Consider the following 57,340-nt stretch of genomic DNA (forward strand, 5'->3'; position numbering starts at 1 on the left):
TGGAGCGCGGCCACCGGGGCGCCGGGGGAGCCGGCGGCCTCCACGGCGCGGTCGCCCCCGGCGCCGGCGGGGTCGTAGGGGCCGCCGGCCCAGGCGGCCTGGGCCTGGAGCAGCCGCTCGTCGTAGCCCACGAGCAGGATGAGCCTGCCGGCGCCCTCCAGCGCCGCGGCGTCCGGGCGCCGCACCATCTCCTTGGAGTCGGCGGCGTCGGCCACCCTCAGGCACACGCGGAAGCGGGAGTTGGCCTGGATCTGGTCGGTGACCACGCCCGTGGGGCGCTGCGTGGCCAGCACCAGGTGCACGCCCAGCGAGCGGCCGATGCGCGCGGCCGACACCAGGGCGTCCAGGAACTCGGGCTCCTGCTGCTTGAGCTCGGCGAACTCGTCGGCCACCACGAAGAGGTGGGGCATGGGCTCGGCCACGTCGCCGGCCGCCCAGTGCCGCTGGTAGGAGGAGACGTCCATGGTGGCGTCGCCCGTCGCGCGCTTGGCCCCGGCCAGCATCCGCTGGCGGCGCACGAGCTCGGCGCGGATGGAGGCCAGGCTCCGGGCCACCTCCGCCCCGTCCAGGTTGGTGACGGTGCCCGCCAGGTGCGGCAGCTTCATGCCCCCCCGCGAGAAGGCGTCGGCCAGGCCGCCTCCCTTGTAGTCCACCAGCACGAAGGAGGCCTGCTCGGGCGGGAAGGCCACGCAGGTGGAGAGGATCCAGCTCACGAGCAGCTCGCTCTTGCCCGAGCCGGTGGTGCCGGCCACCAGCCCGTGGGGGCCGTCGAAGGCCTCGTGGGGGTCCAGCACCGCGGGCATGCCGCGCGCGTCCACGCCGAAGGGGGCGGCCAGGCTCCTCGAGGCGTCGGCCCGCTCCCAGCGGGCCCCCACGGACAGGTCGGCCGCGTCGCGCACGCCGTACATCTCCAGGAAGCCCAGGGAGGAGGGCAGGGCGAAGGCGGCGTCGCCGGCGCCCAGGCCCACGCGGGCCAGCGCCGAGGCGGCGCGCGCCGCCTCGGCGGGCGCGACGGGAGCGTCCATGACGAGGTCCACGAGCGTGGAGGAGGCGTCCTCGCGCGCGTAGAGCCTGCCCTCCCGGGGCCCCACCTCCGCCACGCGCACGGTCTCGGAGGGCAGCCCCGCCACGTCCGGCGCCAGGAACACCAGGGAGACGCCGAGGTCCTTCTCGGCCTCGAGCAGGTCCGCCACCACGTCGGAGGCCTCCCAGAGGCCGCGGTCGGAGCACAGGAGCAGGCAGCGGCCGCCCTCGGCGCCGCCGCGCCTGCCGGCGGCCTCGCGGGCGAGCAGCGCGCCCAGCTCGCGCACGCCGGCGGCGTCCGTGGCCACCAGGCGCATGCGGCCGTCGGCGGAGAGGGTGTGCGGCAGCTGCGCGAGGAAGCCCCACTCGTCGCGCTCGCCCTCGCCCACGATGGCGGCGATGCGCACGTCCGTGGGGGCGTAGAGCGCCGCGACCTGCAGCACGAGCGACCGCGCGAGCGCCCAGCGGCTGGCGGGGTCGCCCGCCACGCCCAGCGTGCGGTCCTCCAGGAGGTCCACCGCCACGGGCACGTCCTCCAGCATGGGCGGGCGGTCGGAGAGCCGGCGCGCCATCTCCACCAGGTCGTCCGCGTCCAGCGAGAAGCGCGTCTCGGGCCAGCGGAAGTCCGCCTCCAGGGGCAGGGTGCCCGTGCCCACGCGCAGCTGCATGAAGTCCGCGTCGCGCGGGCCGCGACCCATGAGGCGCTCGTCGCGGCCGTGGACCCAGCCCAGGCACGTGCGCGCGTCCACGCGGTTCTCCCGCAGGATCGCGGACTGCTCCCGCCCGTCCTTGATGAAGGTGCGCTCCAGCGCGGCGAGGTAGTCGGAGTAGGCCGAGCGCCGGTGCGCCTCCTCGCGCACCGCCTTGCGCCGCTCGTAGCGGCGGGCGATGAGGGGCCACAGCACCATGCCGCCCATCATGGAGACGCACATGGCGATGGAGGGTGCCGACGAGAGCACGTCCGCGCCGCCCATGATGCGCGACACGGCGCTCGCCGCCATGAAGATGGACGCCAGGCCCATCAGGAAGGAGGGGCCCATCTTCATGATGGCCGGGGAGTCGTCCGGCTTGTGCACGGCCGGGGGCTCCTCCACGTTGTAGGCGCGCCGCTGCACGGAGCGCACCACGCGCGGCGCGGGCCAGAACTCCCGCTGGGCGGGGATGCGGTCGGCGGGGGTCGCCTCCGGAGCGCGCCGCACCAGCTCCGCGTGGCGTATGGGCACGGCCAGGCCCCCCAGGGCCTCCGTGAGCCCCTGGGGCGCGTTGAGCGAGAGGAAGCCCCGCCCCACCTGCACGCACAGGTCGAGCACCTGGACCACGTCGCCCGGCGCCAGCTGCCGCGAGGCGCCGCCGGCCAGCAGCGCGCCGTTCACGAAGGTGCCGTTGGTGCTGCCCAGGTCGCGCACCGCAAAGACGCCCGAGCGGCACCTGAGCTCCGTGTGGCGCTGCGAGACCCAGCGGGAGGCGTAGCGCAGCTGGCACCCCTCGTCGCCGCCTATGAGCAGCTCGCAGTCCCCCGTGAGCGCCATCTTGTGGAAGCGGCGCGCGCCCGGGTCGCACGAGCGCAGGTAGACGATGCACGCCTCGCCCGTGCGGGCGTCCGTGAGCGTGGCCGTGGCCGTGGCGCTGCCCGCCGAAAGCAGCAGCTCCTCCGCCTCGGAGCCGTCCTCCAGAAGCAGCGTCGACGAGCCCAGCGGGGTCAGCCGCACGCCGCCCTCCGCCGCCGAGAGGCGCCCGAGGGCACTCTCGCGCACGGTCTCGCCCGTGGCCGAGAGGTAGCGCTCCGCCTTGTCCGATGCGTCGAGCGTGCAGGTGAAGCGCCTGCCGCCCGCCACCATGACGACGGTCCACCAGGGATCCGCCAGGGTCGCTGCCACGCTCACTGGGCTCCTCCCCCGAGGATCTGGCCAAGCGCCTCGGTGGCACCGTCCAGGCTCTCGGCAACGGCAGATGCGTTCGTCCCCATGGTACCATCCAGCTCCGCGGCCTTCTGGAACGCCTCCTCGATCCTCTGGGCGCTCACGCCGTTCATGTCGATCTGCTTGCGGAGGTAGCCGTCGATGTCGCCCTGGCAGTTCTCCGCTGTGAGGCCACCGCCCAGCGACTCGATCCGGTACCAGACGTCCCAGTGGGTTGGGTCCCAGACCTCCTCCTCATCGACCTCCCGGACGATGGAGAGCAGCTTCTCCTTGTACTCGTCGCTCCAGTCGCGCACGAGCGACTGCCGCACCTGGACGGTGGTCGCCTGCTCCCCCGCGGCAACGTGGGCATCTATCCTCGCGCAGTCCGTTGCGTAGGCCGAGGCGTACGCGCGGGCCCACTCCCCGCCGCCACCCGCGGCCCCCACCGGCGAGGCGACTGCACCATTGCTGGCAGACACAATTGTCGCGATGATGCCAGAGTCGCATCCCAGTCGAACCAGCACGGCGGCAGCGGCGTTGACGCCCGTGCCAACACCGCTCGAGGCAAGCGCCCCGTCATTGGCGCCGTCGGTTCCAGCCAGCTGCTCAAGCAGGCGCTGCGTTCCTGGGTACTTCGTGAGGACCGCCATGAGCGCGGCAACCTTCTCGGGATCGCTCAGCGCCTCGGACTGCCTGCCCTCGGCGCAGTCGCTCAGGAACTCGATGACCAGGGCCTGCATGTCGGCAGGGACGTTCTCGGACACCCATGTCGTGAAGTCGTTGATGGTGCGGGAGTAGTCGGTCCGCGTGCCCGTGAGGTCGAGCGACAGATCTGTGTCCGAGGAGAAGAGGTTGAGGGGCGCATGGTTGGATAGCTGGAAGTTGCCGTCCCCGCGCAGCAGCGTCTGGAGGAGTCCCGTGATGCCCTGGGCCTGGGAGCCGCCGTTGGTGTAGTGCGTGTCCCCAGCAATGGGCGCCATGAGGGCACTCACATAGTCGCCCTCCTGGTTGTAGGCATGGATCCTGCCCCGTACGGCAGCGATGCGCTCCTCGTACTTCCTGAGGAACGGGTTGCCAAAGCCCTGGCCGTCAAAGGAGTAGCACTCGTCCACGCGGCCGTCCACCACGGTAACGTACTGCGCCTTGTTGCCGCCCTTGGAATGTCCCGTCACAACGACATGCTGGCCACCATACAGCGCCAGCATCTCGTCAAGGTAGGCCTCGGCACGTCGCTGGGAATCCGTGTCCGCCTCGTTGAGGCCCTCGAAGTCGTCGCGCCATTCCCCGTGCTCGCCATCCGTACCCCTATAGACCACGTAGAGCGTCCCGTCGCCATCGGTGAGGGCCATGCAGTGGCTCGTCTGCGTGGTCCTGCCTTCCACGGGAACACCGGGCGACGTGAAGTCGCACACCGTGAGGTCGGACAGACGCGAGTCAGAGGAGACGGCCTGCCTCAGGGCATCGTAGCCGTCAGGGGTCGTCCACTCGTCCCCACCGTCCGCAGGCATGGACGCGATGACATCGCCAAGGGAGATTCTTTTACCCCGAGCCTTTCTGAAGGCTTGATTGCATGCCTCTTGAAACTCAGGCTGATATATCAGGGTATTGAGCTGGGCGAGCTCGTCTGGATGCAGAGACATGCTACGCCCCCTCTTTGTCCACGGTGTCGGTGTCCCCGATTTTGACCAGAGAGTCTGAGTTCTCTATCACGAAGTCGTGTGTCAGGACCTGACCGCTCGTTGAGACGTTCAGCAGCTCTGTAGTTATATTCACCCTCAGACCCGTAGCACGCTCAGCAGAGACGATCCTGTCATGGAGCTCCTGAAGCTCTGCTTCGCTCATTCCCGCATCCTTGCTTATCTCAAGAACGATGCCGCCATAGAGACCATCCATGTCCTTGGCATCGGGCGTAGTGAGCGTGGGATCGAGCCAGGTGTACGACGTCCACGTTCCCGCTGGAAGTTCGTCTAGAATCGGACGGGCAGCCTCTGCGACCCTCTTCTCCCAGTCTGGACCACGCAATATCTGCAGCCAGTCGTCCCGCCAGCGGGGGTCGTCCGCGTCCCAGATCTCCACGCGGCAGCTCTCCCCCTCGTGCTCCCCCTCCGTCGCCCGGAGGTTGATGATGTTGTAGTCCTGGATGATCCAGGTGGAGATGAGGCAGTCGTAGGCCGCGAAGGAGGTGCCATAGCGCAGGCGGAGGTAGTCCTCCGCCGCCTCGGCATAGCGGACGTTCTTCCGCGAGATGGACGAGGGCCACGTCCCCTCCTTGAGGGACGAGATGATGTCGTCGGGCGCCCCGAGCTGTTCCGCCATGGCGAGGTCGCGATCCGTGACCTCGTCGCTCGAGAGGTCGGGCCTGAGGTCCGCGACACGTGTGGGCTGCTCGGCCGGGTTACCCTGCTCGGGGCTCGAGCACGCCGTCGTCCCGGCCGCGCACGCCGCCGCCACCAGGCAGGCCGCGGCGGCCCTGCCCATGCGTCCCCTACCTGCAAGTGTCGACATGGGGCAAACCTTCCTCGCTGCGAAACGACGTGCGACGTGCCGGGGGCGGACGTCCGCCCCCGGCACCGGGATCACGCTATCCAGACCTCGGTCTGAACCTAGCCGCGGAACTGCGCGGCGATGTTGGAGTCGGTCTCCTCCAGCGACTGCGCGGTCGCGTCGAGCGACTGCGCGATCTCCGTGATGAGGTCCTGGGCCTTCACGAAGCCGGGACGCAGCTCCTGGAAGCGGCTGGAGTAGGCCTGGGCGGCGCTGCCTTCCCACTCCTCCTGCAGGGCCTGCAGGAGCGAGTCCATGTGCTGGATCACATCGCCCACGTTGCTGGCCTCGGTGCGATACTGGGTCGCACGGTCGCGCATCTGATCTGGCGTGATCCTAATCTGTCCTGCCATTGCCGTTCCTTTCTCTCGTGTGCCCGCAGGCACGCTTGACGGTATATCGACACCCGCTCGCGCGGGGGACGACCAAGTTTAGTGGCCAAAGGGGTTGCGCAGCCCCTCCGTGGCCCGGTGATGCCTCACGCCCAGCACGATGCCCATGGCCGCAAGGCCCAGGGCCATGACGACGAACGCGACGAACGCGAACAGCAGGTTGGGGTTCGCCTTGAGGTACTCCACCCAGTTGGGCGCGACGGCAACGGAGCCGAGGGTGGTAGAGTGCACGTTGCCCGCCTTGTCGTAGGCCGCGATCGTGAGGGTGTGGAGCTTCGCGTCGGCGGGGATCGGGAGCGAGGCGGGTCCCCCGGCGAACTCGTCGGGGGAGAGCTCCTCGGGCTCGCCATCGTCCACCTGCAGCGTCACACGGTCGAGCGCCAGGTTGTCGCCCGCCAGGGGGAGCGCGTCGTGGCTGGCCCCAAAGTAGACGCCTCCGGTCTTGGCGCCGGCAAAGCCCACGGTTGGTGCCGTGGCGTCCACCGCGAAGTTGACCTCGGCCGCATGCTCGCGGGTGGCGTCCTTGTTGCCCATGGTGTTCTGGGCCAGGTTGCCGGCCTTGTCATGCGACGTCATCATCACGCGGTAGTAGCCGTCCTGCGAGAAGTTGGAGGCGGGGATGGTGTAGGTGGTCTTGCTCCAGCCGCTGTCATCCGCCGTCTCGGTGGTGTAGGATGCGCCCTCCATGAGGTCCGTGACCTCGCTGTCGTGCGCCAGCTCCACGTGCGTCCCATCGTCGTCGAGGCCCGACACGTTGATCTCGGTGATCACCACATCCTGGGGAATCCTGAGGTACGCGCCCAGGATGCCCGCCGTGGCATCGGAGTAGAGGTAGTTGGAGCCGTAGCGGTTGACCGAGAACACGCGCGTCACGTCCGAGGCGTTGCCCGCGAGGTCCTCCGCGTGGACGGCGAGCGTGTAGACGTCGTCCCGCTCGACCTTGTGCTCGAAGTCCGCATAGGTCACCGACTCGCTGGTGTCGGAGTAGGAGGTCTCCATGCCGCGCATGTAGTCCACCTTGCCGGAGTGGGCACCCGTGAGGCTGTACTTGGAGTTCCCGATGGCGAGGTTGGTGTCGCTCATGCTCAGGGATGGGGCGATCTCGCCGGCATAGGCGGTCTTGTTCTCGACGTGCTCGATGGAGGCCTGGGGCGGCGTCATGTCGATCACGAACTCTGGCACCTCGTAGGCCTCCGCCTGGTTGCCCGCGGGGTCCGCCGCCGAGACGGACAGGCCGTAGTGGAGCTCGCCCCCAAAGTGAACCGTGCACGACCAGGTGTCCTCCTCGCCCGTGGCGCTCCAGCCGCTGGCCCCCGGGGCGTCCGCGGCGTTGCCGGAGGCGTCCTTGGCCGAGGCGGAGACGCCCATGAGCGAGGGGTCGAAGTTGCGCTCGCGCACCGTGACCGTGGCCGTGCGCGGACGGTTGAAGTACATGCCGCTGCGGGCGTCGTTGTTGTCGAACTCCACCGTGATCATGGGGGCGAGGGTGTCGATGGTGAAGGCGTCGTGCACCTCGTTAGAGGCGTAGCCCACGGGGTCGGTGAGCGAGACGTCCACCGTCCAGTCGCCGTCCTGCGAGAGCTCCTCCGTGTACACCCAGGTGACGCCGTCGCCCGAGGGGTTCTCGAACTGCCTGGCCGTCACGTCGTGCGTGGTGCCGTCCACGCCGATGGTGGCGATCGCGCGCTCCGCGTCGTTGTCGCGGATGTAGGAGAAGCTCCCCTCCACGACCGTGATGGTGACCGTGCGCGCCTTGTTGTAGTAGCTCCCGCGGGCGTCGTTGTTGTCATACGAGACGGAGACCACAGGGGCCGTGGTGTCCACCACGATGTCCGTGGTGTCCTTGGCGAGGGGCTTGCCGTCGCCCGTCATGAGCCCCGAGAGCAGCAGGCCCTCGGTGTTCGGGTCGTCGGGGTCCACGAGGGGGTTGCCCGCCAGGTCCCTCAGATGCAGGCGCGTGGAGGTGAGGTCGAGGGTCTGGCCGTCGCTTGCCAGCGTGATGGTGATGCCGTTGCTGGGGGTACCGTCCGGGTTGTCCGCGTCGTGCTTCACCTGCACGCCCTCGACGGGGGTGCCGTCGGACGCCGTCAGCGCAAGGCTGTCCCAGTCGACGCCCGAGACGGCGTCCGTGGCCTCCATGTGGATGGTGGTCGCGCCCGGCGTGAAGGCGTGGCCCCACGTCACCACGGGCTGGGGGCTCACCCGTACGTTGCCCACGGTTGGGGCGGTACGATCCACGTAGAAGTCATCATCTGTGGACAGTGTCACCCCGGGCTCGTCCACCTCGAGCTGCACTTTCACGTAATGATTTTCAGTCCCAAGGACAGTGTTCAGGTCAAACCACTGGCTGTCCGGCCAGCTCGTTCCCCGCTGTTTCAACGGCACATTCTGTACCGGCAGCTCCTCCTCATTGCCGTTCGCATTGCGGATCGTCGCCTTCAACCTGCCATGCAAATCGGTCCCATTCGCGAAGGGTGCACGCACCGACGCCGTTACCATCACGCCATCGCGATGATAGCGCGTGTCCATTCCCTTTATAGTGAGCGAGTCCTGAGCGTCAAGGAGGTCACCCAGGCGCACCCCCTGGCCACGATTGCCCACACGATCGGAAGCGAACACGCGAGCATCAAGGATATCGTGCACGTCCGCATCCGAGGAGAAGGTGAACACGTAGTCGCCTGGGTGGGTCTGATCCATCTGCACCTCAGACTGGACTCCCATCGTGTGCAGAGAGGACACGTCGACGCCCGAAGGGGCGTCCCCGGGACCATCAGTCACCTTGATGCGCACATGGTATCCCTCACTATCGGACTGTAGGCCCTGTGGTGCATCGGAGCGATTCCAGCCGTCTGACAGCTCGATGGTAGGTGAAGTACCATCTATCATGAAACTTATATCATGAGTCCCCTGAGTGTCATAATGGGTGCTTTGGTCAACATCAACATGCACCTGATATGTGCCCTCGGAGACGGTGCTAGCCGTCCCTGTCGGGGGAGCAAGCGTCCATGAGACGGACCAGCTGCCGTTCTCATACTTCAAGGTGCTGAGGTCGGGCTTCGCCTGTAGCGCCGTGCCATCTGGCGCCGTCGCGCTCAGCTTGGGATACTCCGCACGGTTCGCATCCGAGAGGAAGAGCCGGAAGAGCGGGTCCGTCGACGTCATGGTGAACGTGAGATCACTGAGTTTGGCACCATCCAGCTTGCGGGCATAATCGTTGCCATCCAGGTGCTTCCAACCACTGTTGTCGTTCAGCGACAACTGCACGCTCGGCTTCGAGGCGGGACGGACGGGCGTGGTGGCTATGGCATCCGGCACCGGAGAGGGAAGGTTATCGGCAAAGGCGATGGCGACTGGGACAGACGTGCCACCACCCGCAGGCTGCGCCGTGAGGGAGATGCTCGACAGGTCGACGACCATGCCCTCCTTGAACGTGAGGCGGTACGTGCCGTTGCCCAGGTCCTCCACTGTGGCCGGCAGCGTGTCGGCGGGATGCCCGCCCTTGCGCTGCGCGTCGTGGTCCTTGTAGGTGCCGGAGAGCGACGCGACGGAGACGCCCTCGGCCGCGCCGCCACCCGACAGGGTCAGGCGCACGTCCACGGAGTTGCCCTGGGCCACCGCGACGGTCTCGTTGTCGTAGCGCAGCGTGGAGAGCTGAGCTGGGTCCTGTGATCCCACCTTCGTGATGGTGGCCTGGGCCGTCAGCGCCGGCTCCGCCACGACGACGGGATCCGCATTGCCACCCGGCGTGTCGACCTCATCCGCATGCGCCGGGAGCGCCGCGGCCGTGATGGATGCCGCAAGGGCGAGCAGGGCGACAAGTGCCCCTCTGCGCAGGGATGGTAGGCTCGGCGTCATTGCGCGCCCTCCTCATGCGAAGGCTGGTCGGACAGCAGCGTGGTCATCGCCTCGTCGCCCGAAAGCAGGGTGGTGCCCGCCTCGTCGGCGGAGGCAGGGGCGTCGGCGGAAAGGAGCGTGGTTCCGGCCTCATCGGCGCCGGTCCCCTCGTTGGCAAGCAGCGTGGTTCCCGTCTCGTCCGCATCCGACGCGTCAGCGGAAAGCAGCGTGGTGCCGGTCTCGTCGGAGTCCGAGCCGGTCCCGGCATCCGAGAGCAGCGTGGTGCCCGCCTCGTCCCCCGCAGACGTGTCCTGCGACCTCTGGGACCTCACCTTCCTCAGGTGCAGGCTCCCACTGCCCTCGCCCTCGGGCGCGTCGGGCCCATCCGCCGTGAGCGCCCGGGCCGACCGCTCGCGGCTGCGCCTGAGCGCCCACGACTCCGCACGCATGGTGGCGATCGCGCGCTCGGCCGTCCTGCCGGTGAGCTCGTCGCGCACCGCGCGGATGTCAAACGCGAAGAACATGAGCGCGGCGGCGATCACCAGCAGCACCGCAAGGACCAGCAGCACCGTCGAGATCGTCCCCAGAAGGTTTGCCGTCATCACTGGCTGTCCCCCACATCCACGAAGGCGTCCTCGATCGCCTGCCTCGTCGCGTCGGCGTTGGCCCTCAGCCGCCACAGCTCCTCGTCCTGCTGGTCCGTGGTGGTGGGGGCGCCGTCCGCGATGTCCTGCGCCGCCGCCTCGAGCGCCAGCATGTCCTCCTTCGAGATGCCGTCCGCACGGAACTTGCGCGCGTACGTCCTGAGCGCGTCCTGGGCGAGCGCGGCGGCATCCAGGCGCATCACGTTGTTGTCGCTGTCCGCCATCTCGTCCAGCAGGGTCTGCAGGCGCGCGAAGTACGGCGCGTAGGCGCCGGCGTCATCCCCCTCGCCCATACGCGGCACCACATCGCAGGCGAAGTCGGCCATGTCGGCATAGGCCTCGGCCATCGGGGCGCCATAGAAGCCCTCCACCTCCGCGGCGCTGTGCATCCACCGGGAGGCGGCGCGCATGCGCGGATAGCTCGAGCCGGCGGAGGTGCCGTAGCCCGCGTCCCCGTAGTAGTACCAGTAGAGCTTGCCCGTCTCGAACGAGAGCTCCGCCCAGGCCTGTCCATCCGACCTCAGCGCGTCCATGTTGGGGGCTATCGTCTGCTCGAACTGCTGCTCCTCGGTCGTGGAGAACACGCCGTCGGAGCGATAGAGCCTGAAGAGCCCCCTATAGGGACGGAGGTCCGCGGGCAGGATGCCCGCCGCGTGCACGTAGGCCGCCGACGCCGTCTCCTGGTCGACCGACTGGTCTCCCAGCCCCATCCAATAGTCGAAGTCGGAGTTGAGCAGGTTCCAGCGCACGGCGATGAGCACGAGGCCCACGACCAGGCACGCGGCCGCCCCTATGAGGGCACCGGTGAACGCGCGCCACTTGCGACGCAGCCCCCGCTGCTGTGCCTCGTCGTGCGTCGTGTAGTTCTCCAGCACATAGGCGAACTCCGCGGCGTCGGAGTAGCGGTCGTTTGGGTTGGCCGCCATCGCACGTGCCACGATGGACTCGATGCCGTGCGAGAGCTCGGGCACGACCTGTCTGAGGGGTGCCGCGTCGGCGGGGTCGTCGGGCGGTCGTCTGCCTGTGAGCAGGGCGTACATGGTGGCCCCCAACCCATAGACGTCTGCGCGGCCGTCGAGCGGCGCGCCCGCGCGCTGCTCCGGGGCGGCATAGCCGTGGGTGCCCAGGTGGCGATGGCCGCCCTCCTCGCCGCCGTGCACGGTGCCCTGCTCGCGCGCGATGCCAAAGTCGATGAGGCGCACGGTGCCGTCCGGGCGCAGCATGACGTTGGAGGGCTTCATGTCGCAGTAGATGACGGGCGGGCTCTGCTGGTGCAGGTAGTCCAGGACGTCGCACAGCTGCACGGCCCACGCGACCACGTCGTCCTCGTCCTGCGGGCCCATGCCCATCACGGACTCGAGCGTGCGGCCGTCCACGTAGTCCATGACCACGTAGAGCTCGCCGCCCTCGTCCACCAGGTCGACGATGCGCGGGATGGCCGCGTGGTCCAGGCGCTTGATGAGGTTGGCCTCTGCGACCAGGCTCGCCTCCACGACCCTGCGCTCGGCCGGATCCGAGGAGAGCCGGATCTCCTTGACCGCCCACTGCTTGCCCAGGGTGGTGTCCAGCGCCAGCCACACGACCGACATGCCGCCCCGGCCAATCTCGCGCTGCAGCTGGTAGCGCGACCCGACCGTCCTGGGGGCACCGCCTGTGGCCTCCTCCTGGCGCGGGGGTATGGGCTGTTCGTCCATCGGACCGTCCTCTGGCGTAGGCATGTTCCCGACAGGTACGCCGCCCGCCCTCGCAACCGAGGCAGCAGACAAGCAGAGTACCATCCCATCTATTCTTAGGTTTCTTCCATGATTAAACAACGTGTTTTATGAACGTCATAAATTTTTGACAAGTTTTGTAGAAATAATACAGCTACCTGTCCTCCTACAAACTTACCCTCAGTCTCATGTCCCACGAGACCCGGGAGGCGCAGCGCCCGGTGCCATCCGGATCCGCGGCGGCTAGCGCACGGAGAACGACTCGTCCGCCAGCGTGAACACGTCTCCACGGGAGAGCAGCGCGGACGCGTGCGGGACCAGGCGCTGGCCATGCACGTAGGTGCCGTTTGCGGCACCGCAGTCCACGACGCGCAGGCCCTCGCCCACGCGCATGACGCGCGCATGGACTCTGCTCACGTTCTGGTTGCCGCCAAAGTGCAGGTCGCACGTTGCGGACCTCCCCAGGTTGTGCTCGCCGGGACCAACCTCGAGGGCCAGCCCATCGCGCATGCGCATGACGTACAGGGGCGCGGCCGTCGCCTGCTCGCCCGTCGAGGCGCCCAGCGAGCCCGACCCCAGGCTCGAGGTGTCATCGCTGCCGTCCCGGCCCTGTCCCGCATGCTGCCAGGCGGGAGGTTCCTGGGGCAGCGCCCGGTCGACCTCCCCTATGCGTTGGGCCGTCGTCTGGGCCACATAGCCAGCCTCGCCCCCGCCCAACAGAGTGAGCGGGTCGAAGGACGCCACGTTGTCCCCCGCTATGTCGGCCGGTATCGGCGGCCGGTGCGACCCTTCCCCTCGGCCCTCGAAGCGCGTCAGGGGCACGCCCTCGAACTCCTGATCCAGGAAGCGCGAGAAGGCATCCGGCGAGAACACGCGCTGCCTGCGGGCCCAGTCCGCCACCGCATGCCGGTGCGCCTCGTCCTCCCTCACGACCATGTGCGCATGGGCCTTGTCACCCAGCCAGGTGAGCAGCGAAAGCGGCGTCCCGTGCTTGGACGCGCGCTTGGAGGTGGTGGCCTGGGCGGGGCGGGGCACCAGCACGTAGCACGCCTCCCCCTCGGGCGTCACGAAGACGTGGGCAGGGTCAAACCAGAGGTTGGCCGTGGGGATGCCCTGCTCGACGCAGGTCTCGCAGACGTGCGCGACCGACCTCAGCAGCCCCTCGTACTGCGCCGTGCTCAGGGCGGCCTTGGTGAACCTCTCGAGCGTGCAGGTGCCCTTGACGTCGTAGCTCAGGTGGTCGCCCCGCTCCGTGCCGTCGAACTCGAAGGGCAGCAGGATCCGGTCGGGCTGCTCGCGCAGCCACTGCGACCATACGTAGTCCGCGCGCTCCCCCTTCTTCAGGGTGAGCCGCAGGAGGCGGAGCTTGCGGGTCATCGTGCGCTTGAGCTTCTCCTTCATGGCAGCTCACATGAGGGCCAGGAGGGAGCCGTCCGCCACTATCTCCCGCGCCTTGAGCGCACGGATGCTCTCGTTGGGGTTGAGGAGCTCGCCCGTGGAGGGGAGGTCCGGATCGCACAGCATGAGGTCCTCCTCGCCCGTGCTCTGCCAGTAGCCGTGCTCCATGCGCTCGAACAGGCGCGAGACGAGGTTCGCACACTCCGCCACCGAGAGGTCCAAGGGGAGAAAGAAGCTATGTTCACTGTGCGTTGGGGTGAGCAGGACCCTCACCTGCAATTTGTCCTTCATGGGGCCTCCTGGGACGATGGCGCGCGACGCGCCGAGCGTTCTGACACAAGCTTACACGAAATGCGTGTACGGCACGTGTTCGACCGTTGCCATGCCGCGCGCCTGATGCGCGTCGCCATGCCCGACCGCACGCATCTTGCCCCAGGTGTGACCCAGGGACATCGAGGGCACTCGAATCGATGCCACCAGCGGGGCGGGACGCCACGGCTACCCCATCACCGGGTGGCCCGGGTTCCAGGTGATTGGCCTGCGCCTGGCGTAGCCCGGGTCGCCGGGGTCGCCCGTGCCGTCCCAGGGTTCGTAGCCGTCCCACGGGGAGGTGTCGTCGTCGCCCAGCACCCACATCAGCCTGCGCACCGTCGCCGCGTCGGGCGGCTCCGCGTCGCGCGTCTTGGGGGACGTCTGGGAGATGTCGAGCGTGTAGAGCGACGAACTGGAGGAGAACGGGTCGGTGCCCTCGACGCCGGCGTAGACGTCCATCCTGCGGCCGAGGCCCCAGACGGCCACGAGGGCGTCGTGTATCGTGGCGGCCCACGAGCCGAAGTCCCCGTTGCGCAGGCGCATGAGCAGAATCCTCACCCTCGGGTGGGTGTAGCCGTTGTTCAGGTACTCCTCCAGCTCGTCGGCCCTCCAAGGGGCGGCGGCACGGCATCACAGTAACGCACGAGAGATGCCTAGCGTTTCCCCAACATACCCAGTCTTCCATATATCTTGGCAAGCTGAGCTGCGGCGCCCTCAATATTGGAAGCAATCTCATCCATATCTTGCGTATACTGGCTGTGATGCTCCTCGGCCGCGTTAAAGGCGGCAATGATATCCTCTCTCGACACATCGTTCATATCAACCTGTTTGCGTAGGTACGTATCCATATCGTTACGGTAGTTTTCCACGTTGAGTCGACCGATAAGGTCCTCAAAGCGATAGTTCACATCCCAATGCGTGACGTCCCACCATGGCTCGGCATCAACCTGAGCCACAATGTTGAGAAGCTCCTGCATCCGCTCGTCCGACCAGTCACGAACCTCCTCTTGGCGCACGTCCACAACCTCACGGCCACGCGCACCATTCTCAATACCACTTTCCGTAGCGCTAAACGAAGACTCGAAGCGCGTCTTCCACTCTTCGTCTATCTGTATGCCAAACTTCTTAGCCAAGAGATCCAAGAGCAAAGAACGCGCATTCTTGCTCTTCAAACAGTGCATGATCAGAGATGCCATGACATCGCTCAGCTTGCCGGAATAAACCAGCTGCTTTATGAGGTCTTCAGTATGGGGATACTCGCAGAGCATTGCTATGAGCGCCCCAAAGGCATCGGGATCTTGCTGGATGTATTCCTTGGCCTTGCCCGAATCGTTTATGCATAGCCCAAGCAGATCGGCAACGGCCTTCTGCTGGTTCGCAGGGACATTGTTCATAATCCATATGGAGAAGTTGTTGATTGTCTTCCAGTAGTCACTCGCCTCGCCAGACGTATCCAGCTTGAAGTCCTTCGAGTTGGAGAAGAGTGACATGGGCGCATGGTTCTCTGGCCGAAATTCTGGATCCCTCCCGGACCTCGTGAAGTTAACGTCCCCCGCAATGGAGTAAAGCAAAGCGCTCACAAAGTCGCCCTCGTAGTTATAGGCATGAATGTGCGCGCGGTTGGCAGCAATCTGCGAGGCATACTTGTTCATGAAGTCGCTACCAAAGCCCTGGCCATCGAAGGAGTAGCACTCGTCGACGTTGGGGTTGGTCACGGCTGTGTACATCGCCTTATTGCCACCCTTGGAGTGACCCGACACCGTAATGTGGTAGTCTCCACCCTCTGCCATCTTGTTGACGTAATCGTTAGCCGCCTTCTGGTCGGGAGTGTCAGACTCATAGAGTCCTTTGAAATTGTCACCCCACTCCCCGGTGGATCCCTCCGTACCCTTGAAGACGATATACATGTCGCTCGTCTTGTCATTCACAAGGGTCATGTTGCGGCTTGTTTGGCCATTCGTGCCCGGTTGCGTAAGGTCCTTTACGCGAAGGTTCGCAACCTCGGGTTCCTGCAGGGCATGGTTGATGAGTGCCTTGTACTGCACGTCACTGATGTACTGATCATGCTGGCCAGATTCTCCCGCATGATCCTTCATGTACGTGAGCAGGGACTTCATGTCCTTGGCATTGCTTGCGTCATAGGCGTTTGAGAGACCCTGCTGATAAATGAGAGTATTGAGCTGAGCGAGCTCGTCTGGGCTCAGAGACATGTCATCTCACCCCCGAAAGGTCACCTGTCAGCTGCCATGTGTACTGGCCAGCCTGCACGGCATTACGTGCCCATTCCCCGGTGAATCCTGCATCCCCAAGGGGTTGGGTAACCTTGTAGGCCTCCCAGTGGATGTTCAGGCCAAGCTCCTCCAAGGAGGCGACCATCGCGTTCACGTGTCTCTCATACTCCTCCTCGCTGAGCGTGGAGTCGGGCGAGAGATACGCCCATACATGTCCTCCCAGATAGGGGCCCGCCTCAGTAAGGGAGGCGTCCGCAGCGAGGGTCACCCTCTGCCCTTGGTTTCGAGCGTCATTCATCACCTCTGGGTAGGGCCTGTCATCCATACCGACGACACACGTCCATGTGCCTTGTGGCACATCGGAAAAGGCAGAGGCTGCGGCCGTCTCCACAGCCGACTCATACCCTCCATGGAGACGTACGTAAAGATAGGTATCAGCCCACTCCGCGTCACCACTTTGCGGCGCGCCATCGGGGAAGAAGGTGCATGTGCACGTCTCCCCCGTAAAGGGACCGGACGCCACTGTGCAGGTCACGCTATCGGCCTCGCTCAACGCACCACGAGAGAGGGTCACCTGCGACGCGTGGAACTGTTCCCCATAACGTTCCGAGAGATGATCCTCCACCGCCTCGGCATAGCGGACGTTCTCCCGCGAGGTAATTGAGGGCCACGTCCCCTCCTTGAGGGACGAGATGACGTCATCGGGAGCCCCGAGCTGCGCCGCCATCGCACAGTCGCGCTCACTGACCTCTTCGCTCATGTTCACTACTCCCTGATTCGTCTGGGAATCCCCAGGTGCGTTTGACGCACAACCCACGCAACCTATGCCAACCGCCAGTATAAGCGCGACACCTGCCGCCACAATGCGAGCTATCCTTACCAAGATGAGCCCCCGCCCCCATGATCTGCTCCACTTGCAGCAGGGCTGGCTGTGCTCTCCCCTACGGAACTGGACGCACTTTCTGATGCGTCGGCATGCATCATCTGTGCGGCGAGCTTGAAATCCGCATCTTGAAACTCTTCCTTTGCCGTGCCGATGGCATCGGCAAGCCCCAGGATCGTACGTGCGAGCATCTCCGCGTAGGCATTTGTTGCGTTTCCAGCACGCACTAGCGCCTCGCCACCCGACCCTACAGTGACCCCCAAAGAGTAATCGGCATTAGCTACTTCTTCGACACAGCTGCCTATCTGACGGAGTCTGGCAATCACGTCATCAATATTGGCAGGAACAACAACGATTTGCCCTTTGTTTTTCATGAATCTACCTCAATCAAATTTGGCGTCGTCGGCATCAAGCTCCGCAATAAACGTGTTGGTTCTCTCGGCGATGGGGGCAGACGCCTCTTCGAGCTTTTGGAGTACGGCGATAAGTTCGGCCTCATCAGTCTGAAGCGATGCGCCAATGAGGTCAGACTGGATACCCGTGGCAAGAAGAAGGTCGATCAGGTTAGAAGTTTCCTTACCTAACTCAATAAGAGTGTCCACATTCTGCTTGATGAGCAGGGCATCATATGCCAGCTCAGGATCAGATACCTTGAAGCCCATGATACCTCTCCCTTGATTTTAGTTAGATACGAAATCCCTGATGTTGGCGTTGCTCTTCAGCCTCGTGCCGAGCCACCTCAGAACGCTCAAGGGCTCGCTCGCTCTCGATGCACGCTCGTATAGAGACAAGACGCGCCTGCTCTTCGGCAAGCTCGCGCTCGGCCTGACGCGTCGCAGCAGCCACTTGAGCATCCACCTCATCAAATCCAGTTGACATTGCCTGGTTAAATTCTCCCGTCAAATATTTGACGGTACGATCAGCGTACCGCGTCGCTATGCGCGTACCCTGCATATCACCAGCTTGACGAGCTACATTAACCTTGTAGGCAAGTTGGTCCTGGAATCTGGCGAGGGAGCGAGAGACCTCGCCGCGATACTCTGCCAGACTATCAAGCACATGATTGAGCTCATCGATACGCGAAAGACAGGATGCCTCTCTGGCCTGCATTTGAGAGATATCAGACACTGTGTGTCACCTCATTCATCGATTCTTTTGTCTATCAGGACATAAGACATCAACGGTCGTAGCGTTCACATCGGAAAAGATTATACGCAGTGTACCTTGCATGGTCAATAATGGTACGGGTGGCCATCTATAAAACTCGAACTCAAGAAAAGACGCAGGCTGAGATGCTTTCAGCCCTTCCGATGGGATCGATACTCGGGGGGTGCCTCCCAAAGTGAACACAGAACGCATTTTGGAAAACGCCAACTGGGCAAACGTCACGAAAAACGCGTTGCGTGTGCACTTTGGGCGGCACCCCCCCGAGTACACGACCGTCGCACGGCCAAAGCCAGATCCCTCAAGGCCAGGTGAGGCCAACCGACAGCCCCACGGCATGGAGAAGGCCCGCCGGCACACGCCGACGGGCCCACGACACCACGCTGAGCTGCGAGTCTAGAAGTCCACGGGCACGTCGTTGTAGACGCACTCCAGGAGCCGCTCCATCTCCTCCTGCGTGGGCTTGCGCGGGTTGGCACCCGTGCAGGCGTCGAGCAGCGCGTTGGCGGCGACGTCGTGCCGCTTGGCCTCGAACTCCTCGTAGCTGATGCAGGAGGTCTCGCTCTTCACGCCGCCCTGGCCGTAGTTCTTGATGCCCTGCGGGATGTCGAGCTTGTCGTTGAGGTCGCGGATGAACTGCACGAGCGCGGCGACGAGCTCCTCGTCCGTCTGGCCGGGAAGGTGCAGGATCTCCTTGGCGACGTAGGCGTAGCGCTGGCGGGCACGCTCGTCCTTGGCATTGAACTGGATGACCTTGCCCAGGTACATGGCATTGGCGCAGCCGTGGATGATATGGCCGCCACTGAAGGCCGCCCCGGTCTTGTGGGCCATGGAGTGCACGATGCCCAGCAGGCCCGAGGAGAAGGCGATGCCGGCGATGCACTGCGCCTCGTGCATGTGCTGGCGGGCGCCGTGATCACCCGTGTAGGAGACGGGCAGCCACTCGGTGATCTCACGGATGCCGTGCAGGGCGTTGGCATCGGTGAACATGGAGGCGGCGGTGGAGACATAGGCCTCGAGGCAGTGGGTCAGCGCATCCATGCCGGTGTGTGCGCAGAGCTTGGCGGGCATGGAGTAGGTGAGCTCGGGATCGACGATGGCGATGTCGGGCGTGATCTGGAAGTCGGCAATGGGGTACTTGATGCCCTTGTCGTAGTCCGTGATGATGGAGAAGGCCGTGACCTCCGTGGCCGTGCCCGACGTGGACGAGATGGCGCAGAAGTGGGCCTTCTGGCGCAGCTCGGGCAGGCCGAAGATCTTGCACATGTCCTCGAAGGTGGTGTCGGGATACTCGTACTTGATCCACATGGCCTTGGCCGCGTCGATGGGCGAGCCACCGCCGATCGCGACGATCCAGTCGGGGCCAAACCCCTCCATGACCGCGGCGCCCTTCATGACCGTCTCGACGGAGGGGTCGGACTCGACGCCCTCGATGAGCTTGACCTCGAAGCCGGCAGACTCGAGGTCGGCCTGCACGTCCTGCAGGAAGCCGCCGCGGCGCATGCTGTGGCCGCCGGAGACGATGACCGCCCTCTTGCCCTTGAGATTCTTGACCTCGTGGCGGGCTCCCTCACCAAAGTACAGGTCACGCGGGTTGGTAAAACGTCCCATGCTGATTCTCCTTCCGTTCTGCCGTCATGCCGCCGCCTCATGCGACGGCGAGATGTCGCTTCTCATTCTAGGATCTTTTGGTCATCCAACCCAAGGGTCATCCGGTTTTTCGACCGAATGTGGGGGAGGTGCGAAGACTCCCCACCATTGTCGCCTGGGGAGTCTAGACTATGGTCAGTCACACCGCGCCGAATGGGTAGACTTTGGCTTCAGGGCAACGCACGAGCGAGCAGGGGGCGACCATGGCGTTCGATCCGCACCGAGAGGACTACCAGCGCATGGGCCTGCGCTTTGCCCGCGCACTCGACGGCGAGAGCCCCGCCCAGGCGGCGCGCTCGTTTGCCGCCTTCGGCAGGCGCTTCGCGCAAAACCGCGACGGCCTGCCCCAGACGGATGAGGACCGTGCCTTCCACCTGGTGGCAAAGGCGACGACGCTCATAGACTACGAGCTGCCCTTTACCGACGACGAGCACGCCGAGCGGCTCATCGCACAGGGGCATGCCATGCTGGACGAGGCGCTCAAGCTCGACCCACAGAATCCCGATGCCCTGCGCATGAAGATGGCGGCCGGCATCCCCAACTTCGAGGGCTACTACGACTACCTCGCATCCGAGGCCGAGGGCGTGCGCGAGCGGTGCGAGCGCAGGCGGCACAAGGCACGCTCCATCCCCGGCGAGGAGCGCTCGGCGCTCGCGGCGCAGATCGCGCTCTACCCCTATCTGCGCTGGCTGGCGTCCCTGGCCTCGCGTGCGGTGGTGTGCGGGCACAACCACGATGCCATCTCCCACGCCCGGCGTGCGCTCGAGCTGGATCCCACCGATCAGGCGGACGCCCGCTTCACGGCATACCTGGCGTTTGCCAAGCTCGAGGACGCCGCGGGCCTGGAGGCCCTCGCACGCACGACGGGCCGCACGGCCGTCCGCGGCGCCACCCCCGCAGACGCATGGCTCGCCATCACGCGCTGCGCCCTCGCCTACAAGCGGCTCCAGCTCGATGAGGCGGATCACCAGCTCGACCTGCTGGCGAAGGCCTACCCCCATGCGGCCGTCACGCTCTGCGCGCAACGCGAGCTGCCCGACGGCGTGTTCGCGCGACTGGCCGTGGCGCCCTTCTCCGAGGACGAGCTCATCCTTGCCGTGTCGGAGGCAACGGTGCTCCTGCAGGAGGGTCGCGACGCGCGGGCGCGCGGTGCCTTTGGCTCATGGGTCATGGGACGGATGGAGCCGCGCATGACGCCCGCCGAGCGCACGGCCCTCGAGCTTGCCCGGTCGCAGCACCCCAACGGCGACCGCTATGGCACGCCCAACGCCTGATGCCCCGATGGACGCCCGCGAGGAGCACATACGACGCATCGCCCTGCGCGAGCGTGCCCAGCGCGGTCTCTCCGACGCGGGCTTCGCGGAGCTGCTGATAGCCGTGCGCGCCAATCCCGCCCAGTTTGCCCAGGGCCCCGAGGACGAGGCCATGGGCATGCTCGTGGATGCGCTCGAGCGCTTTGGTGCGTCGCGAGACAAGGACGACCTGCGCGACGACGACGAGTTTGCCCTCGAGCGCTCCCGGCGCCTCGAGCTGATGCGCGTGGCCTGCGCGCACGCGCTGGACGTGGACCCCACCTGCACCGACGCCGCGCTCTGCTCGGCCATCGCCGCCGACCCCGACCCTGACGACCTGCTCGAGCTGCTGCTGCCCCTGGAAGGGGACGCGCAGGCGGCCCTTGACGCACGCGGGGAGACGGAGGCCCTGGCCGACGATGCCACGACCGGCCTGCGGCGCGACCTCTGGGCCGACGTGTTCGCCCATCCCCTGCTGCGCGTGAAGGACGCCATCGCCCGCACCTACCTGGACTCCGCCCGCTTCAAGCTGGCGCAGGCAAAGTCGCTGGAGCTCTTGGACCTCGCGCCATCCGACGTGCTGGGGGCCCGCCACACCGGGATGCTCAGCTATGCCCGCCTGGAGGACGAGCAGGGCCTCGACGAGCTGGACGCCCGCATGGGCAGGCGTGGGGATGCCTGGCAGAGCCTGGCCCGCATCATCGTGCTCTTCAAGACCAACCGCCGCGGTGCCGCCCTGCGCGCGCTCCGCGGCTTTGACGGCCTGTGCGAGGGCGGCGTCTATGCGCTGTTGCGGCCGGTCTTCGTGGACTCGTACCTGCCCGACCGACCGACCGTCGCGCCCTACAGCTTCGAGGAGGCGACGCTCGCCGTCCACGAGGCCGATCCCGTCATCGTGGACGTGCCGGACCTCCCCCTGTGGGTCGAGGGCCAAAAGGACATGAGGGCCTCCGCCCTGCGCTTTGCCGAGCGGTCCGGCCTCGACTTCTGACGCAGGGGGCTAGCGTCCGAGGGCCCCCTCCACGGCACGCGCAATGCCCGCGGCATCGAGGCCCATGCGCGCAAGGAGACGCGCACGCACGTCCGCCTCGAGGTAGCGGTCGGGCGTGCCCAGGCGCAGCAGGCGTGGACCTGCGCCCAGCTCCGCCAGCGTCTCCGCGACGGCCGATCCCAGCCCTCCGATGGCGGCGTGCTCCTCGACCGTGACCACCAGCTCGTAGCCGGAAAGCCCCCGCACGACGTCCTGGTCCCACGGCTTGAGGCAGGGCATGGCCAGAACGTCGGCCCCTACGCCGTGCGCCGCCAGCACGTCGGCCGCACCCAGCGCGTTGGCGGCGATCGTCCCGCAGGTGACCAGGGCGACGCGCCCGTCCCCCCGCCGCAGCCACCGGGGGAAGAGCGGGTCTTTGCCCGCCGACAGGCGCAGGCCCGCATCGTCGTTCATGCGCACGTAGGCGGGACGGGGATGCGCAGCCAGCTCACGCAGGACGTCCATGAACCCCTCCACGTCCACGGGGCTCGCCACCGTCATGCCCGGAATCTGGCGCATGCAGCCCAGGTCCTCGATGGCCATGTGGCTAGGGCCCAGCGGGCCGGCCTCACAGCCGCAGCCCACGCCCACCAGCACCACGGGGGAGCCCATGATGCCCAGGTTGACGCGCACCTGGTCGAGCACGCGGGCGGTGATGAACGTGGCATAGGTGGGGGCAAAGGTCGCGAAGCCCTCGTTGGCCAAGGCCGACGCGACCTCCACCTGGTTCTGCTCGGCAATGCCGCACTGCACGTAGCCCTCGGGGCAGAGCTCGCGGAAGCGCTCCAGCCCCAGGCGCCGCCCATAGTCGGAGACCACCACGGCGAGGTCGCGGCGCGCCTGGGCGAGCTCGCCCATCACCCGCCCAAAGGCCAGCTTGTGGCTGTGGGCGTCCGCCAAGGACGCATGCTCACCCATGCCTGATCGCCTCCTCGCGCTGGCCAAGCTCCACCCGGGCACGCTCGTAGTCGTCCTGCGCGAGGGCTATGTCATGCCAGGCCACATTGTTCTCGGCCCGCGAGAGCCCCCTGCCCTTGACCGTGCGCGCCACCACGGCGAGCGGTCCCTCGTGCGGGGCGGCAAGTGCGCGCGCGAGCGCCAGCACGTCGTGGCCGTCCGTCTCGGCAACGGCAAAGCCAAACGCCTCGAACTTGCGGCGCAGGGGGCCATTGTCCAGCACCTGCGCCGTGGGGCCATCCAGCTGCATGCCGTTGGCGTCCACGACCACCGTGAGGTTGGAGAGCCGCTGGTGGCCCGCGAACGCGGCCGACTCCCACACGGAGCCCTCGTCGCACTCCCCGTCGCCCACGATGCAGAACACGCGCGCGGGCAGCTGGCGGCGGCGCAGCGCGAGCGCCAGCCCGCAGGCATAGCCCAGTCCCATGCCCAGGCTGCCGCCCGAGAGCTCTATGCCGCGGCCGGGGTCACGGTGCGGGTGCTTGAAGAGCACCGCATCCGGGCCGAAGAGGCCGCGATCGAGGTCATCCTGGGAGATGATGCCGGCCCGCAGGAGCGCCGGGTAGAGCGCCACGGATGCATGCGCCTTGGAGACCACCAGCCGGTCGCGCCGCTCCCAGGGGGTGCCGTCGGCGCCCGTATGCATCACGTGCCCCAGCAGCACCGCGACCACCTCGGCCATGGAGAGCGCGCCGCCCAGGTGGAAGGGCATGTGGGGATACCGGTGCGCGATCTCGAGCACGCCACGGCGAATCTCCAGCGCCCGAAGGTCGAGCTCGCGCCGCAGCGCCGCGGCGCCCGCACCCCCCTCCGCGCCGTCGGCTCCCACCGACGGCGCGGCCTCCCGCACGGGACCCTCCACCGAGACGCCCACGACGGGGGTGCCCGGCCTCATCCACGTCACGCTCCACTCGATGGGCGTGCCGTCCGTCAGGCAGATGTCCTGCTCCAGCACGAGCGTGGAGCTCTCCGGCTCGCTGGCCAGGAGGGGGGCATGCGCCCGGCCCACCCGCTGGGAGGAGTAGTGCACGACCGAGCTGCCGATGTGGCGGCCCGAGGTGCGCTCGACGGCATCGAAGAGCGACTCCTCCGTGAAGTCCGCCCGCTCGAGGCCGGGACAGGGCCTCAGGCTCTCCCAGCTCTCCTGGCAGACGAGCGGGCGGGCGCCCACGCTGCGGATGCGTCGCAGGAACAGCACGGGGCTGCCCTCACCCACGCCCAGGTGGATGGCCACGTTACGGGGGGCGCCCATCACGCTCTGGGAGAGCACGCGCGTGGTGAAGCGCAGCCCGCGCTCGCGAAAGAGCGCCGCAAACGAGAGGGGACGGCGCGTGGCGGGCCGCGGCAGCCCACCCTCGGCCACGAAGCTGCCGCTCCCCTTGCGGGTGACGATGTAGCCATCCTGCACGAGGCTGGAGAGCGCGCGGCGCACCGTGCCCCGGCTCATGCAGAACTGCTCCATGAGCTCGGCCTCGGAGGGCAGCGCCATGCCGCTGGGCCATTCGCGGTCCACGATCTTCTGGCGCAACAGCGATGCGAGGCGGGCGTGGAGCGGGCCGCTCTGGCCAAGCTCGTCCACCTGGCCGCGCGTGGCATCCAGGGTCTCTGGCGTAGGAAAGCGCGCTCTGTCACCCGTCATGGCCCACCCATCCCTCTGCCCTATCCATATCATGGATAGATCCCCTATACAGAACGAGTACATGTTAGCCGTGATGGCGCGTGTGCGCACGCGCGGCGCGCATGTGGAGGGAAATCACATAGCCTGGGGACACACCCCGCACCCTGGCGCCCCCTGGGGAGGCGTCTGGTATACTTGCTCCCGCGTCCCCATCGTCTAGCGGTTAGGACATCGCCCTTTCAAGGCGACGACACGAGTTCGAGTCTCGTTGGGGGCACCGGTGCGTGGCGCGGCCCAGGCCGTAGGGCTTGGGCCTTTTTGTGCTGGTAGGGGCGGTGGGACTCGAACCCACAATCCTTTCGGCGAGAGATTTTAAGTCTCCTGCGTATGCCAGTTCCGCCACGCCCCCTCGCACGCCAGCACGAGCTTACCACGTGCGGCGCGCACGCGCCCATCCCTATCTCAGGTCGGCAGGCAGAGGCGTCCACGCGATGGGGCAGGGCAGGCCCGCCGTCGTCCGTGCGGCGCAGACGGCAAGGCCGAACAGGAGGTCGCTCTCGCTTGCGGTGTAGGCGGAGGCGCCAGAGAGGAGCATGAGCTCCGAGATGGCGATGGCCCCGGCAAGGATCAGCGGTGCGCGCTGGGGCTGCAGCCCCTTGAGCTGGGCACGCTCCTCGACCGTACGGGAGGACAGGAGGCCCGTGAGCGCGTCCACGTCCGCACGCGACAGCGTCGCACGATGCACCTGCGCCGGGTCATAGGGATCGAGCCGCTTGTGTATGGCAACGAGGCTTGTGGCCGTGCCGCCCGTCACCACCAGGCGCTCGGGCGGCTGTTCCGCGATGCGCTCCTCGGCGAGCACGGGTGCGAGGAGCCCGTCGGCAAAGGCGCGTGCGGCGGCGATGTCGGCCTCGGTGGGAGGGTCTCCCGCAGAGAGGAAGCGCTCCGTCATGCGCCGACAGCCCACGTCCGTCGAGCGCACGCACTCGAGGTCGAGCAGGGGGGGCCGGGGCGGGCTGCGCGCCGGCGCCCCCTCCCTGCCCCCGCAGCGCGCCCACGGCCAGCTCGGTGGATCCCCCTCCGTTGTCGGCAACGAGCAGGCGCTCGCCCACGAAGTCCTGTGCCACGCCCAGGAAGGTGAGCGACCCCTCGACCTCCCCGGCTATCACCTGCGGGTGCAGGCCCCGCCGCTCGAGGTCACCGACGAGCACGTCCGAGTTGGTGGCGTCACGCGCGGCGGACGTCAGCGTGCAGCAGCAGGTGGCCGCACCAACGGAGCGGGCGATCTGCAGGTAGGCATCGACGCAGCCGACGACGCGACCCCGCGCCGCGTCGCCGATGCGTCCGGTGGCCGAGAGCCCCTCGCCCATGTTGCAGATCGTCGACCGCTTGAGCATGCGCGTCACCTTCGACGAGGGGACGTCGACGTCCGCCACGGCAAGACGCACCGTCACCGTACCGACGTCTATGCAGGCCACGGGGCCCATGGCTATCCGTCCCACGTGGTCTTGGGGTCGTACCCAAAGAGGGCGTCAAGCACGCGGATGTACCATGCGCGCTGGTCGGGATATGTCTCGGGTGTGGTGGGATCGTCCTGCCGCGAACCGTCCTGTTCCCCCTCGACCTTCACGGGCGTCTCGCCCTTGCCCACGTACCCGCGCTTGCGCGCCTCGTCCTCGATGCCCTCCTGGGACTGCAGGCGGTCGTCATCCTGGCGCAGCGCCACGTTCTGGGCGCTCACCTCGTCATAACGCTGCTGCAGCACCTGGCCGGTGCGCACGGCGACGTAGTAGTTCTTGACGGGCCCAAAGAGCGCCACCACGACCACGACGAGCGCCGTGAGCGCACCCAGGGCAACCCGGTGCACCGCCACCCAGTCGCGCACCGCCTCGATGGCATCCTGGGGGCTCGCGATGGTGCGACGCATGCGGCCGGGTGCGACGCGAGCGTCGCGACCCACATCCCGCCGATCGGTCGAGCGGCCTCGTCCCCGCCGGCCCCTGCCGCGCCCTTGGCCCTCCGGCTCCTTGGGCGCGGACCGCCTTGCAGCCGACGCGCCATCCTTGGCATGGTGACGACGGGGAACCGGCCTCTGGGCACGACGGCCCTCGCGCTCGGGCGGCTCCCCGTGGATGGTGAGGGGCCTCCCAGCCTCCCTGGGTCGCGCCGCGCCGGCATCGTGACGCCTGGTGCCATGCGCGCGCACCTTTGCCGCCGAGGCGGGGGCATCCTGTCGCTGGTCTGGGAAAGTCATGCCGGGTGTCATCTCATCTTTGGTTGGCACGAGTGCGTTAGGCTAGTTATACCAAAGGCGCGGCATCGATGTCGCGCCCACGGCTGATGAGGACAACAACTCCGCACGCCCCGGGCATGGGCCCGGCCTCTATTCCCCGTGCTTGGCCTCGTCCCAGAGGTCGTCGAGCTGCGCGGTGGAGAGGTCCTCCAGCCTCACGCCGCGTCGGCGTGCCGCCGCCTCCATCGACGCCCAGCGCCGGCGGAACTTGCGGTTGGAGGCGGCCAGGGCCCCCTCGGCATCGATCCCCTCGTGGCGCGCCACATTGACCAGCGCAAAGAGCAGGTCCCCAAACTCCAGGGTGGCCACCGCAGAGCCAGGCTCCTCGGCCTCGAACTCGGAACGCTCCTCGGCGACCTTGTCCCACACGTCCGCGACCGTCTCCCACTCGAAGCCAGCCTTGGCCGCGCGCCTCGACAGCTTCTGGGCCTGCATGAGTGCCGGCAACGAGCGCGGCACGCTGTCCATCAGGCCAGGCCCATCGCCACCCTCATCGGCCTTCCCAAGGCGCTCCTTGCGCTTGACGCCGTCCCAGATGTCGAGCACCTGGCCGGCGGTGTCGGTGGCCCCGTATGCGGCGGCGTCGCCAAACACATGGGGGTGGCGGCGCACGAGCTTCTCGTTGAGGTCGTGGCACAGGTCATCGAGCGTGAACTCGCCTGCGTCGGATGCGATCTGCGCATGGAGGAGCACCTGCTCCAGGACATCGCCCAGCTCCTCGCGCACATGATCGACGTCGTCGGCCTCGATGGCGTCAACGGCCTCATAGGCCTCCTCGATCATGTTCCTGGTGATGGAGTGGTGCGTCTGCGCCTTGTCCCACGGGCAGCCGTCCGGCTGGCGCAGGCGCCAGATCGTGCGTACGAGACGGTCGAACTCGGGATGCGCGCCAGGGGCGCCGGAGCGCCCGCTCGCCTCGGCGTCCACCCTATCGGATAGCCTGGCCATATGAATCCCCCCCAAATGCAGGGAGCCCCCGACGCGTACGCCGGGGGCTCCCCCACGAAATGCCGCTCGTTGGTCGGCGGCGTCCTGCTCTCCCACGGACTGACTCCGCAGTACCATCGGCGCTCGGGGGCTTAACTTCCGGGTTCGGTATGGGGCCGGGTGTGCCTCCCCTGCCATGGTCGCCGACCAACGAGGGACATTCCACTGTCAACCGAGGACGCCTGGGGCGTGCCCTCAGGGCCGCACAGCGCGACTTCGGACGACCCCCAGACGGGGGGATCGCATCGATCCGATCACCTGAGTGAAGGGAAGAGCTCGGCCGATTAGTACCGCTCGGCTGAACCCCTCGCGGGGCTTACACCTGCGGCCTATCACCTCGTGGTCTACGAGGGGCCTTACCGAAGGGAAAACTCATCTCGGGACGGGCTTCGCGCTTAGATGCCTTCAGCGCTTATCCCAACCGGACTCAGCTACCGGGCGGTGCTCTTGGTGAACAACCCGTGCACCGGAGGTCCGTCCACCCCGGTCCTCTCGTACTAGGGGCAGCCTCCCTCAGTTTTCCTACGCCCACGGAGGATAGGGACCGAACTGTCTCACGACGTTCTGAACCCAGCTCGCGTACCGCTTTAAATGGCGAACGGCCATACCCTTGGGACCTGCTCCAGCCCCAGGATGCGATGAGCCGACATCGAGGTGCCAAACCTTCCCGTCGATGTGGACTCTTGGGGAAGATCAGCCTGTTATCCCCGGAGTACCTTTTATCCGTTGAGCGACGGCCATTCCACTCTGGGCCGCCGGATCACTAGAACCTGGTTTCCCACCTGCTCGGCTTGTGGGCCTCGCAGTCAAGCCTGCTTGTGCTCTTGCACTCAAGGGGACGGTTGCCGACCGTCCTGAGCAGACCTTACGTGCGCCTCCGTTACTCTTTAGGAGGCGACCGCCCCAGTCAAACTACCCACCAGACACGGTCCCCCGCCCGGATCACGGCGCGGGGTTAGGATGCCAGAGCGTCGAGGGTGGTATTCCAAGGGCGACTCCCCAAGGACTGGCGTCCCTGGTTCTGCGTCTCCCACCTATCCTCTACACGACGAACCGGCAGCCAATGTCTAGCTGCAGTAAAGGTTCACGGGGTCTTCCCGTCCTTCCGCGGGTAAGTCGCATCTTCACGACTAGTGCAATTTCACCGGGTCTATGGTTGAGACAGCGTCCAAATCGTTACGCCTTTCGTGCAGGTCGGAACTTACCCGACAAGGAATTTCGCTACCTTAGGACCGTTATAGTTACGGCCGCCGTTTACCGGGGCTTGGATTCGCCGCTTCGCCTTGCGGCTGACGGCTCCTCGTGACCTTCCGGCACCGGGCAGGCGTCAGACCCTATACGTCGTCTTACGACTTCAGCAGAGTCCTGTGTTTTTGATAAACAGTCGTTTGGACCTCTTCACTGTGGCCGCCTCCAGCTCAGGGAGCAAGTCCCCCCACCGGCGACGGCACCCCTTCTCCCGAAGTTACGGGGTGGTTTTGCCGAGTTCCTTAACCATAGTTCTCCCGATCGCCTTGGTATGTTCTACCCACCCACCTGTGTCGGTTTGCGGTACGGGCTCCTTGCGACTCCCTAGGGGTTTTTCTCGGGAGCATGGGCTCACTCGCTTCACTCAGTCGCTTCGTCAGCCACCTCAGCCGTCGTGGGAGGCGCATTTCACAACCTCCCAGCCTACGTGGCCTCACGGGGACGTCCAGAACCCCGCCGAGCTACCCTTCTCCGTCACCCCATCGGTCAAGCGCCGCTTCGGAGGTGCAGGAATGTCCACCTGCTGTGCATCGGCTACGCCTTCCGGCCTCGCCTTAGCCCCCGACTGACCCTGGGAGGATTAGCCTTGCCCAGGAAACCTTGGGTTTACGGCGGCGGCGTTTTCCACGCCGCTCTCGTTACTCATGCCAGCATTCTCACTTCCGTCCGCTCCACCGGCAGTCACCTGCCGGCTTCGCCGCAAACGGAACGCTCCCCTACCACCGGACTGCGTCCGGTCCGCCGCTTCGGTGCCATGCTTAGCCCCGTATATTGTCGGCGCATGTCCACTCGACCAGTGAGCTGTTACGCACTCTTTGAATGAATGGCTGCTTCTAAGCCAACATCCTGGTTGTCTAGGCAAACGCACATCCTTTGCCACTCGGCATGGACTTCGGGACCTTAGCGGGCGGTCTGGGCTGTTTCCCTCTCGAACACACGGCTTAGCCCACATGTTCTGACTCCCGGGCTCTGGACCTTGGGCATTCGGAGTTTGATTGGACTTGGTAGGCGATGAGGCCCCCGCATCCATTCAGTGCTCTACCTCCCAAGGTAAACGCCCGGGGCTAGCCCTAAAGCTATTTCGGGGAGAACGAGATATCTCCAGGTTTGATAGGCCTTTCACTCCTATCCACAGGTCATCCCCCCAGTTTTCAACCTAGGTGGGTTCGGCCCTCCGCGGGGTCTTACCCCCGTTTCAGCCTGCCCATGGATAGCTCACCTGGCTTCGCGTCTACGACCCGCGACTGAACGCCCTGTTCAGACTCGCTCTCGCTGCGGCTCGCTTCCTAGCTTGACCTCGCCGCAGATCGTAACTCGCTGGCTCATTCTACAAAAGGCACGCCGTCACGCCCGAACGGGCGCTCCGACTGCTTGTGTGCACACGGTTTCAGGTACTGTTTCACTCCCCTCCCGGGGTGCTTTTCACCTTTCCCTCACGGTACTGGTTCACTATCGGTCACAGGAGAGTATTTAGGCTTGGAGGGTGGTCCCCCCTGCTTCCCACCGGGTTTCACGTGTCCGGCAGTACTCGGGATCCGGTCGGCAGGCCACGCGGGTTCGCGTACGGGGCTCTAACCCTGTCTCGCCGGCCTTCCCAGGCCGTTCCGCTCCCACGCGGCTTTATGACTGCACGATGACCGGCCCCACAACCCCGGCGCGCCGAAGCGGCGCCGGTTTGGCCTCTTCCCCGTTCGCTCGCCACTACTGGGGGAATCTCGTTTGATTTCTCTTCCTCAGGGTACTTAGATGTTTCAGTTCCCCTGGTTGCCTCCTGCCACCCTATGTGTTCAGGCGGCGGTGGCGGGGTATGACCCCCGCCGGGTTCGCCCATTCGGAGATCCGCGGGTCGAGCGGGCATGTGCCCCTAACCGCGGCTTATCGCAGCTTGTCACGTCCTTCGTCGGCTTCCTGTGCCAAGGCATCCACCGTGTGCACGTACCATCTTCTCTTCCTGATGGTCGGTACATACATACACTCCAGGGGACTCGCCCCTGGTGCGATCAGATGCGATCTTCTTCTTGACAAGAAAAATCGTCTTAGTCACGCTATGCAGCTCTCAAGGTACGCGGGGCGACCCCCGAAGACCGGACACCGCGCGCCACCAGGCGCGACAAGGGACTGACCAGCGGAATCTGACGGGACGACCGCCTGTTGTGACAATCGCTTCTAGAAAGCCAATCTCCCTAGAAAGGAGGTGATCCAGCCGCACCTTCCGGTACGGCTACCTTGTTACGACTTCACCCCCCTTACCTTCCACACCTTCGGCGCCTCCCTCCCTTGCGGGTTGGGCCGACGACTTCGGGTGCAGACGACTCGGGTGGTGTGACGGGCGGTGTGTACAAGGCCCGGGAACGCATTCACCGCGGCGTGCTGATCCGCGATTACTAGCAACTCCGACTTCGTGGAGGCGGGTTGCAGCCTCCAGTCCGAACTGGGGCCGGCTTTGGGGATTCGCTCCCGCTCGCGCGGTGGCAGCCCATTGTGCCGGCCATTGTAGCACGTGTGCAGCCCAGGACATAAGGGGCATGATGACTTGACGTCGTCCCCACCTTCCTCCGGCTTGACGCCGGCGGTCTCGCATGGGTGCCCGGCCGAACCGCTGGCAACATGCGACGAGGGTTGCGCTCGTTGCGGGACTTAACCCAACATCTCACGACACGAGCTGACGACAGCCATGCACCACCTGTCTAGGCTCCTCTCGGCCACGGCGTCTCCGCCGCTTCACCTAGATGTCAAGCCCTGGTAAGGTTCTTCGCGTTGCTTCGAATTAAGCCACATGCTCCGCTGCTTGTGCGGGCCCCCGTCAATTCCTTTGAGTTTTAGCCTTGCGGCCGTACTCCCCAGGCGGGACACTTAATGCGTTGGCTGCGGCACGGACGGACAATCCGCCCACACCTAGTGTCCATCGTTTACGGCTAGGACTACCAGGGTATCTAATCCTGTTCGCTCCCCTAGCTTTCGCGCCTCAGCGTCAGTCGTGGCCCAGAAGGCCGCCTTCGCCACCGGTGTTCTTCCCAATATCTGCGCATTCCACCGCTACACTGGGAATTCCACCTTCCCCTACCAGACTCAAGCCAGCCGGTATCGGGAGCGGACGGGGGTTGAGCCCCCGGATTTGACTCCCGACCTAGCAGGCCGCCTACGCGCGCTTTACGCCCAATGAATCCGGATAACGCTCGCCCCCTACGTATTACCGCGGCTGCTGGCACGTAGTTAGCCGGGGCTTCTTCTGCAGGTACCGTCACCTTGCGGCCTCGTCCCTGCTGAAAGCGGTTTACGACCCGAAGGCCTTCGTCCCGCACGCGGCGTCGCTGCATCAGGCTTTCGCCCATTGTGCAAGATTCCCCACTGCTGCCTCCCGTAGGAGTCTGGGCCGTGTCTCAGTCCCAATCTGGCCGGTCGGTCTCTCAACCCGGCTACCCATCATCGCCTTGGTGGGCCACTGCCCCACCAACAAGCTAACAGGCCGCGGGCCCATCCCTCGCCGTCTGGGCTTTCCCGCCTCCCCCATGCGGGGGTGGCGGAGTATCCGGTATTAACCACGGTTTCCCGAGGCTGTCCCGATGCGAGGGGCAGGTTGCCCACGTGTTACTCAGCCGTTCGCCACTTTATGCACATCCGAAGATGCTTTAACCGTTCGACTTGCATGTGTTAGGCGCGCCGCCAGCGTTCATCCTGAGCCAGGATCGAACTCTCCGTTCAAAAGGTCGAATCGGGTTGCCCCGACTCCATTTCCCTTTGCGGTCTGTCATCCGTCTTAGGATCTCGCTGATCTGGATTCGCTTGGCATCGAATTGACGTACTCGTAAAATTCGAACTTCGCTCTGCTGTCTCTTGTCGATCTTTCGATCGCGGTATCCGGTTTTCAAGGTTCGCCGCGCCGCCGTTCGCCCACTGCTCCCGTGCGGCGCGAAAAGAAATAATACGCTTCCGCCCACCCCGCTCAAGGGTCACCCAACCCCTCCATAAGACGGACACAACTCCTTCCGTTGGCCTACTCCCTAGGCCGTTCGACAGGCAGGTCGCAGCCTACTGTTGTAGGTATGCCTTGTAGCCACCACGGATGATGGCAGAGGCCTCGTCCATGAGCTCATCGCGCTCGCGCGTGGTGGGGGCCTCGGCGTAGATGCGCATGAGTGGCTGCTCCCGTGAGGGGCGCAGCATGAGCCAGGAGTCGTCCTCGAAGTCCACCTTCAGACCCTCGGCATGGGAGGTCCTGACGACCTGCCTGCCGCACAGCTCACGAGGGTTGACACCCTGCAGCACGTTCGCGAAGGCCTGCACCTTGGCAACCTCGAGCCTGATGTCACGACGTCCATAGTCCCTGTGGCCGATGAGGTCGTCCAGCTCCCTGGCAAGCCGACTGAGGGGCCTTCCCGACTGGCGTACCAGCTCCACGAGCAGCAGGGCGCCGTATATGCCATCGCGTTCGGTGAGGTGGCGTGGGATGCTGACGCCACCATACTCCTCGCCGGCAAGCATCACGTCGCCATCGGCCATCTCCGCATGCATGCGCGAGAAGCCGACGGGGACGGGCGTGAACGGCAGGCCGAGGCGCTGCGCCATGAGGCGCACGGAGCACGAGCTGGACATGGTGGTGACGACGCGCCCGCGCTGGCAACGGTTGCGCACCAGATGCGAGATGACCAGGGGGACCATGCGCTGGGGCGAGATGAGATGACCCAACTCGTCGACGACGGCCGACCTCATGGCAACGCTGTCGAGCACGATGCCCATGTCGGCATGGCTCTGCCGCACCAGCTCCTCGCACCCATCGGCCCAGGGATCGGCCGCCACGGGGTGCAGGCCACCAAAGTCCTCGCGCACCTCCATGTGCAGGGAGCGCACGCGCACGCCCAGATGACCGAGGGCACCCACAAGTGCGGGCCCGCCCACGCCGTGCAGGGGGTCAACGACGACGGTGAGCCCAGCGTATCCCGCGTCGGGCACGAACTCCGCCGTCAAGGCATCCTGATAGGGCGTGGTGACGTCGCGCAGGCCATACGCGCCCAACGTCATCGGCTCGGCTATGCCGGCCAGGCGGTCGACCTGCTCGGCGAAGCCGGTGGAGACGGTGGATCCGTCGGGCCCGAGCACATGGATCGCGCTGTGCTCGCAGGGGGCGTCGGCGGTGCCCACCAGCACGCCACCCGCAAGCGCCTCATCGTGTGCTATCGCCCATGAGAGGGCGGGCAGGGGGCAGGGGGCCTGGGACAGCTGGGCGCCAACACCCTCCCCCGCAAGGATGGAGGCGACCAGCTCCGCGAACGGACGCCCCTGGTGCCTGCCGTCATATCCCACGACGACGCTCGCGCCCGGAGCCCCCTCACGCCAGGTGCGCGCGAGGGCCGCCGCGATGGAGGAGACGTTAGCCTCGTCGAAGCCGTCATCAAACCGGGCATGCCACCCGCTGGTGTCAAAGGTGATGAAGCTCATGGGGCGAGACGCCTACCCACACAGCTGGGAGGCGCAGGAACCCAGCGCCTCCCTGAAGGGTGCGCGCGACGCGTCACCGGCAAGGGCGAGTCGGGCATTCACGGCAGCCCAGGCAGCGGGCGTACCCGTGTCGCAGCCCTCGTCGGGATCGACGACCAGGGCATACATGTCCTCCTCCTCAAGCAGGCGCTCCATGGCATCGGTGAGCTGAATCTCCCCACCGGCACCAACGCCCTGGGTTTCGAGAAGCTCCATGACGCGGGGCGAGAGCAGGTAGCGGCCGACGATGAAGAGGTGGCTGGGCGCGTCCCGTGGTGCGGGCTTCTCGACCAGGCCCGAGACCTTCCAGACGGCACCCTCCCGCTCGTCGTCCTCGGGGTGCGCATCGGGCAGGGACTCCACACGGGTGCCGGCGATGATGCCATAGCGGCTCACCTGGTCGGCGGGAACGGGGGCGACCGCGATGACGGAGGCGCCCCCATGCGCGTCGGAGACGCGCTTCATGTTGACGCACATCTGGCGATCGGGCACGAAGTAGTCCCCCAGAAGCACGAAGAAGGGGTCATCCCCCGTCTCGCCCGCGGCGCAGAGCACGGCATGCCCCAGGCCCTTGGGCTGATCCTGGTAGACGAAGCTCACCGGGAGCGAGCCGGCATCGTGTATGGCGTCCGCCTCGGCGTCCTTGCCCCGGTTGCGCAGCATGTCCTCGTAGCCACCATCCACACGAAAGTATGACTCTATCTGCGGCTTCTCGCGCGAGTTGACGATGACGACCCCGTCGACCCCATCGGGCTCGAGGGCCTCTTCCACCACATACTGGATGACGGGCTTGCTGAGGATGGGAAGAAGCTCCTTGGGGGTCACCTTGGTGGCAGGGAGGAATCGCGTCCCAAGGCCAGCTGCGGGAATGACTGCCTTCATGGGTTGTCCTTTCGTGTCACGCGTTGCCAACGCACAGGCATGCGCCAGGGCCTTCAGCATACCCGTCTGGCATGCGTCACGCCAACCGACTCTCCCGAACGGGACGGTACGGAGAGCGGCGCGGCCTAGTCGTCTATGGTGATGCCCTGCCCCTCCAGGTACGTCAGCCACCTGCGCTGCGTGTCATACGAGAGGGCATGCTCCATGAGGCACGCCTCGGCGTCGGCGGTATCATAGTCCACGCCAAGGTCCCTGTTGAGGAAGGTGCGCAGCATGCGGTGGCAGCGCCAGACATGCGCGGCGTACTCGCGGCCCGCGGGCGTGAGCATCACGCGGCCATAGCGGTTCTGCTCCACGTAGCCGCCGTCCTTGAGCGTCGAGATGGCCTTGTTGACGCTGGCCTTGGAGACCTGGAGCTGGTCGGCGACGTCCACGGAGCGGATGCCGGCGGGGTCTTCCGTCTCAAGCGTGATGCGGTAGATTGACTCGAGATAGTCCTCGTTGGCCATGGTGAGATCATGGCGAACGCCTTCGGTTGCCTGTGGCATGGTTCCTCCGCTGGGGTCGACTGCAGAACGCTCGTTGGCCTAGATATACCCGATTCGACGGATGCGCGAACCGACGGGGCCGACTCATCCCTGCGAGAGCGGCTATGCCTCGTCCTCGACGTCGGGGACGGTGAGCCGCTCGACGTGCGCGCCCAGCGACTGGAGCTTGCCCACAAAGCCCTCGTAGCCACGGTCGATGTGGTAGATGTCGGAGACGGTCGTGTAGCCATCCGCCACCAGCCCCGCCATCACCAGGGCCGCTCCACCACGCAGGTCGGGCGACTTGACCTCCGCGCCAGAGAAGCGTGGCACGCCATGCACGATGGCATGGTGGCCCTCGATGCGGACGTTGGCGCCCATGCGCGAGAGCTCGCTGGCAAACATGAAGCGATTCTCAAAGACGTTCTCGGTGATGACGCAGGAGTCATCACCCTGGGCGAGCAGGCACATGGTCTGCGCCTGCATGTCGGTGGGAAAGCCCGGGAAGGGCAGCGTCTGGATGTCGACGGAGTGAATGGGCCTCGTGCGGCTCACGACGCAGCCATCGTCCTGGCGGTCGATGGAAAGGCCCATGAGCTCGTACTTCTTGAGGACGAGCCCCAGGTGGATGGGCTTGAAGCCGCGGATCGTGATCGGCCCTCCGACGAGGGCACCCATGGCGAGGAAGGTGCCGGCCTCGATGCGGTCGCCCACCACTCGATGCTCCACGGGATGGAGCGCTCCCACGCCCTCGATCTCGATGACGGGGGAGCCCGCCCCGCGCACCTTGGCGCCCATCTCGTTGAGGAGGTTGGCGAGATCCACGATCTCGGGCTCGCGGGCGGCGTTGTCGATGGTGGTGACGCCCCTGGCGTGCACGGAGGCCATCATGAGGTTCTCCGTGGCTCCCACGCTCGCGAAGTCCAGCGTGACGGTCGCACCCGTGAGCCCCTGGGGCGTGGTCGCATAGATGTTGCCATGATCGATGCCGAAGGAGACGCCTAGGGCCTCAAGGCCGAGGATGTGCATGTCTATCTTGCGGGCACCGATGTTGCAGCCGCCCGGCATGGCGACGATGGCCTTGCCGAAGCGGGAGAGCAGCGGCCCGAGCACCGCCGTCGAGGCGCGCATCTGCGCCACGAGGTGATAGGGGGCCTCCCATCTCGTGACGTCCGAGGTGTCGATCCGCAGCTCGTGCTTGCCCAGCACCTCGATGGAGGCGCCCATGTAGGTGAGCACCTTGCCCATGACATGGACATCGGCGATGTCAGGCACGTTGGTGAGGGTGGAGACGCCCGGGGCCATGAGCGTGGCCGCCATGAGCTTGAGCGCCGAGTTCTTGGCGCCCTCCACCATCACCTCTCCCCCAAGGGGGTGGCCACCTTCGACCCTAATGACTTCCATCCGTCCTCCAGCCCATGGCGCCCTAGGCGTCAGGCGTCACCGCCGTGTCCTGCGCATGCTTCAGCAGCAGGTTACACCACTTGATCTTCTCATCGTAATACGCGCGGCGGCTGTCACGCTCGGGAAGGGCGTCGCGCGCGTCAAATGCGGCCTCGCGCGTGTCGCGCACCACGTCGGGCTCGATGTCATCGGAGCGCCGGGCATGGTCGGCCAGGATGATGACCTCCTCGCCGCCTATCTCGGCATAGCCGCCCGAGATGATGATGTGGGTGGTGCCGCCACCGTCCTCCTCGCGCAGGTTGAGACGCACGACGCCATCGCCCAGCGCGCAGATCTCGGCCGCATGGCCGGGCCACACACCCAGCTCGCCGGAGGCCGTGACCAGCACCAGGCTCTGGACGGGCCCCTCGAAGAGAAGCCGATCCGGGCGCACGAACTGACAGGTAAGCTCCGCCATGCCGTCGCCCTACTTCTCGCCGCTGTCGTCCGAGGCCATCCTGCGGGCGCGCTCGCGCACGTCCTCGATGGTGCCGGCATAGCGGAAGGCCTGTTCGGGGATGTCATCGCACTTGCCGTCGATGATGGCGGCAAAGGAGCGGACGGTCTCCTCGACGGAGCAGTACACGCCGGGGTTGCCCGTGAACTTCTCGGCCACGTGGAACGACTGCGAGAGGAACTGCTGGATCTTGCGGGCGCGAGCGACAACGAGCTGCTGCTCCTCGGAGAGCTCGTCCATGCCCAGGATGGAGATGATGTCCTGAAGGTCGGAGTACTCCTGGAGCGTCTGCTGCACGGCCATGGCCACGCGGTAGTGCTCCTCGCCGACGACCAGGGGGTCGAGGGCGGAGCTGGAGCTTGCCAGTGGGTCGACCGCGGGATAGATGCCCAGCTCGGTAATCGAGCGGGACAGCACCGTCTGCGCGTCGAGGTGTGTGAACGTGGTGGCGGGAGCGGGGTCGGTGAGGTCGTCGGCGGGGACGTAGACGGCCTGCACCGAGGTGATCGACCCCTCCTTGGTGGAGGTGATGCGCTCCTGGAGGTCTCCCATCTCGGTGGCCAGCGTCGGCTGGTAGCCCACGGCAGAGGGCATGCGGCCCAAGAGGGCGGAGACCTCGGAGCCCGCCTGGGAGAAGCGGAAGATGTTGTCGATGAAGAGCAGCACGTCCTGCCCCTGGTCGCGGAAGAACTCGGCCGTGGTGAGGCCCGCGAGGCCCACGCGCAGACGTGCCCCGGGCGGCTCGTTCATCTGGCCGTAGACCAGACAGGTCTTGTTGATGACCCCGGACTCGGTCATCTCGAGGTAGAGGTCAGTGCCCTCACGCGTACGCTCGCCGACGCCGGTGAACACCGAGGTGCCGCCATGCTCTTGGGCGAGGTTGTTGATGAGCTCCTGAATGAGCACCGTCTTACCGACGCCGGCGCCCCCGAAGAGGCCCGTCTTGCCCCCGCGAACGTAGGGCTCAAGCAGGTCGATGGCCTTGATGCCGGTCTCGAAGATCTCGGTCGTGGTGGTGAGGTCCTCGAATGCCGGCGCGGGATGGTGGATGGGATAGTGCTGCACGTCGTCCGGCACCTTCCCCCCGTCCACGGGCTCGCCCATGACGTTCCACACGCGGCCGAGCGTGGAGGGGCCGACGGGCATCATCATGGGGCGGCCGGTATCGCGCACCCTGAGGCCCCGCTGCAGGCCGTCCGTGGATGACATGGCGACCGTGCGCACGACGCCATCAGGAAGCTGCGACTCGACCTCGAGCACGGCATGAGCCCTTCCGCCGGGCGTGTCGTCGTCGACAACGAGCGCCGTATAGATGGCGGGCACATCGTAGTCGAACTTGACGTCGACGACGGGCCCCACGATGCGGATGATCCTGCCCTTGCCCACGCTGTGGTTGAGGTGGTTGTAGGCCGCCTCCTCGAGTGCGGTGCGCTGTTCTTCCATGGTCTGTGGCATTAGTTGTCCTCCAATGCGGAAGCGCCGCCGATGATCTCGTTGAGCTCCGTGGTGATGGCGCCCTGGCGCTCGCGGTTGTACGTGCGACCCAAGGTCGAGAGCACCTCCTTGGCGTTGTCCGTCGCCGATTGCATGGCCCTGCGTCGGGCCCCGTGCTCTGCGGCGGCGGAGTCGAGCAGCGCATGGTAGATGACCGTCCTGAAGTAGGCGGGCATGAGGTATCCCAGCACCTCGTGTGCCGACGGCTCGAAGGCGTAGTCGGTGTAGGCGTGCCTGCCCACCTCGCCCATCGCCTCGGGCGTGCGCGGACGGTTGGGCATGAGCAGGCGTTCCTTGGTGATGGGGAGGATCTGCTCGGTGACCTGCGTCTGGTCGACGCGGTTCTTGGCATGCCAGTACAGCAGCATCACGCGGTCGATGGTGCCCGCGGCATAGCCGTCCATCGCGTAGGAGGCGATGCGTGCCGCCTGGTCTCGCGTGGGCTCCGAGGAGCTGCCCTCGAAGGAGAGGACGGGCTTGATCTTGCGGTAGGCGAAGTACTCCGTAGGCTTGCGCCCGCAGGTGATGATGGAGGAGGCGACGCCCCTGGCGGCAAGGGCACGCATCTCGCGCTCGACCGCACGCTGCTGGAGGATGTTGAACCCACCGGCCAACCCACGGTCTGACGCCACGAGGATGAAGAGCACGTGCCTCTCCTGGGCGTGCGTGCGCAGGAGAGGCTGCGAGCTGTCGAACCCCGCAGCCGCCACGTTCGCCAGCATGTTGGTGATGGCATCCTTGTAGGGGGCGGCATCCTCCGCACGGACCAGCGCCTTCTGGATGCGCGCCGTGGAGATCATCTGCATGGTGCGGGTGATCTGCATCGTGCTCGTGATGGAGCCCATGCGCCTCTGTATTTCGCGAAGGTTAGCCATCGGGCGCTACTCCTGGCCCTTTGCGTCTGTGCCCGCCGCCAGGCTGTCGGGTGTCGCGGCGGCTTCGGCAACCGTCGACCGGTTGGGATGCTCCTGCAGGAAGGCCTTCTTGAAGGAGGCGACGTGATGGTTGATGCGCTCACCCAGCTCGTCCGTGATCTTGCCCCCCATGACCAGGTTGCGCACGCCCGGATGGTTATCGGCCATGTACTTGGCCAGGTTATCGCGGAAGAGCGTGACGTGGTCGAGGTCGATGTCATCGAGGAAGTCGCCCTTGGCGGCGTAGATGGCGATGGCCTGGTCGGCGGCGTCAAGCGCGGCGTATCGACCCTGCTTGAGCATCTCCATCATGTGCGCACCATGGTTGAGCTGGTACTGCGTGGTGGCATCGAGGTCGGAGCCGAACTGTGCGAACGCCTGCTTCTCGCGATAGGAGGCGAGGTCGAGGCGCAGCGTGCCGGCGACCTGCTTCATGGCGGGAAGCTGCGCGGCACCACCGACGCGCGACACCGAGATGCCCACGTCGACGGCTGGCCTCTGCCCCTGGAAGAAGAGGTTGGACTGCAGGTAGATCTGGCCGTCGGTGATGGAGATCACGTTGGTGGGGATGTACGCCGAGACATCGCCCTCCTGGGTCTCGATGATCGGGAGGGCCGTCAGCGAGCCGCCGCCGTTCTCGTCGGACATCTTGCAGGCGCGCTCGAGCAGACGAGAGTGCAGGTAGAAGATGTCGCCGGGATAGGCCTCGCGCCCGGGTGGGCGGTGCAGCGTCAGTGACATCTGACGATAGGCGACGGCCTGCTTGGAGAGGTCGTCGTAGACCACCAGCACGTGACCGCCACGATGCGCCTCGTCCGCAGGATGGCCGTTCTCGTCGTTGTACATGAAGTACTCGCCGATGGCCGCGCCGGCCATGGGAGCGATGTACTGCAACGGTGCGGAGTCGGCCGCCGTCGCGGCAACGATGATGGTCTTGTCCAGGACGTCCTGACGGGCCAGGGTCTCCCTGATGGCCGCGACCGTCGAGGCCTTCTGGCCGATGGCGACGTAGATGCAGAGCATGTCGGTATCGCGCTGGTTGACGATGGCGTCGATGGCGATGGCCGTCTTGCCCGTCTTGCGATCGCCGATGATGAGCTCGCGCTGGCCACGGCCGATGGGCACCATGGCATCGATGGACATGAGCCCCGTCTGGACGGGCTCGCACACGGGCTGACGCTCCATGATGCCCGGCGCCTTGAACTCGATGGGGCGGCGCCCGTCCACATCGATGGCACCAAGGCCGTCGATGGGCTGGCCGAGGGGGTTCACCACGCGTCCGAGCATGGCACGGCCGACCGGGATGTCCATGACGCGACCGGTGGTGCGGCACTCGTCACCCTCGCGGATCGAGTCGACCTCGCCAAAGAGCACGGCACCGACCTCGTCCACGTCGAGGTTCTGGGCGAGGCCATACACGCTGTTGCCCGTGCTGGAGCTGGTGAACTCCAAAAGCTCGCCCGCCATGGCGCTCTTGAGGCCACTGATGTGCGCGATGCCGTCACCCACCTCGGTGACCACCGAGGCCTCCTGACGGTCGACGGTGGAGCGAATGCTCGCAAGCTCCCGCTGGAGCGTGCTCATGATCCTTGCCGAGCTGATAGTCTCTTCTGTCACTGCTCATCACTTCCGATGAAGGTCGAGGCGAGCTGCTTGCGGATATGCGCAAGCTGCGCACGGATGGATGCGTCGTGGCGCTTGCCGCGGGCCTCGATGACAATGCCCCCGAGGATGGAGGGGTCGACATGCTCGATGAGGTAGACGGGTGCCCCGAGCTCCCTGCTGGTCTTTTCGATGGCCTTCTGGCGCAGGGCATCGTCCATGGGGACCGACGTGGTGACGCTCACCGAGACGGTCTCGTCCTCGCTGTCGAGTATCTCCTTGTAGCGGCGGGAGACGGCCCTGATGAGGGCGTCGTCTCCGCTTGCGCGCATGGTGGCAAGGGTCTCGAGGACCTCCGGCGAGAACTTGCTTGCATGCTCCCACTGCCTGAGGTCGGCGTTGGCCCTGTCCTCCCCGCGCCCCGCTTCGATGAGGGCGCGGGCATATGCCTCCACCTTGCCATTGTCGCTACGGTTACCTGTCATCTCGTGTGCTCACTTCCGCGAGATAGCGCTCTGCGAGCCTGCGCTGCTCGTCCTCGCTGAGGTCGTTGCCGATGATCTTGCTGGCAATCTCCACGGACAGGTTGACCACCTGGCCCGAGAGCTCGATCATGGCCTTCTTGCGCTCGGAGCTTACGGCGCCATGTGCCTTGGCGATGACCCCGGCTGCGTCCCGTTGCGCCTTTGCCAGCACACGGGAGCGCTCCTCCTCGGCCTCGCGCTTGGCGTCGGCAATGATCCGCTCCGCCTGCCTATGGGCCTCGGCGATCCGCGCCTCGTACTCCTTCTGCTCCTCGACCGCCTTGACCTTGGCCTGCTGGGCCTCATCAAGGTCGTTCTGGATCTTCTGCTGGCGCTTCTCCATCATCTCGACGATGGAGGGCAGTGCGAACTTGGCCAGAACCGCCCAGATGACGAGAAAGGCGATGAGCGCGGGAACGAACTCGGCGGGCTTGGGTAGCAGCAGATCGGTGCCACTCGGAGAATCCGCGAGCGCCACTGTGGGGAACTGCATCGCCATCGCGGCGGATGCGAGCGCCGCCGCCCCCACGCGCCCCAACCCCTTCATGTTCCTGTCCATCAAATCCTCCAACCCACAGTTTCCGTCGAGTGCCTGCCCTAATGGACGATCAGCGAAACGACGAATCCGATAAGGGCCAGGGCCTCGACGAACGCGGAGCCAAGAATGAAGGTAGTGAACAGACGGCCTTGCATCTCGGGCTGACGGGCCATTGCGGTCGTTGCGCCATAGGCAGAAAGACCGATGCCGATGCCGGCACCAATAACACCAAGACCATATCCGATGACTCCCACGATTCCTCCTTCATCACGCGCCTCGCTGAGGCGACCTTGTGACCACATCGACTGCGGACGTGGATGCCCGCGGTTCACCAAACATGAGATGCTACTTGCCTACAGCCTTCTCTTCCTCGGGCTCGCTCTCATTCTCGACCAATTGGATGTAGACGGACGAGAGCAGCGTGAAGACGTATGCCTGAATGACGCCCACGAGGATCTCCACCATGTAGATGATGATGAGCAGCAGGATCCAGAAGACGGAGGCCGCGGCATTGCCAAGGGCAATGACGGAGACCTGCTGCAGCAGGGGCTGGAAGAAGAGCGACGCCAGGATGGCGAAGGCGCCCATGACCACGTGTCCGGCGAACATGTTGCAGAAGAGTCGGACGGCGAGGGTGATGAGGCGCAGGAACGTCGAGAAGGCCTCGATGATCCAGAGGGGGGCGGCGGCGATGCCATGGATGCCCTCGGGAGCCAGGCTCTTGAGATACCCCAGGACACCCATGCGTTTGATGCCCACGGCGATGAAGTAGACGAACGAGCAGATGGCCAGCGCGGACGTCACGCCGATGGAACCGGTCCCGGGATGGCAGCCGGGAATGACGCCCACGATGCTGTTGGCGACGATGAAGAGGAAGAGCGCCGCCAGGAAGGAGTAGTGCCTCTTCCAGGTGTCTCCCAGGATGGACCTGCACATGTCATCACGGATGAACTCGAAGAGGCATTCCATGCCGTTGACGAAGAATCCCTGCGGAACCAGGCTCCTCCTCTGCTTGGCACGAAACACGAAGATGGTGACGAGCATGAGCGTGAGGGCAACCAGCATCCAGAAGATGTAGTTGGTGAAGCCGAAGTTGGTGTTGCCCTGGAGCACATGGGTGCTGAAGCTGTCGAGCAGCTCGTCCATCGCACCGCCGAGCTGATCCAGGGGGCTGTCGGCAGCACCTGCTGCCATGAGCGCACTTCCCACTATCCGTCATCCCCTTCGCTCGCGCCACCAGCGTGCATGGCGCGCGAGGCCTTGACCGAACGTATTCCCAAGCCAGCCAGGAACACGCTGACCATAGCACATGCGAACGCAGGCACAAGGGCGCCTGCAACCACATGCACGACCACGACCGCCAGCACCATGACCGCGAACGATACCACTATCGCCATGACGCCCACCGCAACAACGGTCGCGCCCTGCATCTTACTCTTCTCCCACGCCTGCGCAAGCAGAACGCACACAGGAGCAAGCCCCAACCCCCCCACTAGGGCACCCGCAAGCAGGGCCACCACGTCTGCCAAGTTACACCCTCCTTTTCATGCCAGAGGCCATCCGGGACGAACATCAGGGACATCCCGCATTGACACAGAACCAACACGTTGCGGCACGCCGCGCACCCCTACTTGGTGCCGTAGATGCGATCGCCCGCGTCACCGAGGCCGGGCAGGATATAGGCGCTCTCGTTGAGCTGACGGTCGAGCGCGCAGGTGTACAGGTGCACGTCCGAATCGAAGTCCAGGACCGCCTTCACGCCCTCGGGGGCGCTCACCAGCGTGAGGGCGCGGATGTCCTTGACGCCGGCATCGCGCAGGAACCTGATGGCCGCGGTGAGTGAGCCTCCCGTCGCCAGCATGGGGTCGACGATGAGGCAGATGCGGCTCTCCACGTCGGGCGGGAACTTGCAGTAGTACTGGTGTGGCTCGTGCGTGTCGGGATCGCGGTACATGCCCACGTGTCCCACGCGCGCGGAGGGGACGAGGGAGAGCAGGCCATCAACCATGCCCAGGCCGGCACGCAGGATGGGGATGATGGCAACCTTCTTGCCCGAGATGCGCTTGCAGGTGGTGACCTCGAGCGGGGTCTCCACCTGGACGTCCTCGAGCGGGAAGTCGCGCATGGCCTCGTAGCCCTCGAAGATGGCGAGCTCGGTGACCAGCTCGCGGAACTGCTTGGTACCCGTGTCCCTGTCGCGCAGGATGTGCAGCTTGTGCTGCACGAGCGGGTGATCGATGATGGTGAAGCGCGTCGTGTCGAAGTCCATGTTGATGCCCCTTCTGCCCCTCGCATATGGGAAGACCGACCGGCCGTCCAGAAACCCTTGCCACAGTGCTCGGGTATCAGCTTAGCCCGAAGTCCTCGCCCACCCCCGTGAAGCCGGGATCATCCTCGCGCGCGATCTTCTCGACGCGCTGGGCGTGACGCCCTCCCGCCCATTCCTGGGTGAGGAAGACGTCCACGATCTCCTCGTTCGTCGCAAGCGACGTGAAGCGGCCCGACAGGCACAGCACGTTGCCGTCGTTGTGCTCGCGGAAGAGCTCGGCGAACTGGGGCGTCTGGATGTTGGCGGCACGTATGCCGGGCACCTTGTCGGCGGCAAGCGCCATGCCGATGCCCGTGCCGCAGATGAGGACGCCGCGGTCGGCCTTGCCAGCGGCCACATGGCGCGCGACCTTGTCGGCGTAGTCGGGATAGTCGCAGCGGGCGTCCGTGGTGGGCCCCATGTCCATGACCTCGTGGCCGAGGGACTCGATATGCTCGGCGAGGGGCCCCTTCTGCTCGAAGCCACCGTGATCGGACGCAATGGCGATTCTCATGCCGCTCTCCCTGCCCTGGTGCTGGTCAACCTCTGGTGCCTGTGACAAGTATAGGGCAGGGCACGGCCAGCGCCAGGGCGGGACCCCACGGCGGCCCCGAACGGTCAGGGCCCGATTCGGCCCGCACCAGTTCGAGTCGTACGCAACTCTTGGCGGGAGACAGAGGAGGGCCGCCGGCATCATCGCAGGTAGATGAGATAGGGCATCTCCATTGCCTACCTGGAAGGCCTAGGATTTTGCATACGACTCAATCTGAAGGCGACTCAGGCTACGCCTGGGCGAGGACGGAGCGGATCCGTGCCGGGGAGATGGCCCCCTCGCGCAGGATGCGCGGCTCCGCGCCCGTGCAGTCCACGATGGTCGATGCCACGGCAAGGGGGGCAGGGCCCCCGTCGAGCGTGAGGTCGGCCTCCTCCACCAGGCGTCCCTCCACGGTGGCGCCACTCGTCGCCGAGGCCTCGCCATGTGTGTTCGCGCTGGTGACGGCCAGGGGAACCCCCACCTCGCGCGCAAGGGCGCGCACGAGGCTCGAGTCGGGGCAGCGCAGGGCGATGGTCCCCCCACGCGCGTACTCCGCCGGCACGAGCGGACTCGCCCTGACCACGAGCGTAAGCGCCCCCGGCCAGAGCTCCCGTGCCAGCAGCTGGGCCCCTGCGGGCACGTCCGCGCCGTAGAGCATGAGGTCGCTGGGGTCGGCCACCAGCCAGGGCAGCGTCTGGCCGAGGTCGCGCCGCTTGATGGCGAAGACGCGTCCCAGGCCGGGGTTGTGGGGCATGGCCGCGCAGCCTATGCCGTACACGGAGTCCGTGGGCATGACCACCACGCCGCCACCCACCAGCAGCCGCGCGACGTCACGCACGAGGCCGGGGTTGGGCGCGCCCTGGTCGACGGCCATGATCCTGTCGGGCCTCACGAGCGCTCCCCCCTCGGCGAGGCTTCCCTCGCGCACGGCCACGAGCACGCGCGGCCGTCGCGTGAGGTCCTCGCGCACCTCGACCGTCGCCCAGCCACCCTGGGCCCGACAGAGCTCGGCCGCCGTCTCCACGGTGGTCTCGAAGAGCTCGCAGCAGAGCATGCCACCCGGCCGCAGCGTCCGTGGGGCGAGCTCGAGCAGGCGACGGAGCACATCGAGCCCGTCGTCTCCGCCATCAAGCGCCAGTCCGGGCTCATGGCCCACGACCTCATGGGGCAGCGTGGCCACCACGGCGCTGGGGATGTAGGGCGGGTTGGAGACGAGCACGTCAAAGGTGCCCATGAGCTCTGGGCTGACGCCCGACGCCAGGTCGCATTCGACGAGGTCGATGACGCGCGTAAGGCCCAGGGCGTCGCGGTTGCGCTCCGCCAGGCCCACGGCTGCAGGCGAGAGGTCCGTGGCCGTCACGTGCGTGCCCGGACGCTCCGATGCCACAGAGCAGCTGATGCAGCCGGTTCCCACGCCCACCTCGAGCACCTGGGCCGCATGGCCGGCAGCCACCGCGCCATCCACGCCCTCGAGCGCCGCGTCCACGAGCACCTCCGTCTCGGGACGCGGGATGAGCACGCCGCGCTCGCAGCGCAGCACGATGTGGCGGAAGGGCATCTCGCCCGTCACGTATTGCAGCGGCTCGCCCGCGCCGCGCCGCAGCACGGCGTCGTGCATGGCAGACAGCTCCTGCTGGGAAAGGGGCCGGTCGAAGTTGGTGTAGATCTCCACGCGGGAGAGGCCCGTGGCATCGGAGACGAGCCACTCGGCGGAGAGCCGCGGGTGCTCGTCACCATGCCCCTCCAGGTATCCCACGCACCACTCGAGCATGCGCCTCACGGTCCATGTCTCCTGTCGAACCTGGGACACCCTGCCCTCCTCCATTCGCGCACGAGTCCAGTACCTCTCACCTTACTTTGTGATGTGGGACGCCACCTGCCAAAGATTTTGTCATCCTAAAATGCTCTGTTTTTAGCATACACTATGGATTGACCATTTTAGAAGGTAGGTTTGGAGTCCCTATGGGAACGAAGCTCATCGCTCGTCCACATTATATGGAATGGCTGCAGCGCTGGCAGGGCAAGAGGGTCATCAAGGTCGTCACCGGACTGCGACGCAGTGGGAAGTCCTGTGTCTTCGAGCTGTTCCAGGACGTGCTGCGCTCACAGGGGGTCCCAGACTCGAACATCCATGACATCAACTTCGAGAGCCTTGACGAAGAGTATCCCGCCGAGGCGCGAGGGCTGTACCGCTACCTCATGCAGCGCCTTGGTCCCGGCACAAACTATGTCTTCCTGGACGAGGTCCAGCACGTCAGGGACTTCGAACGCGCCGTCGACGGACTCGCGCTTCGCGATGACATCGACCTTTACATCACAGGCTCGAACGCATACCTGCTCTCCGGCGAGCTTGCGACGCTTCTTACGGGTCGCTATGTGGAGTTGCACCTGCTTCCTTTCTCCTTTGCGGAGTTCCTGAGCGCACGGCCCCGTGACTCCAACCCCGAAGTGGAGTTCAATCGGTTTCTCACCTACGGCGGCATGCCCTTCTCCGCACGGCTGGATGACGAGCGCAGCATCCTCGACTACCTGGGAGGCGTATTCAGCACCATTGTCCTCGAAGACGTGGCACGAAGGTACCCCCGCATGGATATGCGCTCCTTCAGGGACACCGCGGCATTTCTGGCAGACAACATCGGCAGCATCACCTCGCGCAAGCGCATTGCCGCGGGACTCGCATCGGCCGGCGCAAAGGCGACAGCCACCACCGTCGGTAGCTACCTGGACATCCTTGTCGAGAACTACCTCCTCTTCAAGGCAGCGCGCTATGACCTGCGGGGACATGAGCATCTGGCCACCCTCGAGAAATACTACCTCGGTGACCTTGGTTTCAGGTTCTGGCTGCTCGGGAAGGCGCAAGGGGACGTGGGGCATCGCATCGAGAACGCCGCCTACCTCGAGCTCCTGCGACGCTACCGTACGGTCTCGATCGGCAAGCTGGGAACCACCGAGGTCGACTTCGTGGCCATGGGCGACTCCGGGCCCGAGTACTTCCAGGTCGCACAGACCGTGCTTCCCGATGCGACGCGAGAGCGCGAGTTCAGACCACTCCGGTCGCTTGCGGACAACTATCCCAAGACCGTCCTCGCCCTTGACCGCGTGGGCACGGGAGACTACGACGGCATACGGCAGGAGAGCATCATCGACTGGATGCTCGGAACGAGCCGATAGGCCGCCCCGCCTATGCCATCCGTGCGAGCTTCTCGGCACGCTCGGCGGCGGCGAGGGCCTCGATGACCTCGGGCAGCCTGTCGCCCAGCAGCACGCCGTCATAGGTGCTGTTGAAGCCGATGCGGTGATCGGTCACGCGATCCTGCGGCTGGTTGTACGTGCGGATCTTCTCGGAGCGGTTGCCATGGCCTATCTGCGAGAGACGCGCGGCGCCCTGCTCCTCCTGCTGCCGCTCGAGCTCCATCTCGTACAGGCGGGCGCGCAGCATCTCCATGCACACGGCCCGGTTCTGGATCTGCGAGCGTTGGTCCTGCGACTGCACGACGGTGCCCGTGGGCAGGTGTGTGATGCGCACGGCGGAGTACGTGGTGTTGACGCCCTGCCCGCCCGGTCCGGAGGCGCAGTACGTATCCACGCGCAGGTCCTCCTCCTTGATCTCGATGTCGATGTCCTCGGCCTCGGGCAGCACGGCCACGGTGGCCGTCGAGGTCTGTATGCGCCCCTGGCTCTCGGTCTTGGGCACGCGCTGCACGCGGTGGACGCCGCTCTCGTACTTCATGACGGAATAGACCTTGTCGCCCGTGACCTTGAACTCGATGGTCTTGAAGCCGCCCGCCTCGCTGGGGCTGGACGAGAGCACCTCGATCTTCCAGCCACGTGACTGGGCAAGGCCCTCGTACATCTTGAAGAGGTCGCCCGCAAAGATGCCCGCCTCGTCACCACCCACGCCCGCACGGATCTCCACGATGGTGTTCTTCTCGTCGTTGGGGTCGCCGGGAATGAGCATGACCTTGATCTCGTCCTCGAGGCCGGGCAGCCTCTCCTCGTTCTCGGCGATGTCGGCCTGCAGCATCTCCTTGTCCCCGGCGCCGGAGGTCTCGTGCAGCATCTCCTTTGCCGCCTCGATGTCCTCCTTGGCTTGCAGGTACGCGCGCGCCTTTGCCACCAGCTCCGCCTGGCTGGAGTGCTCCTTGGCGATGCGCGTGTATTCCTTGGGATCCGACATCACGGCCGGGTCCATCATCTTCCGTTCGAGCTCCTCGTAGGCAGCGATGATCTTCTCTAGCTTGTCGCCCATGGCGCATCTTTCCCTCATGCCCCGGCACGGTCCCTCCGGCAGGGCTGTCGGAGGGGCGTCTCGTGGTGACGTGGCGGTTTGTTCGGCGTAGTGAGGATACCACCCCACAGCCGCTTCCATTCATTCTGCAGGGCGCGTGGGGACGTCAGCGTGCGGCCAGCTCCTCGCCCATGAGCAGCCCCATCACGGAGCTCATCATGAGCCCGCGCGTCCAGCCGCTCGAGTCGCCCAGGCAGTGCAGGTGGGCCACGTTGGTGTCAAAGTGCCCGTCCATGCCCACCCGGTTGCTGTAGAACTTGAGCTCCGGCGCATAGAGCAGGGTCTCGTCGGCGGCAAAGCCCGGCACCACCTGGTCCACGGCCCGCATGAACTCGACGATCTCGATCATCGCACGGTGCGGCATGGCGGAGGTGATGTCGCCCGCCTCGGAATCGGGCAGCGTGGGCACCACGTTGGAGCGACACAGCTCCGCGGGCCAGGTGCGCTTCCCATCCAGGATGTCGCCGAAGCGCTGCACGAGGATGTGCCCGGCGCCAAGCATGTTGCACAGGCGGCCCACATGCTGGGCATAGGCTATCGGTTCGTGGAACGGTTCACGGAAGTTGAACGAGACCAGCACCGCAAGGTTGGTGTTGTCGCTCTTGCGCTCCTTGTAGCTGTGCCCATTGACCACGGCGAGGCCGCCGTCGTAGTTCTCCTGGCTCACGAAGCCACCGGGGTTCTGGCAGAACGTGCGCACCTTGTTGCGGAAGGGATCGGGATAGCCCACGAGCTTCGACTCGTAGAGCACGTTGTTGACGTCCTCCATGACCTCGTTGCGCACCTCGACGCGCACACCGATGTCGCATGGCCCCGCATGGTGCCCGATGCCATGCTCCAGGCACATCCGATCGAACCAGTCCGCACCACGGCGGCCCGTGGCCACGATGGTCTCGGCGGCGGTGACGCGACAGGTGCGCTCGCCCGGCGCGGCATTGATGGGATGGATGATGGCGCCCGTGCAGCAGCCGTCCCCGACGAGCACCTCGGAGCACTCGTTCCCAAAGAGCAGGGTGACGCCCGCCTCTTCGAGACGATGCTCGATGCGTGCGTAGATCTCCTGGGCCCTCTCCGTCCCCAGATGGCGGATGGGGCAGTCGACGAGCTTGAGGCCCGCCTTGATGGCACGGCGGCGGATCTCGGCCACCTCCTGCGTGTTGCCCACGCCCTCCACGCGTGGGTCCGCACCATACGAGAGGTACATCTGGTCGACGCGACTGATGGTCCCCTGCACACGGTCGGCGCCGATGAGCTCGGGCAGGTCGCCACCCACCTCGTGCGAGAGCGAGAGCTTGCCATCGGAGAAGGCACCCGCACCCGAGAAGCCCGTCGTGATGCGGCAGGGCTCGCAGTGCACGCACTGGCTCGTCCGCTCCTTGGGACAGCTGCGCCGCTCTATGGGAAGCCCCTTCTCGACCATGGTGATATGCCGCGCGTCGCCGCGCTCGATGAGGCCAAGCGCGCAGAAGATGCCTGCTGGTCCGGCTCCTATGATGAGGATGTCCGTCCTGAGGGTCCCGGGGAGCTCGGGGGCTGCCTCGGGGGCAGCCCTCAGGGGTGTGTCAGGCATCAGAAGTCCTTTCGGGGCGGAGGGTGGGCGGCATGCTCACGTTGGAAGACTACCCCAAGCGCGCGGGGATGAAACGCACGGAGATACCGGCTGGCATGTGGAAGACGGGCGAACCCCTGGGCGCGAGGCGCCATCATGCCTCGCGCCGCACCATAGGGGTGGGGGCCTGGTTCCTGCCACGAACATCCACTTGCATTCCTTCGGTGGATGGATGGTTTCGTATGGGGCGTGGCAGGAGCCGCACCCCGGGCTGCACCCAAGCATCTCCGCACAGCCCGATGCCGTGACCGGCGCCTCATGGCCCATGGTTGGCATTTGGTAGAATCGGCTTTAAGAATGCCCAGGTCACAGAGGCCGCATCCATCAAGGGACACCCACAGGCCCCAGCTCCGCCCATGGACATTCCCGTATCACCAGACCTCTTGCCCCACAGGGCAAAAGGGGCAAAAATAAGCAAAGAAGGCAAAAATAGGCAAAGAAGGCAAACGATGACCGAGAGAAACCCCTTCACACCCGCCTTTGGAACGACCCCTGCCATCCTGGCCGGCCGAGACGAGCTGCTCCACGAGATGCGCGAGGCCCTCGTGCAGGGCGCGGGCGACCCCAACCTCTCCAGCATCCTCGTCGGCCCGCGTGGCACCGGCAAGACCGTCTGCCTCTCGCGCATAGCGGAGGATGCGGAGGCATGCGGCTGGATCGCCGCAAGCAGCTCCGCCATCCCCGGGCTGCTCGAGGACCTCTTCGAGCAGACGCTCCGCAAGGCCTCCCACCTCGTGGACTCTCACAGTGGCGTCCGGATCACCAACGTCGGCGTGGGGCCCCTGAGCGCAGGCTGGGAGTATGGTGCCGAGCGGCGGGGCAACTGGCGCACGCGCATGGGCGCCCTGCTCGACCAGCTGGCAGAGCATGGCACCGGGCTGCTCCTCACCGTCGACGAGGTCGATGCGAGCCTCGACGAGCTGATCACCCTCGCCTCGGTGTACCAGCACCTCGTCCGGGAGGACAGGAAGGTCGCGCTGGTCATGGCGGGACTCCCGTCCCACGTGGGCGCCCTCCTCTCGAACAGGAGCGTCTCGTTCCTGAGGAGGGCCCAGCGTCACACGCTGGGCAGGGTATCGGATGCGGACGTGGCCGACGCCTTCAGGCGGACCATGGCGCTCACCAGCAAGTCGCTGGACGCCGAGGCGTTGGACGCCTGCACCACGGCGACGGAGGGCTTCCCCTACATGCTGCAACTCGTGGGGTTCAGGAGCTGGCAGGCGGCGCAGGACAAGGAGCGCGTCGGCCCCGACGACGCCCGGGCAGGGGTCGACAACGCGCGGAGGGACTTCGAGGAGCACGTCCTGGCGCCAAGCTACCGTGAGCTCTCGCCCATGGACGTGAGCTTCGTCAATGCCATGCTGCAGGACAAGGTGGAGAGCCGCCTTTCCGACATCGCCCAGCGCATGGGCGTCACGAGCCGCTATGCCTCCACCTATCGCAGCAGGCTCCAGGAGGCGGGGGTGGTGGAGAGCCCCGCCCGCGGCATCGTGCGCTTCTGCCTGCCGGGCTTCCCGGCATATGCCCGGCACAGGATGGAGCTGGGGTAAGGGGGACGGGCCCTCGGGGCCTAGGGCAACTGTAATACCCGCCGTGACCTTAGTTGCGCTAGTCGCTCCAGAGGCTGTCGCCGTTCGTCTCGCACACGCGCCGCATCCAGTCGAAGCTCTTCTTGCGGCTGCGTGCCAGGGTGCCGTTGCCCTTGTCGTCCATGTCCACGTACACAAAGCCATAGCGCTTGGCCATCTCGCCCGTGGAGAGTGACACCAGGTCGATGCAGCCCCACATGGTGTAGCCCAGGCACTCGACCCCGTCCAGGCAGATGGCCTTGGCCATCTCGCGCAGGTGGTCCCTGAGGTAGTCGATGCGATACTGGTCGTCTATGGTGCCGTCATCTGCCACCTCGTCGCGCGCGCCGAGGCCGTTCTCCACTATGAAGATTGGCTTCCGGTAGCGGTCGTACACCTCGTTCATCACGTAGCGCAGGCCGACCGGGTCAATCTGCCAGCCCCAGGCCGTGGTCTTGAGGTAGGGGTTGTTGGGTTCGCCGCCCATGCGCCTCAGGGGAGAGGAGGCGTTCACGGTGGCGGAGCGGTAGTAGCTGAAGCTCACGTAGTCCAGCTGGCCGTCAAGCAGCACCTGCTCGTCATGGGGATCCATGTCGAGCTTGACCCCACGGCGCCTGAATATGTCCCGCGCGTAGTAGGGGTAGCGGCCCTGTGCCATCACGTCCGCAAAGAGCAGGCTCTCATGGCGACACTGCATACGCCGCAGAACGTCCTCCGGACGACAGGTCTCGGGATAGATCTCAGAGAGCGCGTACATGGTGCCAAACTGCGCGCCGGGCATCATCTTGTGGCCCATGACGACGGCCTTGGCGCTGGCAACGAAGATGTTGTGCAGCGCCTGGTAGTGCGTCTGGTCATCGGTTTTCCTCACGCCCAGGGCCGCGTAGCCCGCAACGGCATTGAGCTCGTTGAAGGTGAGCCAGTACCTGCACTTGGTCCCGATGCGCTCAAAGAGGGCTCGGCAGAGCCTGAGGTAGCAGTCTATGACGTGGCGGCTCGACCAGCCGCCGTACTCCTCGGCAAGGTGCACGGGCAACTCGTCGTGGCAGACCGTGATGAGCGGCTGCATGCCATGGGTAAGGAGCTCGTCCACCACACCCTCGTAGAACGCCAGTCCCTCTTGGTTGGGCTCCGCCTCGTCCCCGGTGGGGAAGATGCGGCTCCAGCAGATGGAGAAGCGAAACACCTTGAAGCCCATCTCGCCCATGAGGGCGATGTCCTCCTTCCAGTGGTGGTAGAAGTCGACCGCCTGGTGGCTGGGGTAGTACTGGTCGTCGTAGATGCAGGGGACCGCGCCTTCGGGGAAGGGCTCGCACATGAGGAAGCTGCTGTTGACTGCCGCCCTCCCGCCGTCGGGGATCCTAAGCGTCATCTTGCGCGGGCTGCTGACGCTGCCGTCGGTCTCGAAGTCGCGGGTGAGAAGCCCGCGGCCGCCCTCCCCGTAGCCGCCCTCGTACTGGAAGTCGGCGGTGGCCCCTCCCCAGAGAAAGCCCTTGGGCAGGCGAATCGTCTCCATGGAGCATCCCTTCCTCGTCGTTGTGGTGACAGGCCGGCGCAGCACGGGCGCAGTACGTGGTCGGCACGGACACGGCGCGGCACGATCGCTACCGGGACGGTGCAGCCCGGCCTGGCGCCCGCCGCGCCCTTCTCGCCTGCGTCCCTGCCTTAACCCTAGCTCCTTGCGGCGCGCTTGTCCCCTGCGTTCGTACGGCATTCTTCCACAGGGGTGAGCGGATCGGCTGGCGGAACGCGCGCGGAGGGGCTGTGTCACGGCCCTCGCCGGGGCCTCGCTCCGCCTCGTCGGCCTCTGCCGGGGCCTCCGTCCCGTCGCATCCCCCTGCCGGGAAGCAATTGGCACAGCGCTTTCCAATTCCTCTGGAAGATTGTGCGATTGAAACGCTCGCGCCGCCTCACATATTCTTCGAGCTGAGGAGGAGGGCATGGACCATCAGCTCATGAAGTGCATCTCTATCATCAGGGATCTGGGCGTGGCCGATGCCCAGACGCTCTCCTCGCGCCTCGGCGTCACGACGCGAACCGTCAGGACCTACGTCAGGCGCATCAACCGCACGCTTGCCGGCGTCGCGCACATCCAGACGGTCAGGGAGAGGGGTTACAGGCTCGTCATCGATGACGAGGACGCCTTCGGCCGGCTGCAGCGGCTCCATGGGGCGACCGACCGCCTGCCCTCCACCCCTCAGGAGCGCGTGAGCTACCTCGCGGACGACCTTCTCATGCGCAACGACTGGATCACCCTCGACGAGCTCTCGGAGAGCCTGTTCGTCTCGCGGACGACGGTGTCCAGCGACCTGAAGCAGGTTGAGAAGTCTCTGACTGAGTTTGGCCTCAGGATCGAGCGGCGCTCCCACCATGGGATCCGCGTGGTCGGCCCCGAGATGGCGCGGCGCCTGTGCCTTGCCTCCCTCGTGGTGGGCTCCGAGGTGGAGGGTTCCGACAGCTCCAAGAGCTCGGCTATGCTCAGCGAGATAGACGAGTGCGTCTCCGAGGTGGCGCGCGAGGAGGACGTGCAGATCAGGAACTTTGTCTATCGCAACCTGCTCATACACGTGGCCATCGCCATCGAGCGCATACGCGGGGGCTGCTACGTCCCCATGGAGCGGAGCCAGCTGCAGAGCATAAAGAGGAGCACGTACTTCTCAACGGCCCAGCGCATGGCCCGCGCGCTCGAGGAGCGCCTCCGCATCTCCCTGCCCGAGGAGGAGGTTGCCTACATCGCCATACACCTTGCGGGCAAGGAGACCATCGAGGCGCAGCCCAGCTCCGACGACGGGCGCCTGGTGATCCCGGAGGAGGTCTGGGACGTGGTCGGGCAGATCACCGACCTGGTGGGGAAGGACTTTCACTTCGACCTGTCCGATGACCTCGAGCTGCGCATGAACCTTGCCCGGCACATCGCCCCGCTCTCGGTGCGCATGCTCTACCACATGCAGGCGAGCAACCCGATCCTCTCGGACATAAAGGTCCACTACCCCCTCGCCTACCACATGGCGCTCGACTGCGCCCCGCTCCTCACGCAAAGGTGGGGCTCCGAGCTCAGCGAGGACGAGGTCGGCTACATCGCACTGTCATTTGCGCTCGCCCTCGAGCGGAGCCGCACCCAGGTGGAGCGCAAGAACGTGCTCATGGTCTGCGCGTCGGGGGAGGGCAGCGCGCGCCTTTTGGAGCTGCGCTTCCGAGAGAGGTTTGGCAACCAGGTCAACCGGGTGGAGACCTGCGACGTCTCCCTCGTTGGGTCCCGCGACCTCAGCGACATCGACTACGTCATCACGACGGTGCCCATCCGTGAGCGCCTGAGGGTACCGATCCTCGAGGTGGGCAACTTCCTTGAGGACGCCGATCTTGACAACATCAAGGTCCTCCTCAGCCGCAACGCCACGGAGGGCGTCAGAGGCTACTTTCCTCCCGAGCTCTTTCTTCCGCACCTTGACCTATCGAGCCGCGAGGAGGCCATTGACCTCCTCAGCAAGAGGGTCGCCGAGCGGGAGGGACTGGGCGAGGAGCTTACCGCGTCCGTGTGGCGGCGCGAGGAGCTGGCCACCACCGCCTTTGGCAACTACGTCGCCATGCCCCACCCGCTGGAGACCATGGGGAGCAGGACGGTGGTGTGTGTGGGCATCGCCAAGAGGGAGATCGACTGGCTGGGGAAGCCGGTGCGCGCCGTGTTCTTGGTGTCCATCGCAAAGGGGCACGGGGACCTCCAGGAGTTCTATCACGTCATGGCCGCACTTCTCATGAGCGAGCGGGACGTGGCGCGCCTTGTCGAGCGGCAGGACTACGAGACGCTGGCCTCGATGCTGGACGAGCATTGTCACGACCTTGAGAGGAGCTAGAGGTGGACGAGGAGAAGTATGAGCTGGCGATGAAGATCATCACCCATGCCGGCACCGGCAAGTCGTGCGCGCTGGAGGCCATCGACCTGGCGGCGGACGGCGACTTCGCCGGTGCCGAGCAGAGCCTTGCCGAGGCGCGCGGCGAGATGAGGAAGGCGCACGACATCCAGTTCTCCATGATTCAGCAGGAGGCCTCGGGGAGGCCGGTCGAC

46 protein-coding genes, 2 tRNA genes, 3 rRNA genes and 1 pseudogene (1 of these 52 cut by a window edge) are annotated in these 57,340 nt (G+C 65.9%); 7 read left to right on the forward strand and 45 right to left on the reverse strand.

What is annotated here, in order from left to right:
• The 16 genes from HMPREF1316_RS14840 to HMPREF1316_RS03955 all read right to left on the reverse strand — a co-directional run.
• On the reverse strand, nt 1-2,900 hold a 2,900-nt coding region (locus HMPREF1316_RS14840; protein ID WP_156900990.1), incomplete at its 3' end, for an FtsK/SpoIIIE domain-containing protein.
• A 2-nt stretch (nt 2,901-2,902) separates the two neighbouring features.
• The gene (locus tag HMPREF1316_RS13110; protein ID WP_198009576.1) at nt 2,903-4,432 is read right to left on the reverse strand and encodes an Mbeg1-like protein; all 1,530 of its coding nucleotides are present in this window, start codon (nt 4,430-4,432) and stop codon (nt 2,903-2,905) included.
• 133 nt (nt 4,433-4,565) lie between these two features.
• On the reverse strand, nt 4,566-5,429 hold the full coding sequence (locus tag HMPREF1316_RS03900) for a hypothetical protein (RefSeq protein ID WP_021725688.1): 864 nt from the start codon (nt 5,427-5,429) through the stop codon (nt 4,566-4,568).
• A gap of 98 nt (nt 5,430-5,527) precedes the next feature.
• Nucleotides 5,528-5,821, reverse strand: coding sequence for a WXG100 family type VII secretion target (locus tag HMPREF1316_RS03905; RefSeq protein ID WP_021725634.1), 294 nt, complete (start codon nt 5,819-5,821; stop codon nt 5,528-5,530).
• A 78-nt stretch (nt 5,822-5,899) separates the two neighbouring features.
• Entirely contained in the window at nt 5,900-9,715 is a 3,816-nt protein-coding gene (locus HMPREF1316_RS03910) for a group 3 Ig-like domain protein (RefSeq protein WP_021725647.1), read from the reverse strand.
• Complete coding sequence (locus tag HMPREF1316_RS03915) at nt 9,712-10,296, reverse strand: hypothetical protein (RefSeq protein WP_021725655.1); 585 nt, start codon at nt 10,294-10,296, stop codon at nt 9,712-9,714. Before HMPREF1316_RS03915 ends, HMPREF1316_RS03910 begins: the two co-directional genes overlap by 4 nt.
• Nucleotides 10,296-12,056 (reverse strand): serine/threonine-protein kinase, encoded by a 1,761-nt coding sequence (locus HMPREF1316_RS03920; RefSeq protein WP_198009577.1) that lies wholly within the window; start codon nt 12,054-12,056, stop codon nt 10,296-10,298. Before HMPREF1316_RS03920 ends, HMPREF1316_RS03915 begins: the two co-directional genes overlap by 1 nt.
• 237 nt (nt 12,057-12,293) lie before the next feature.
• The gene (locus tag HMPREF1316_RS03925) at nt 12,294-13,451 is read right to left on the reverse strand and encodes an FHA domain-containing protein (RefSeq protein WP_021725681.1); all 1,158 of its coding nucleotides are present in this window, start codon (nt 13,449-13,451) and stop codon (nt 12,294-12,296) included.
• A gap of 6 nt (nt 13,452-13,457) precedes the next feature.
• Nucleotides 13,458-13,739, reverse strand: coding sequence for a hypothetical protein (locus tag HMPREF1316_RS03930; protein WP_021725643.1), 282 nt, complete (start codon nt 13,737-13,739; stop codon nt 13,458-13,460).
• Between the two features lie 207 nt (nt 13,740-13,946).
• Complete coding sequence (locus tag HMPREF1316_RS03935) at nt 13,947-14,318, reverse strand: hypothetical protein (protein ID WP_040651296.1); 372 nt, start codon at nt 14,316-14,318, stop codon at nt 13,947-13,949.
• A gap of 95 nt (nt 14,319-14,413) precedes the next feature.
• Nucleotides 14,414-15,970 (reverse strand): Mbeg1-like protein, encoded by a 1,557-nt coding sequence (locus HMPREF1316_RS03940; protein ID WP_021725677.1) that lies wholly within the window; start codon nt 15,968-15,970, stop codon nt 14,414-14,416.
• Between the two features lies 1 nt (nt 15,971).
• Nucleotides 15,972-16,751, reverse strand: coding sequence for a hypothetical protein (locus HMPREF1316_RS03945; RefSeq protein WP_040651298.1), 780 nt, complete (start codon nt 16,749-16,751; stop codon nt 15,972-15,974).
• Nucleotides 16,752-16,867: 116 nt separating this feature from the next.
• A complete protein-coding gene (locus HMPREF1316_RS14010; protein ID WP_156900992.1) occupies nt 16,868-17,248 on the reverse strand; it encodes a hypothetical protein in 381 nt (126 codons plus the stop codon).
• A 9-nt stretch (nt 17,249-17,257) separates the two neighbouring features.
• Entirely contained in the window at nt 17,258-17,536 is a 279-nt protein-coding gene (locus tag HMPREF1316_RS03950; RefSeq protein ID WP_021725683.1) for a hypothetical protein, read from the reverse strand.
• Nucleotides 17,537-17,558: 22 nt separating this feature from the next.
• Entirely contained in the window at nt 17,559-18,002 is a 444-nt protein-coding gene (locus tag HMPREF1316_RS14015; RefSeq protein ID WP_156900993.1) for a hypothetical protein, read from the reverse strand.
• A gap of 432 nt (nt 18,003-18,434) precedes the next feature.
• Nucleotides 18,435-19,649 carry an iron-containing alcohol dehydrogenase gene (locus HMPREF1316_RS03955; RefSeq protein WP_021725675.1) on the reverse strand — a complete coding sequence of 405 codons (1,215 nt, stop codon included), beginning with the start codon at nt 19,647-19,649 and terminating at the stop codon, nt 18,435-18,437.
• Nucleotides 19,650-19,891: 242 nt separating this feature from the next.
• Between HMPREF1316_RS03955 and HMPREF1316_RS03960 the strand changes: the two genes are divergently transcribed.
• Both HMPREF1316_RS03960 and HMPREF1316_RS03965 read left to right on the forward strand, forming a co-directional pair.
• Nucleotides 19,892-20,962: a hypothetical protein gene (locus HMPREF1316_RS03960; protein ID WP_021725690.1), complete on the forward strand. Its 1,071-nt coding sequence runs from the start codon at nt 19,892-19,894 to the stop codon at nt 20,960-20,962.
• Nucleotides 20,943-21,971 carry a hypothetical protein gene (locus tag HMPREF1316_RS03965; RefSeq protein WP_232204424.1) on the forward strand — a complete coding sequence of 343 codons (1,029 nt, stop codon included), beginning with the start codon at nt 20,943-20,945 and terminating at the stop codon, nt 21,969-21,971. Before HMPREF1316_RS03960 ends, HMPREF1316_RS03965 begins: the two co-directional genes overlap by 20 nt.
• 9 nt (nt 21,972-21,980) lie before the next feature.
• Here HMPREF1316_RS03965 and HMPREF1316_RS03970 read toward each other — a convergent pair whose 3' ends face one another.
• Together HMPREF1316_RS03970 and HMPREF1316_RS13115 are read right to left on the reverse strand one after the other, a co-directional pair.
• Entirely contained in the window at nt 21,981-22,928 is a 948-nt protein-coding gene (locus HMPREF1316_RS03970) for a transketolase family protein (RefSeq protein WP_021725633.1), read from the reverse strand.
• Nucleotides 22,921-24,606 carry a UTRA domain-containing protein gene (locus HMPREF1316_RS13115; protein WP_051332910.1) on the reverse strand — a complete coding sequence of 562 codons (1,686 nt, stop codon included), beginning with the start codon at nt 24,604-24,606 and terminating at the stop codon, nt 22,921-22,923. Before HMPREF1316_RS13115 ends, HMPREF1316_RS03970 begins: the two co-directional genes overlap by 8 nt.
• 184 nt (nt 24,607-24,790) lie before the next feature.
• Here HMPREF1316_RS13115 and HMPREF1316_RS03985 point away from each other — a divergent pair.
• Nucleotides 24,791-24,862 (forward strand) — tRNA-Glu (locus tag HMPREF1316_RS03985).
• 47 nt (nt 24,863-24,909) lie between these two features.
• Here the strand turns inward: HMPREF1316_RS03985 and HMPREF1316_RS03990 are convergent.
• The 24 genes and pseudogenes from HMPREF1316_RS03990 to prmC form a co-directional block, all read right to left on the reverse strand.
• Nucleotides 24,910-24,994 (reverse strand) — tRNA-Leu (locus HMPREF1316_RS03990).
• 48 nt (nt 24,995-25,042) lie between these two features.
• Nucleotides 25,043-25,537: a Ppx/GppA phosphatase family protein gene (locus tag HMPREF1316_RS14845; RefSeq protein ID WP_269594186.1), complete on the reverse strand. Its 495-nt coding sequence runs from the start codon at nt 25,535-25,537 to the stop codon at nt 25,043-25,045.
• Nucleotides 25,538-25,697: 160 nt separating this feature from the next.
• Nucleotides 25,698-26,072 (reverse strand): annotated as a pseudogene (locus HMPREF1316_RS14850) (Ppx/GppA phosphatase family protein); the annotation flags it as partial.
• 2 nt (nt 26,073-26,074) lie between these two features.
• The gene (locus tag HMPREF1316_RS13120; RefSeq protein WP_051332911.1) at nt 26,075-26,839 is read right to left on the reverse strand and encodes an FtsB family cell division protein; all 765 of its coding nucleotides are present in this window, start codon (nt 26,837-26,839) and stop codon (nt 26,075-26,077) included.
• Between the two features lie 129 nt (nt 26,840-26,968).
• Complete coding sequence (mazG, locus tag HMPREF1316_RS04005; protein ID WP_021725644.1) at nt 26,969-27,826, reverse strand: nucleoside triphosphate pyrophosphohydrolase; 858 nt, start codon at nt 27,824-27,826, stop codon at nt 26,969-26,971.
• A gap of 71 nt (nt 27,827-27,897) precedes the next feature.
• Nucleotides 27,898-28,013 (reverse strand): 5S ribosomal RNA (gene rrf / locus HMPREF1316_RS04010).
• A 116-nt stretch (nt 28,014-28,129) separates the two neighbouring features.
• Nucleotides 28,130-31,062: ribosomal RNA gene (locus HMPREF1316_RS04015) — 23S ribosomal RNA — on the reverse strand.
• A gap of 238 nt (nt 31,063-31,300) precedes the next feature.
• Nucleotides 31,301-32,815: ribosomal RNA gene (locus HMPREF1316_RS04020) — 16S ribosomal RNA — on the reverse strand.
• Together the 16S, 23S and 5S rRNA genes form the textbook arrangement of a ribosomal RNA operon.
• Nucleotides 32,816-33,142: 327 nt before the next feature.
• Nucleotides 33,143-34,549, reverse strand: a complete 1,407-nt coding sequence (locus HMPREF1316_RS04025; RefSeq protein ID WP_021725669.1) for a phosphohexomutase domain-containing protein — start codon at nt 34,547-34,549, stop codon at nt 33,143-33,145.
• Between the two features lie 12 nt (nt 34,550-34,561).
• Nucleotides 34,562-35,470, reverse strand: coding sequence for a UTP--glucose-1-phosphate uridylyltransferase (locus HMPREF1316_RS04030; RefSeq protein WP_021725642.1), 909 nt, complete (start codon nt 35,468-35,470; stop codon nt 34,562-34,564).
• A gap of 125 nt (nt 35,471-35,595) precedes the next feature.
• Nucleotides 35,596-36,018 carry a metal-dependent transcriptional regulator gene (locus tag HMPREF1316_RS04035; protein WP_021725648.1) on the reverse strand — a complete coding sequence of 141 codons (423 nt, stop codon included), beginning with the start codon at nt 36,016-36,018 and terminating at the stop codon, nt 35,596-35,598.
• Between the two features lie 102 nt (nt 36,019-36,120).
• A complete protein-coding gene (murA, locus tag HMPREF1316_RS04040; RefSeq protein ID WP_021725666.1) occupies nt 36,121-37,401 on the reverse strand; it encodes a UDP-N-acetylglucosamine 1-carboxyvinyltransferase in 1,281 nt (426 codons plus the stop codon).
• Between the two features lie 22 nt (nt 37,402-37,423).
• Nucleotides 37,424-37,858: an ATP synthase F1 subunit epsilon gene (atpC, locus tag HMPREF1316_RS04045; protein ID WP_021725650.1), complete on the reverse strand. Its 435-nt coding sequence runs from the start codon at nt 37,856-37,858 to the stop codon at nt 37,424-37,426.
• Nucleotides 37,859-37,867: 9 nt separating this feature from the next.
• Nucleotides 37,868-39,352: a F0F1 ATP synthase subunit beta gene (atpD, locus tag HMPREF1316_RS04050; RefSeq protein WP_021725635.1), complete on the reverse strand. Its 1,485-nt coding sequence runs from the start codon at nt 39,350-39,352 to the stop codon at nt 37,868-37,870.
• Nucleotides 39,352-40,266 (reverse strand): ATP synthase F1 subunit gamma, encoded by a 915-nt coding sequence (gene atpG, locus HMPREF1316_RS04055; RefSeq protein ID WP_021725664.1) that lies wholly within the window; start codon nt 40,264-40,266, stop codon nt 39,352-39,354. Before atpG ends, atpD begins: the two co-directional genes overlap by 1 nt.
• Nucleotides 40,267-40,272: 6 nt before the next feature.
• Nucleotides 40,273-41,889, reverse strand: a complete 1,617-nt coding sequence (gene atpA, locus HMPREF1316_RS04060; RefSeq protein ID WP_051332912.1) for a F0F1 ATP synthase subunit alpha — start codon at nt 41,887-41,889, stop codon at nt 40,273-40,275.
• 29 nt (nt 41,890-41,918) lie between these two features.
• Nucleotides 41,919-42,392, reverse strand: a complete 474-nt coding sequence (locus HMPREF1316_RS04065; RefSeq protein WP_021725659.1) for a F0F1 ATP synthase subunit delta — start codon at nt 42,390-42,392, stop codon at nt 41,919-41,921.
• On the reverse strand, nt 42,382-42,990 hold the full coding sequence (gene atpF, locus HMPREF1316_RS04070) for a F0F1 ATP synthase subunit B (protein WP_021725652.1): 609 nt from the start codon (nt 42,988-42,990) through the stop codon (nt 42,382-42,384). The genes HMPREF1316_RS04065 and atpF overlap by 11 nt, the downstream gene beginning before the upstream one ends.
• 38 nt (nt 42,991-43,028) lie before the next feature.
• On the reverse strand, nt 43,029-43,223 hold the full coding sequence (gene atpE, locus HMPREF1316_RS04075; protein WP_021725660.1) for an ATP synthase F0 subunit C: 195 nt from the start codon (nt 43,221-43,223) through the stop codon (nt 43,029-43,031).
• Nucleotides 43,224-43,314: 91 nt separating this feature from the next.
• The gene (gene atpB, locus HMPREF1316_RS04080) at nt 43,315-44,163 is read right to left on the reverse strand and encodes a F0F1 ATP synthase subunit A (protein ID WP_040651331.1); all 849 of its coding nucleotides are present in this window, start codon (nt 44,161-44,163) and stop codon (nt 43,315-43,317) included.
• Nucleotides 44,164-44,177: 14 nt separating this feature from the next.
• Nucleotides 44,178-44,498, reverse strand: coding sequence for a hypothetical protein (locus HMPREF1316_RS04085; protein ID WP_021725667.1), 321 nt, complete (start codon nt 44,496-44,498; stop codon nt 44,178-44,180).
• Between the two features lie 98 nt (nt 44,499-44,596).
• Nucleotides 44,597-45,238 carry a uracil phosphoribosyltransferase gene (gene upp, locus HMPREF1316_RS04090; RefSeq protein WP_021725665.1) on the reverse strand — a complete coding sequence of 214 codons (642 nt, stop codon included), beginning with the start codon at nt 45,236-45,238 and terminating at the stop codon, nt 44,597-44,599.
• 76 nt (nt 45,239-45,314) lie between these two features.
• Nucleotides 45,315-45,791, reverse strand: a complete 477-nt coding sequence (gene rpiB, locus HMPREF1316_RS04095; protein ID WP_021725679.1) for a ribose 5-phosphate isomerase B — start codon at nt 45,789-45,791, stop codon at nt 45,315-45,317.
• A 268-nt stretch (nt 45,792-46,059) separates the two neighbouring features.
• On the reverse strand, nt 46,060-47,622 hold the full coding sequence (gene prmC / locus HMPREF1316_RS14955; protein WP_021725686.1) for a peptide chain release factor N(5)-glutamine methyltransferase: 1,563 nt from the start codon (nt 47,620-47,622) through the stop codon (nt 46,060-46,062).
• Nucleotides 47,623-47,807: 185 nt separating this feature from the next.
• Here prmC and HMPREF1316_RS04105 point away from each other — a divergent pair, with 185 nt between their 5' ends.
• Nucleotides 47,808-48,983, forward strand: coding sequence for an ATP-binding protein (locus tag HMPREF1316_RS04105; RefSeq protein ID WP_232204426.1), 1,176 nt, complete (start codon nt 47,808-47,810; stop codon nt 48,981-48,983).
• A gap of 10 nt (nt 48,984-48,993) precedes the next feature.
• On the opposite strand, the gene prfA is transcribed toward HMPREF1316_RS04105, so the two are convergent.
• Nucleotides 48,994-50,061 carry a peptide chain release factor 1 gene (gene prfA, locus HMPREF1316_RS04110; RefSeq protein WP_021725682.1) on the reverse strand — a complete coding sequence of 356 codons (1,068 nt, stop codon included), beginning with the start codon at nt 50,059-50,061 and terminating at the stop codon, nt 48,994-48,996.
• Between the two features lie 145 nt (nt 50,062-50,206).
• Nucleotides 50,207-51,670, reverse strand: a complete 1,464-nt coding sequence (locus HMPREF1316_RS04115; protein ID WP_021725668.1) for an NAD(P)/FAD-dependent oxidoreductase — start codon at nt 51,668-51,670, stop codon at nt 50,207-50,209.
• Between the two features lie 488 nt (nt 51,671-52,158).
• Here HMPREF1316_RS04115 and HMPREF1316_RS04120 point away from each other — a divergent pair, with 488 nt between their 5' ends.
• Nucleotides 52,159-53,259: an ATP-binding protein gene (locus HMPREF1316_RS04120; RefSeq protein ID WP_021725632.1), complete on the forward strand. Its 1,101-nt coding sequence runs from the start codon at nt 52,159-52,161 to the stop codon at nt 53,257-53,259.
• Between the two features lie 58 nt (nt 53,260-53,317).
• Here HMPREF1316_RS04120 and HMPREF1316_RS04125 read toward each other — a convergent pair whose 3' ends face one another.
• Nucleotides 53,318-54,793 carry a glycoside hydrolase family 1 protein gene (locus tag HMPREF1316_RS04125; protein ID WP_021725689.1) on the reverse strand — a complete coding sequence of 492 codons (1,476 nt, stop codon included), beginning with the start codon at nt 54,791-54,793 and terminating at the stop codon, nt 53,318-53,320.
• A 424-nt stretch (nt 54,794-55,217) separates the two neighbouring features.
• Here HMPREF1316_RS04125 and HMPREF1316_RS04130 point away from each other — a divergent pair, with 424 nt between their 5' ends.
• Nucleotides 55,218-57,128 (forward strand): BglG family transcription antiterminator, encoded by a 1,911-nt coding sequence (locus HMPREF1316_RS04130; RefSeq protein WP_021725631.1) that lies wholly within the window; start codon nt 55,218-55,220, stop codon nt 57,126-57,128.
• 2 nt (nt 57,129-57,130) lie between these two features.
• Nucleotides 57,131-57,340: the 5' portion of a PTS lactose/cellobiose transporter subunit IIA gene (locus HMPREF1316_RS04135; protein WP_021725658.1), read on the forward strand. Its footprint extends 120 nt past the window's final position; 210 of the gene's 330 nt are visible here — the first part of the coding sequence; it begins with the start codon at nt 57,131-57,133; its stop codon lies beyond the right edge, outside the window.

Source organism: Olsenella profusa F0195, assembly GCF_000468755.1.
Classification (GTDB): domain Bacteria; phylum Actinomycetota; class Coriobacteriia; order Coriobacteriales; family Atopobiaceae; genus Olsenella_F; species Olsenella_F profusa.

Excerpts from the sequence above, each read along its gene's own strand:
- HMPREF1316_RS04120 (WP_021725632.1), top strand. The coding sequence starts at position 52,159 with ATGACCGAGAGAAACCCCTTCACACCCGCCTTTGGAACGACCCCTGCC.
- HMPREF1316_RS04105 (WP_232204426.1), top strand. The coding sequence starts at position 47,808 with ATGGAATGGCTGCAGCGCTGGCAGGGCAAGAGGGTCATCAAGGTCGTC.
- HMPREF1316_RS04025 (WP_021725669.1), bottom strand. The coding sequence starts at position 34,549 with ATGAGCTTCATCACCTTTGACACCAGCGGGTGGCATGCCCGGTTTGAT.
- HMPREF1316_RS14845 (WP_269594186.1), bottom strand. The coding sequence starts at position 25,537 with ATGACGGAGCGCTTCCTCTCTGCGGGAGACCCTCCCACCGAGGCCGAC.
- HMPREF1316_RS03955 (WP_021725675.1), bottom strand. The coding sequence starts at position 19,649 with ATGGGACGTTTTACCAACCCGCGTGACCTGTACTTTGGTGAGGGAGCC.
- HMPREF1316_RS03900 (WP_021725688.1), bottom strand. The coding sequence starts at position 5,429 with ATGTCGACACTTGCAGGTAGGGGACGCATGGGCAGGGCCGCCGCGGCC.
- atpD (WP_021725635.1), bottom strand. The coding sequence starts at position 39,352 with ATGCCACAGACCATGGAAGAACAGCGCACCGCACTCGAGGAGGCGGCC.
- HMPREF1316_RS13110 (WP_198009576.1), bottom strand. The coding sequence starts at position 4,432 with ATGCCTGCGGACGGTGGGGACGAGTGGACGACCCCTGACGGCTACGAT.
- HMPREF1316_RS03905 (WP_021725634.1), bottom strand. The coding sequence starts at position 5,821 with ATGGCAGGACAGATTAGGATCACGCCAGATCAGATGCGCGACCGTGCG.
- HMPREF1316_RS03940 (WP_021725677.1), bottom strand. The coding sequence starts at position 15,970 with ATGTCTCTGAGCCCAGACGAGCTCGCTCAGCTCAATACTCTCATTTAT.
- HMPREF1316_RS03930 (WP_021725643.1), bottom strand. The coding sequence starts at position 13,739 with ATGAAGGACAAATTGCAGGTGAGGGTCCTGCTCACCCCAACGCACAGT.
- HMPREF1316_RS04125 (WP_021725689.1), bottom strand. The coding sequence starts at position 54,793 with ATGGAGACGATTCGCCTGCCCAAGGGCTTTCTCTGGGGAGGGGCCACC.
- mazG (WP_021725644.1), bottom strand. The coding sequence starts at position 27,826 with ATGGCCAGGCTATCCGATAGGGTGGACGCCGAGGCGAGCGGGCGCTCC.
- atpG (WP_021725664.1), bottom strand. The coding sequence starts at position 40,266 with ATGGCTAACCTTCGCGAAATACAGAGGCGCATGGGCTCCATCACGAGC.
- rpiB (WP_021725679.1), bottom strand. The coding sequence starts at position 45,791 with ATGAGAATCGCCATTGCGTCCGATCACGGTGGCTTCGAGCAGAAGGGG.
- upp (WP_021725665.1), bottom strand. The coding sequence starts at position 45,238 with ATGGACTTCGACACGACGCGCTTCACCATCATCGATCACCCGCTCGTG.
- HMPREF1316_RS04030 (WP_021725642.1), bottom strand. The coding sequence starts at position 35,470 with ATGAAGGCAGTCATTCCCGCAGCTGGCCTTGGGACGCGATTCCTCCCT.
- atpF (WP_021725652.1), bottom strand. The coding sequence starts at position 42,990 with ATGGACAGGAACATGAAGGGGTTGGGGCGCGTGGGGGCGGCGGCGCTC.
- HMPREF1316_RS03965 (WP_232204424.1), top strand. The coding sequence starts at position 20,943 with ATGGCACGCCCAACGCCTGATGCCCCGATGGACGCCCGCGAGGAGCAC.
- atpC (WP_021725650.1), bottom strand. The coding sequence starts at position 37,858 with ATGGCGGAGCTTACCTGTCAGTTCGTGCGCCCGGATCGGCTTCTCTTC.
- HMPREF1316_RS13120 (WP_051332911.1), bottom strand. The coding sequence starts at position 26,839 with ATGACTTTCCCAGACCAGCGACAGGATGCCCCCGCCTCGGCGGCAAAG.
- atpA (WP_051332912.1), bottom strand. The coding sequence starts at position 41,889 with ATGAGCACGCTCCAGCGGGAGCTTGCGAGCATTCGCTCCACCGTCGAC.
- HMPREF1316_RS03915 (WP_021725655.1), bottom strand. The coding sequence starts at position 10,296 with ATGACGGCAAACCTTCTGGGGACGATCTCGACGGTGCTGCTGGTCCTT.
- murA (WP_021725666.1), bottom strand. The coding sequence starts at position 37,401 with ATGGAAGTCATTAGGGTCGAAGGTGGCCACCCCCTTGGGGGAGAGGTG.
- HMPREF1316_RS03910 (WP_021725647.1), bottom strand. The coding sequence starts at position 9,715 with ATGACGCCGAGCCTACCATCCCTGCGCAGAGGGGCACTTGTCGCCCTG.
- HMPREF1316_RS03925 (WP_021725681.1), bottom strand. The coding sequence starts at position 13,451 with ATGAAGGAGAAGCTCAAGCGCACGATGACCCGCAAGCTCCGCCTCCTG.
- HMPREF1316_RS03960 (WP_021725690.1), top strand. The coding sequence starts at position 19,892 with ATGGCGTTCGATCCGCACCGAGAGGACTACCAGCGCATGGGCCTGCGC.
- HMPREF1316_RS03970 (WP_021725633.1), bottom strand. The coding sequence starts at position 22,928 with ATGGGTGAGCATGCGTCCTTGGCGGACGCCCACAGCCACAAGCTGGCC.
- HMPREF1316_RS04130 (WP_021725631.1), top strand. The coding sequence starts at position 55,218 with ATGGACCATCAGCTCATGAAGTGCATCTCTATCATCAGGGATCTGGGC.
- atpB (WP_040651331.1), bottom strand. The coding sequence starts at position 44,163 with ATGGCAGCAGGTGCTGCCGACAGCCCCCTGGATCAGCTCGGCGGTGCG.
- HMPREF1316_RS14010 (WP_156900992.1), bottom strand. The coding sequence starts at position 17,248 with ATGAAAAACAAAGGGCAAATCGTTGTTGTTCCTGCCAATATTGATGAC.
- HMPREF1316_RS04035 (WP_021725648.1), bottom strand. The coding sequence starts at position 36,018 with ATGCCACAGGCAACCGAAGGCGTTCGCCATGATCTCACCATGGCCAAC.
- HMPREF1316_RS04115 (WP_021725668.1), bottom strand. The coding sequence starts at position 51,670 with ATGCCTGACACACCCCTGAGGGCTGCCCCCGAGGCAGCCCCCGAGCTC.
- HMPREF1316_RS13115 (WP_051332910.1), bottom strand. The coding sequence starts at position 24,606 with ATGACGGGTGACAGAGCGCGCTTTCCTACGCCAGAGACCCTGGATGCC.
- HMPREF1316_RS03920 (WP_198009577.1), bottom strand. The coding sequence starts at position 12,056 with ATGCCTACGCCAGAGGACGGTCCGATGGACGAACAGCCCATACCCCCG.
- HMPREF1316_RS04065 (WP_021725659.1), bottom strand. The coding sequence starts at position 42,392 with ATGACAGGTAACCGTAGCGACAATGGCAAGGTGGAGGCATATGCCCGC.
- HMPREF1316_RS03950 (WP_021725683.1), bottom strand. The coding sequence starts at position 17,536 with ATGGGCTTCAAGGTATCTGATCCTGAGCTGGCATATGATGCCCTGCTC.
- prfA (WP_021725682.1), bottom strand. The coding sequence starts at position 50,061 with ATGGGCGACAAGCTAGAGAAGATCATCGCTGCCTACGAGGAGCTCGAA.
- HMPREF1316_RS03945 (WP_040651298.1), bottom strand. The coding sequence starts at position 16,751 with ATGAGCGAAGAGGTCAGTGAGCGCGACTGTGCGATGGCGGCGCAGCTC.